43 protein-coding genes (1 of these 43 running past the window's edge) are annotated in these 57,671 nt (G+C 75.3%); 16 read left to right on the top strand and 27 right to left on the bottom strand.

What is annotated here, in order from left to right; all coding sequences use genetic code 11:
* A protein-coding gene (locus ACSUPT_RS01265; protein ID WP_436943241.1) for a streptophobe family protein crosses the window boundary here: on the top strand, positions 1-497 show its 3' portion. It extends 817 nt beyond the left edge of the window; only the last 497 of its 1,314 coding nucleotides appear in the window; the start codon falls outside the window, past its left edge; its stop codon occupies positions 495-497.
* A gap of 192 nt (positions 498-689) precedes the next feature.
* Here the strand turns inward: ACSUPT_RS01265 and ACSUPT_RS01260 are convergent, their stop codons facing one another.
* The 3 genes from ACSUPT_RS01260 to ACSUPT_RS01250 are packed head-to-tail and all read right to left on the bottom strand — an operon-like array spanning position 690 to position 5,441.
* On the bottom strand, positions 690-1,715 hold the full coding sequence (locus ACSUPT_RS01260; RefSeq protein WP_436943240.1) for a serine/threonine-protein kinase: 1,026 nt from the start codon (positions 1,713-1,715) through the stop codon (positions 690-692).
* A gap of 5 nt (positions 1,716-1,720) precedes the next feature.
* Positions 1,721-2,695, bottom strand: coding sequence for a hypothetical protein (locus ACSUPT_RS01255; RefSeq protein ID WP_436943239.1), 975 nt, complete (start codon positions 2,693-2,695; stop codon positions 1,721-1,723).
* Positions 2,696-2,702: 7 nt separating this feature from the next.
* Positions 2,703-5,441 (bottom strand): FHA domain-containing protein, encoded by a 2,739-nt coding sequence (locus tag ACSUPT_RS01250; RefSeq protein WP_436943238.1) that lies wholly within the window; start codon positions 5,439-5,441, stop codon positions 2,703-2,705.
* A gap of 109 nt (positions 5,442-5,550) precedes the next feature.
* Here ACSUPT_RS01250 and ACSUPT_RS01245 point away from each other — a divergent pair, with 109 nt between their 5' ends.
* Entirely contained in the window at positions 5,551-6,438 is an 888-nt protein-coding gene (locus tag ACSUPT_RS01245; RefSeq protein ID WP_361660725.1) for an SDR family oxidoreductase, read from the top strand.
* Positions 6,439-6,596: 158 nt separating this feature from the next.
* On the opposite strand, the gene ACSUPT_RS01240 is transcribed toward ACSUPT_RS01245, so the two are convergent.
* Positions 6,597-7,571 carry a YihY/virulence factor BrkB family protein gene (locus tag ACSUPT_RS01240; RefSeq protein WP_351967998.1) on the bottom strand — a complete coding sequence of 325 codons (975 nt, stop codon included), beginning with the start codon at positions 7,569-7,571 and terminating at the stop codon, positions 6,597-6,599.
* A gap of 117 nt (positions 7,572-7,688) precedes the next feature.
* Between ACSUPT_RS01240 and ACSUPT_RS01235 the strand changes: the two genes are divergently transcribed.
* Positions 7,689-9,080 (top strand): NADP-dependent succinic semialdehyde dehydrogenase, encoded by a 1,392-nt coding sequence (locus ACSUPT_RS01235; protein WP_351967997.1) that lies wholly within the window; start codon positions 7,689-7,691, stop codon positions 9,078-9,080.
* Between the two features lie 75 nt (positions 9,081-9,155).
* Here the strand turns inward: ACSUPT_RS01235 and ACSUPT_RS01230 are convergent, their stop codons facing one another.
* Together ACSUPT_RS01230 and ACSUPT_RS01225 are read right to left on the bottom strand one after the other, a co-directional pair.
* Positions 9,156-10,139, bottom strand: coding sequence for a glutathione S-transferase family protein (locus tag ACSUPT_RS01230; RefSeq protein ID WP_436943236.1), 984 nt, complete (start codon positions 10,137-10,139; stop codon positions 9,156-9,158).
* Between the two features lie 122 nt (positions 10,140-10,261).
* Positions 10,262-11,089: an MmyB family transcriptional regulator gene (locus tag ACSUPT_RS01225; protein WP_351967995.1), complete on the bottom strand. Its 828-nt coding sequence runs from the start codon at positions 11,087-11,089 to the stop codon at positions 10,262-10,264.
* 189 nt (positions 11,090-11,278) lie between these two features.
* Between ACSUPT_RS01225 and ACSUPT_RS01220 the strand changes: the two genes are divergently transcribed.
* On the top strand, positions 11,279-12,421 hold the full coding sequence (locus ACSUPT_RS01220) for a TrmB family transcriptional regulator sugar-binding domain-containing protein (RefSeq protein WP_436943235.1): 1,143 nt from the start codon (positions 11,279-11,281) through the stop codon (positions 12,419-12,421).
* Between the two features lie 361 nt (positions 12,422-12,782).
* Here the strand turns inward: ACSUPT_RS01220 and ACSUPT_RS01215 are convergent, their stop codons facing one another.
* Together ACSUPT_RS01215 and ACSUPT_RS01210 are read right to left on the bottom strand one after the other, a co-directional pair.
* Positions 12,783-13,844, bottom strand: coding sequence for a PHP domain-containing protein (locus tag ACSUPT_RS01215; protein WP_351967999.1), 1,062 nt, complete (start codon positions 13,842-13,844; stop codon positions 12,783-12,785).
* A complete protein-coding gene (locus tag ACSUPT_RS01210) occupies positions 13,841-15,913 on the bottom strand; it encodes a SpoIIE family protein phosphatase (protein ID WP_436943233.1) in 2,073 nt (690 codons plus the stop codon). The genes ACSUPT_RS01215 and ACSUPT_RS01210 overlap by 4 nt, the downstream gene beginning before the upstream one ends.
* 182 nt (positions 15,914-16,095) lie before the next feature.
* On the opposite strand from ACSUPT_RS01210, the gene ACSUPT_RS01205 reads away from it, so the two are divergent.
* Positions 16,096-17,157, top strand: coding sequence for a PucR family transcriptional regulator (locus ACSUPT_RS01205; RefSeq protein WP_351967992.1), 1,062 nt, complete (start codon positions 16,096-16,098; stop codon positions 17,155-17,157).
* Positions 17,158-17,359: 202 nt separating this feature from the next.
* Entirely contained in the window at positions 17,360-18,385 is a 1,026-nt protein-coding gene (locus tag ACSUPT_RS01200) for a LacI family DNA-binding transcriptional regulator (RefSeq protein WP_351967991.1), read from the top strand.
* Here the strand turns inward: ACSUPT_RS01200 and ACSUPT_RS01195 are convergent.
* From ACSUPT_RS01195 to ACSUPT_RS01165, 7 genes are all read right to left on the bottom strand, one after another.
* Positions 18,372-19,130, bottom strand: a complete 759-nt coding sequence (locus ACSUPT_RS01195; protein ID WP_351967990.1) for a tyrosine-protein phosphatase — start codon at positions 19,128-19,130, stop codon at positions 18,372-18,374. The genes ACSUPT_RS01200 and ACSUPT_RS01195 overlap by 14 nt on opposite strands.
* 64 nt (positions 19,131-19,194) lie before the next feature.
* Positions 19,195-21,459: a glycosyl hydrolase family 95 catalytic domain-containing protein gene (locus ACSUPT_RS01190; protein WP_436943231.1), complete on the bottom strand. Its 2,265-nt coding sequence runs from the start codon at positions 21,457-21,459 to the stop codon at positions 19,195-19,197.
* A 145-nt stretch (positions 21,460-21,604) separates the two neighbouring features.
* A complete protein-coding gene (locus tag ACSUPT_RS01185; protein WP_436943229.1) occupies positions 21,605-23,686 on the bottom strand; it encodes a beta-galactosidase in 2,082 nt (693 codons plus the stop codon).
* Positions 23,686-25,917 (bottom strand): WD40/YVTN/BNR-like repeat-containing protein, encoded by a 2,232-nt coding sequence (locus ACSUPT_RS01180; protein WP_436943227.1) that lies wholly within the window; start codon positions 25,915-25,917, stop codon positions 23,686-23,688. The genes ACSUPT_RS01185 and ACSUPT_RS01180 overlap by 1 nt, the downstream gene beginning before the upstream one ends.
* Before the next feature lie 78 nt (positions 25,918-25,995).
* On the bottom strand, positions 25,996-26,913 hold the full coding sequence (locus tag ACSUPT_RS01175) for a carbohydrate ABC transporter permease (protein ID WP_361660747.1): 918 nt from the start codon (positions 26,911-26,913) through the stop codon (positions 25,996-25,998).
* Positions 26,910-27,956, bottom strand: coding sequence for an ABC transporter permease (locus ACSUPT_RS01170; protein ID WP_399218114.1), 1,047 nt, complete (start codon positions 27,954-27,956; stop codon positions 26,910-26,912). The genes ACSUPT_RS01175 and ACSUPT_RS01170 overlap by 4 nt, the downstream gene beginning before the upstream one ends.
* A 17-nt stretch (positions 27,957-27,973) precedes the next feature.
* A complete protein-coding gene (locus ACSUPT_RS01165) occupies positions 27,974-29,668 on the bottom strand; it encodes an extracellular solute-binding protein (RefSeq protein WP_361660751.1) in 1,695 nt (564 codons plus the stop codon).
* A gap of 358 nt (positions 29,669-30,026) precedes the next feature.
* Between ACSUPT_RS01165 and ACSUPT_RS01160 the strand changes: the two genes are divergently transcribed.
* The 4 genes from ACSUPT_RS01160 to ACSUPT_RS01145 all read left to right on the top strand — a co-directional run bounded on the left by ACSUPT_RS01160 (position 30,027) and on the right by ACSUPT_RS01145 (position 34,647).
* Positions 30,027-32,882: a glycoside hydrolase family 3 C-terminal domain-containing protein gene (locus tag ACSUPT_RS01160; RefSeq protein WP_436943225.1), complete on the top strand. Its 2,856-nt coding sequence runs from the start codon at positions 30,027-30,029 to the stop codon at positions 32,880-32,882.
* 191 nt (positions 32,883-33,073) lie between these two features.
* Positions 33,074-33,604, top strand: a complete 531-nt coding sequence (locus ACSUPT_RS01155; RefSeq protein ID WP_361660757.1) for a SigE family RNA polymerase sigma factor — start codon at positions 33,074-33,076, stop codon at positions 33,602-33,604.
* Entirely contained in the window at positions 33,604-34,383 is a 780-nt protein-coding gene (locus ACSUPT_RS01150; protein ID WP_436943223.1) for a hypothetical protein, read from the top strand. Before ACSUPT_RS01155 ends, ACSUPT_RS01150 begins: the two co-directional genes overlap by 1 nt.
* A 60-nt stretch (positions 34,384-34,443) precedes the next feature.
* Complete coding sequence (locus ACSUPT_RS01145; RefSeq protein WP_351967980.1) at positions 34,444-34,647, top strand: hypothetical protein; 204 nt, start codon at positions 34,444-34,446, stop codon at positions 34,645-34,647.
* A 287-nt stretch (positions 34,648-34,934) separates the two neighbouring features.
* On the opposite strand, the gene ACSUPT_RS01140 is transcribed toward ACSUPT_RS01145, so the two are convergent.
* Positions 34,935-36,497 (bottom strand): FAD-dependent oxidoreductase, encoded by a 1,563-nt coding sequence (locus ACSUPT_RS01140; RefSeq protein ID WP_361660763.1) that lies wholly within the window; start codon positions 36,495-36,497, stop codon positions 34,935-34,937.
* A gap of 123 nt (positions 36,498-36,620) precedes the next feature.
* On the opposite strand from ACSUPT_RS01140, the gene ACSUPT_RS01135 reads away from it, so the two are divergent.
* Both ACSUPT_RS01135 and ACSUPT_RS01130 read left to right on the top strand, forming a co-directional pair.
* On the top strand, positions 36,621-36,857 hold the full coding sequence (locus ACSUPT_RS01135; protein WP_351967978.1) for a DUF6480 family protein: 237 nt from the start codon (positions 36,621-36,623) through the stop codon (positions 36,855-36,857).
* 104 nt (positions 36,858-36,961) lie between these two features.
* Positions 36,962-39,253, top strand: a complete 2,292-nt coding sequence (locus ACSUPT_RS01130; protein ID WP_436943221.1) for a tetratricopeptide repeat protein — start codon at positions 36,962-36,964, stop codon at positions 39,251-39,253.
* A 116-nt stretch (positions 39,254-39,369) separates the two neighbouring features.
* Here the strand turns inward: ACSUPT_RS01130 and ACSUPT_RS01125 are convergent, their stop codons facing one another.
* The 4 genes from ACSUPT_RS01125 to ACSUPT_RS01110 form a co-directional block, all read right to left on the bottom strand.
* Entirely contained in the window at positions 39,370-39,546 is a 177-nt protein-coding gene (locus ACSUPT_RS01125; RefSeq protein WP_351967976.1) for a hypothetical protein, read from the bottom strand.
* 196 nt (positions 39,547-39,742) lie between these two features.
* Positions 39,743-39,943, bottom strand: a complete 201-nt coding sequence (locus tag ACSUPT_RS01120) for an antitoxin (protein ID WP_351967975.1) — start codon at positions 39,941-39,943, stop codon at positions 39,743-39,745.
* 106 nt (positions 39,944-40,049) lie between these two features.
* Positions 40,050-40,907: an arylamine N-acetyltransferase family protein gene (locus ACSUPT_RS01115; RefSeq protein WP_403506655.1), complete on the bottom strand. Its 858-nt coding sequence runs from the start codon at positions 40,905-40,907 to the stop codon at positions 40,050-40,052.
* Between the two features lie 112 nt (positions 40,908-41,019).
* The gene (locus ACSUPT_RS01110; protein WP_399218119.1) at positions 41,020-42,876 is read right to left on the bottom strand and encodes a serine hydrolase; all 1,857 of its coding nucleotides are present in this window, start codon (positions 42,874-42,876) and stop codon (positions 41,020-41,022) included.
* 176 nt (positions 42,877-43,052) lie between these two features.
* Between ACSUPT_RS01110 and ACSUPT_RS01105 the strand changes: the two genes are divergently transcribed.
* Entirely contained in the window at positions 43,053-44,216 is a 1,164-nt protein-coding gene (locus ACSUPT_RS01105; protein ID WP_436943218.1) for a calcium:proton antiporter, read from the top strand.
* Between the two features lie 152 nt (positions 44,217-44,368).
* Here the strand turns inward: ACSUPT_RS01105 and ACSUPT_RS01100 are convergent, their stop codons facing one another.
* The 3 genes from ACSUPT_RS01100 to ACSUPT_RS01090 form a co-directional block, all read right to left on the bottom strand.
* Positions 44,369-46,768 (bottom strand): penicillin acylase family protein, encoded by a 2,400-nt coding sequence (locus ACSUPT_RS01100; RefSeq protein ID WP_436943217.1) that lies wholly within the window; start codon positions 46,766-46,768, stop codon positions 44,369-44,371.
* An 89-nt stretch (positions 46,769-46,857) separates the two neighbouring features.
* On the bottom strand, positions 46,858-48,183 hold the full coding sequence (gene paaK, locus ACSUPT_RS01095) for a phenylacetate--CoA ligase PaaK (protein ID WP_404143919.1): 1,326 nt from the start codon (positions 48,181-48,183) through the stop codon (positions 46,858-46,860).
* 111 nt (positions 48,184-48,294) lie between these two features.
* Positions 48,295-48,630, bottom strand: a complete 336-nt coding sequence (locus tag ACSUPT_RS01090) for a YnfA family protein (protein WP_361665264.1) — start codon at positions 48,628-48,630, stop codon at positions 48,295-48,297.
* A gap of 365 nt (positions 48,631-48,995) precedes the next feature.
* Here ACSUPT_RS01090 and ACSUPT_RS01085 point away from each other — a divergent pair, with 365 nt between their 5' ends.
* Positions 48,996-49,496 (top strand): hypothetical protein, encoded by a 501-nt coding sequence (locus ACSUPT_RS01085; RefSeq protein ID WP_351967968.1) that lies wholly within the window; start codon positions 48,996-48,998, stop codon positions 49,494-49,496.
* 15 nt (positions 49,497-49,511) lie between these two features.
* On the top strand, positions 49,512-49,928 hold the full coding sequence (locus ACSUPT_RS01080; RefSeq protein WP_351967967.1) for an RNA-binding S4 domain-containing protein: 417 nt from the start codon (positions 49,512-49,514) through the stop codon (positions 49,926-49,928).
* 45 nt (positions 49,929-49,973) lie between these two features.
* On the opposite strand, the gene ACSUPT_RS01075 is transcribed toward ACSUPT_RS01080, so the two are convergent.
* From ACSUPT_RS01075 to ACSUPT_RS01065, 3 genes are all read right to left on the bottom strand, one after another.
* Positions 49,974-50,330 (bottom strand): hypothetical protein, encoded by a 357-nt coding sequence (locus ACSUPT_RS01075; protein WP_436943216.1) that lies wholly within the window; start codon positions 50,328-50,330, stop codon positions 49,974-49,976.
* A 158-nt stretch (positions 50,331-50,488) separates the two neighbouring features.
* Entirely contained in the window at positions 50,489-52,711 is a 2,223-nt protein-coding gene (locus ACSUPT_RS01070) for a terpene synthase family protein (RefSeq protein WP_351967960.1), read from the bottom strand.
* Between the two features lie 212 nt (positions 52,712-52,923).
* The gene (locus tag ACSUPT_RS01065) at positions 52,924-54,039 is read right to left on the bottom strand and encodes an aminoglycoside phosphotransferase family protein (RefSeq protein WP_436943215.1); all 1,116 of its coding nucleotides are present in this window, start codon (positions 54,037-54,039) and stop codon (positions 52,924-52,926) included.
* A gap of 232 nt (positions 54,040-54,271) precedes the next feature.
* Here ACSUPT_RS01065 and ACSUPT_RS01060 point away from each other — a divergent pair, with 232 nt between their 5' ends.
* Positions 54,272-55,753: a DNA-binding protein NsdB gene (locus ACSUPT_RS01060; protein ID WP_351967958.1), complete on the top strand. Its 1,482-nt coding sequence runs from the start codon at positions 54,272-54,274 to the stop codon at positions 55,751-55,753.
* Positions 55,754-55,986: 233 nt separating this feature from the next.
* Here ACSUPT_RS01060 and ACSUPT_RS01055 read toward each other — a convergent pair whose 3' ends face one another.
* Entirely contained in the window at positions 55,987-57,453 is a 1,467-nt protein-coding gene (locus ACSUPT_RS01055) for a PP2C family protein-serine/threonine phosphatase (protein WP_351967957.1), read from the bottom strand.
* Positions 57,454-57,671: the final 218 nt, after the last annotated feature.

Below are 57,671 nucleotides of genomic sequence, written 5' to 3'. Positions count from 1 at the left end.
GCCTGGGCATCGGCGCGTCCTGGGAGGGCAGGGTCGACGGCCCGTTCGGCCTGCCCATGCCGCACGTCCTGGACCAGGTGCTGCGCGGCCCCGGGCAGACGACGCTGGACGTGCGGACCCTCGCCGCCCACGACGACCGGGCCTGGTGGCTGATCCCCGTGGCGGCGGTGCTGCTGCTGGCCGCCGCGTGCCTCATGGTGATCCGCTCGCCCGCCCGCACGCGGCTGTGGCAGCAGGCCCTGCACCTGGGGGTGGCCTTCGCGGTGACGCTGCTCGTCGTGGCGCCGCTGACCCGCCTGGACGCCCGCCTCGGGCTGTCGCTGCTGGGCATCTTCGAGGTGGACGCGCTCGGCGGGCGGGTCCACCTCCACCCCCGTGTGTGGGCGGCCGCCGGCTGGGCCCTGCTGTGGGGCGCCGTCGCCGGGTTCGCCGCCGGGCTCCTCACCCGCCGGGTCCGGCACCGCGGCGAGGCCGACGCCGCACCCCCCGTCCGCTGACCCGGCCAGGCCCGTCGTCGCATGCCCCGGACGGCAGCCGCGGGGCCGGTACGGGGCGGCAGCGGCGCCGGTACGGGGCGGCCGCGGCGCCGGTACGGGTCGGCCGCGGCGCTGGCGAGGGGCGGCCGCGGGGCGCTCCGGCCGCGCGAGGGGCGCTCCGACCTCGCGCGGAGGGCTGCGACCGCGCGCCTGCTACGGGGTGGCGCCGGGGCCCCGGAAGACCGGCAGGGCCCACAGCGGGGGAGCGGGCGGCGGGGGCGGCGGACCGGCGGGCCGCGCGGCGCCCGGACGGCCGTCCTGGGCCCGGCCCCGTTCCGCGGGCTCCTCGGGCGCGCGGCCGGGCGCGCCGGCCGTCGCGACCCGCCGGAGCTCCGTCAGGAACTCCATGCAGGAGTCGAACCGGTGCTCCGGGGCCTTCGCCAGCGCCTTCGCCAGCACCCCGTCCACCGCCGGGGGCAGCCCCGGACGCACATCGCTCAACGGGGGCGGCGGGTCGTACTGGTGCGCCCACAGCAGCGCCATGTCGTCGTCCCTGCGGAACGGCGGCGCCCCCGCCAGCATCTCGTACACCACGCACCCCAGGCTGTACACGTCGCACCGGCCGTCCACGGGACGTCCCGAGATCTGCTCGGGCGCGACGTAGTCGAGCGTCCCCACGAACTGCCCGACGCTGGTCAGGCCGGTCAGCGACAGGGACTTCTTCGTCAGCCCGAAGTCGGTGAGGTACACGTGCTCGGGCCGGTCGCTGTCGGTGCCCTCGGCGACCAGGACGTTGCCCGGCTTCACGTCCCGGTGCACCAGCTCGTGGGCGTGCGCGGCGTCCAGAGCCGAGGCGACCTGCACACCGATGCGCACCGCCGTGGCGATGGGCAGCGGCCCCGTGCGGTCCAGCAGCGCCCTCAGGTCCTGGCCGGGCACGTACCGCATCGCGATGTACAGCCGGCCGTCGGCCTCGTCCGCCTCGAACACCGGCACGATGTTCGGGTGGTCGATGGCCGCGGCGACCCGCGACTCGTGCGCGAAACGCTTCCGGAACGTGTCGTTGCCCGCCAGCTCCGGAGAGAGCAGCTTCAGCGCGACGGTGCGGCCGAGCCGCAGATCCGTCGCCCGGTAGACGACCGCCATGCCGCCCTGGCCGATCTCCGCGTCGACCCGGTAGTGCGCGATGTGCTCGCCCACCAGCCCCGAGGCCCGACCGCCGGGCAGACCGGCACCCACGCTCCTCACCCGTCACCCGCCCCCTCGCGCCCGGCGCTCCCGAGGCCGGCGTCCGTGCCCGTGTCCGGCGGGTCGACCACCCGTGTGGGCTCGGCGTCGGGGGGCCGGCCGGGCCGCCGTGCCCCCTCCGACGCGCCCGCGCCCGCGCTGCCGCGTTCGCCGCTCCCGGCGTCCGCCCCCGCGCCCGTGTCCGCGCCCGAACCGATGCCGGGTCCCGTGCCGGCGTCCGCGCCCGGCGCCCGTACGACGCGCGTGGGCTCGTGGACCGGCGGGGCGTCCGGTGCCGCGCCGTCGGACGGGGCCGGCCGCGCGTCGTCGGGCCGTACGGGCACCACACGGGTCGGCTCATGACCCGCCGCCGCGCCGGGACCGCCCGAGGAGCCGGGACCGCCGCCCGATGTGCCGGGACCGCCCGACGTGCCGGGCGGCGTCGCGCGGGTCGCGCCGTGGGACGGGGGCGGGTGCGCGGACGGGGTGGACGAGGTGGCGTACTCGGCCAGCCGCCTGCCGTCGCAGTACAGCCAGCGCTCGTGCTCGGCGTCGTACAGCCACATCGCCTCGCCCTCGACGACGACGCCCAGCCGCAGCCCGGCCGTGCTCCGCCGGAACCCCTCACCGTCCGTACGGCCCTCCGCCAGGTCCTCGGCCGCCGCCCGGTACCGGCCGAGCGACGCCTCCGCGTGGGCCAGCAGCGGGCGCGGGTCGGCGGCGCGCGCCATGTCCCGCGCGGCGGCCGGCGGGTCGTCGGGCACGGAGACGAGCAGCCGCCCGTCCACCCACGCCGACCAGCCGTTCGAGCACAGGACCCGCGCCCAGTCGCCCGTCCGCTCCAGCAGCTGCACCGGCAGGAACGGGTCCAGCGGCACCGTCGGCCTGGCCGAGCCGGGCGTCTCCCACGCGGGCATCCCGTACCGCGGGACGACATGGGTCGGCCGGAAGTCGTCGAGGACCAGGTCGTCGGCCCGCACCGCAGAGCCCATGGAGCGCCTACTTTCGCATGATCACCGGTTCGTGGCGGCGCAGCAGCCGCACCACCGCGAACCCCAGGAGGACGGCGAGCGCCAGCAGCACGCCCATGTCGAGCAGCCACGTCGGCAGGTCGTGGGCGAACAGCGGGTCGCGCGTCCGCTCACCCGGCACCGTCGCGCCCAGGTCGACGGTCGACGCCATCGCGGCGAACGCCCACCGGGACGGCACCAGCCACGCCAGCTGTTCCAGCACCGGCGTGCCCCGCACGGACAGCAGCGCCCCGCAGAACACCACCTGCACGATCGCGAGGAGCACCAGCAGCGGCATGGTGACCTCCTCCTTGCGGACCAGCGCCGACACGAAGAGGCCCAGCATCATCGCCGTGAACGACAGGGCGGCCACCGCGAGCGCCACCTCCGCCAGCGGCGGCAGCAGCACGCCCTTGCCGTCCGGCACGTTCATCGGCACGCCGACCAGGGCGACCAGCGTCAGCACCACGGCCTGCACCACCGTGACCAGGCCGAGCACCACCACCTTCGACATCAGGTACGCCGACCTGGACAGGCCGACGGCCCGTTCCCTCCGGTAGATGGTCCGCTCCTTCACCAGCTCCCGCACCGCGTTGGCCGCGCCCGTCAGGACACCGCCGACGCACAGGATCAGCAGCACGTTCAGCGTGGACTCGCCGCCGAGCCTCCCCTCGGACAGCGCCCGCGCCATCGCGCCCATCACGAACGGCAGCGCGACCATGATGGCGAGGAAGGTCCGGTCGGCGCTCAGCGCGGCCGCGTACCGGCGTACGAGCGTCCGCAGCTGCGAGCCCCAGCTCTGCGCCTTCGGCGGCGGCGGGGGCGGCGGCGCGGCGGCGGCCGTGCCCGGCGCGGGCTCGGCGGGGCGCCGCATCGCCGCCTCGATGTACCGCTCGTGGTACGCCGAGTCGCGGTAGCGGCCCGCCCAGTCCCGCTCCCGGTCGTTCTCGAACGCCTCGAACGCCTCCGGCCACTGCGCGCAGCCGAAGAAGCCGAGCGCCTCGCCGGGCGGCCCGTAGTAGGCGATCCTGCCGCCCGGCGCGAGGACCAGGAGCCGGTCGCACACGTCGAGGCTGAGCACGCTGTGGGTGACGACGACGACGGTGCGCCCGTCGTCGGCGAGCCCGCGCAGCATGTGCATCACCGACCGGTCCATGCCGGGGTCGAGACCGGACGTCGGCTCGTCCAGGAACAGCAGCGACGGCTTCGTCAGCAGCTCCAGCGCGACGCTGACGCGCTTGCGCTGACCGCCCGACAGGCTGTGCACGGGCTGGTCGGCCCGCTGCTCCAGGCCCAGTTCCCGCATCACCTCGTCGACCCGCGCCTGCCGCTCCGCCTTGCGGGTGTCCTCCGGGAAGCGCAGCTCGGCCGCGTACGTGAGGGCCCGGCGCACCGTCAGCTGGAGGTGCAGGATGTCGTCCTGCGGCACGAGCCCGATGCGCTGGCGCAACTCGGCGTACTGCCGGTACAGGTCGCGCCCGTCGTACAGGACCGTGCCGTGGTCGGCGGGGCGCAGCCCGGTCAGCGCGTTCAGCAGCGTCGACTTGCCGGCGCCGCTCGGGCCGACCACCCCGAGGAGGGTCTTCTCGCCGACGGGGAACGTCACCCCGTCCAGCAGCGTCTTGCGGCCGCCGTCGACGCGGACGGCGAGGTCCTGCACGTCGAGGGAGACCTCGCCGGTGTCGGTGTACTCGACGAGGCGCCCGGCGACGACGCAGTACGCGCGGTGGCCGATGCCGATGATGTCCTCGGGCGTCACGCGGGCCTCGTCGACCGGGCGGCCGTTGAGGTACGTGCCGTTGTGGCTGCCCAGGTCGCGGATGGCGTACGTGCCGTCCGGGCGGGACGTCAGCTCGGCGTGGTGCCGGGAGACCACCAGGTCGTCCACGACCACGTCGTTGTCCGCGGCCCGGCCGATGCGCACGGTCCGGGTCGGAAGGGGGCGCACGGAGGTGGGGCGCCGGAAGGTGCCGGTCGAGCCGGGCAGCGAAACGGACGAGGGCCGGGGCTCTGGCGCGGGCCCCGCGTCGGGGAGGTCCCCGTACGCGGGGGCGGGGCCGGGCCCGGCCGGCTCGCCGGGCGGTGGTGCGATGCCGGGGTCCCGCGCGCCGCCGGCCGCCGCTCCGGGCTCCCGGTCGCCGTCGGACGACGGGGCCCGCGCGGACAGCGGCGACGCGCCCGCCGCCCCGGCAGGCGGCGGCGTGCCGTACGCCTCCTCGCCCGGCTCCGGCGCGCCCGCCCGGTCCCCGGCGTCCACCGGGCCGCCCGCCCCGTCCTGGGGGAAGCCCGGGCCGGTGACGGGCGCGAGGTCCGGTCCGCCGACGCCGTCGCGCGCGGCGCCCGCGTCGGGCGGGAGGCCGGGGGCCGCGGCTCCCGGTGCGGCGGGCCCGGCACCGGCCTGCGGCGGACCGGCGGCCGACAGGACCGCCTCGGGGCCGTCGTCCGGGTGGCCGAAGCGCAGGACGGTTCCGGCGCGCACATCCCGTTCGGTGACGCGCAGGCCGTCCGCGTAGGTGCCGTTCGTACTGCCCTCGTCCCGGACCGTCCACCGGCCGTCCTCGTCGCGGAACAGCGCGTGGTGCCAGGAGACCCTGGGGTCCGCGAGCGGGATGTCACTCGCCGGGTCGCGTCCGACCCGGTAGACGTGGCTCGGACGCAGCACCGTGGAGTGCCCGTCGACATCGACGACCAGCTCGGGTGCGGTAGGCACGACGGGCCGCTCTCCCATGAGGGAATTTTATCTTTTCGTACCGGAATGCGCCTGATGCGCGGAGTGTGCCCACGGTGGGGAGGGGAACGCGGAAACCGATCCGACACCCCCCGACAGGAGGACCCCCATGACGTCCGACCGCGCACCCGAGAACCCCACGACCGCGCACCCCCGCCCGGACTTCCCCGAGCAGGAGCAGCAGCATCCCGGACGCACCGACGCGATGAGCCCCCGCCCCGACCACGGTGAGGAGTCGTACCGGGGCAGCGGCCTGCTGAAGGAGCGGGCCGCGCTGGTCACGGGCGGCGACTCGGGCATCGGCCGCGCGGTGTGCCTGGCCTTCGCACGCGAGGGCGCCGACGTGCTGTTCACCCATCTCCCGGAGGAGGCCGAGGACGCCCGCGAGACCGTGCGGCTCGTGGAGGACGCGGGCCGCAAGGCGGTCGCCGTGCCGTGCGACATCCGCGAGGAGCAGGCGTGCCGCGACCTGGTCGAGCGGGCCGTCGGCGAGTTCGGCAGGATCGACGTGCTGGTGAACAACGCGGCGTACCAGATGGCCCGGCCGGACGGCATCGAGGCGATCCCCACCGAGCAGTTCGACCGGGTGATGAAGACCAACCTGTACGGCATGTTCTGGCTCACCAAGGCCGCTCTGCCGCACATCCCGGAGGGCGGCTGCGTCATCAACAGCACCTCCGTGCAGGCGTACAAGCCGAGCCCGCCGCTGCTCGACTACGCCATGACCAAGGGCGCGATCGTCACCTTCACGCACGGCCTGGCCCAGCAGCTCGCCCCGCGCGGCATCCGCGTCAACGCCGTGGCGCCCGGGCCGGTGTGGACGCCGCTGATCCCGGCGACCATGCCGGAGACGGCGGAGTTCGGCAAGCAGGCGCCGCTGGGACGGCCCGCGCAGCCCGCGGAGATGGCCCCCGCGTACGTCTTCCTCGCCTCGGGTGGCGCGAGCTTCATCACCGGCGAGATCATGAACGCCACGGGCGGCACCCCGCTCCCCTGACGGCGGACCGGCCGGGGCGCCCCCGGCCCTTCACCGGGGGCGCCCCCGGCCCTACACAGGGGCGCCCCGCACGACACCAGGGCATCCATACGCGGCAGCGGCGCGCCCCCGGCAGGCACCGGGGGCGCGCCGCTGCCGCGTCCACGTCACCCCGTACGTCAGCTCAGCCTCCGGCGCCGCCGGGAGACGCGGCCGCGCAGCACCGCCGGCCACTTCCGGGTGTCGCGCGGCTCCACGTACGGCTCCTCCGTCGGCGGCAGGCCCGCCCGGATCGCCCGCTGCCGGGCCAGCTCCGCGTTCAGCTCAAGCCCCAGCAGCACCGCCAGGTTCGACAGCCACAGCCACACCAGGAACACCACCACACCCGCCAGCGCCCCGTACGTCTTGTTGTACGAGCCGAAGTTCGCCACGTACAGCGCGAAACCGCCCGACGCCAGAAGCCACAGCAGCACCGCCGCCACGCTGCCCGGACTCAGCCAGCGGAAGCCGAGGCCCCGTACGTTCGGCGCCCGCCAGTACAGCAGCGCCAGCATCAGCATCACCAGCACCACCAGCACCGGCCACTTCGCGATGCCCCACACCGTCACGGCGGCGTCCCCCGCGCCGATCACCTCACCGGCCCGCCGCGCCAGCGGCCCCGTGAACACCACGATCACCGAGCTGGCCGCCAGCAGCACCATCAGCACCACCGTCAGCCCGACCCGCAGCGGGGTCAGCTTCCACACCGGGCGCCCCTCCGGCAGGTCGTACACGGCGTTCGCGGTCCGGATGAACGCCGCCACGTACCCGGACGCCGACCACAGCGCGGCCAGCAGACCGACCGCCGCCATCACCCCGCTCGCCGTGCCCGACCCCTGGAGCTGCCGCACCGCGTCGCTCAGCAGGTCGCGGGCCGGTCCCGGCGCCAGCTGCCCGAGGCCGTCCAGCACCGAGCGGGTCGCCGATTCGCCGACCACGCCGAGCAGCGCCACCATGACCAGGAGGGCCGGGAACACGGACAGGACTCCGTAGTACGTGAGCGCGGCCGCCCGGTCGGGGAGCTCGTCGTCCAGGGCCTCCTTCGCCGTGCGCCGCACCACCGTTCGCCAGGACCGCGCGGGCAGGTCCGCCGGTCCGTCGTCATGATTCGCCATGCCCCCACTGGTTACCCGGTACGGGCATCCCAACCAGGCCCGCGCACCGCCGGGACCAGCCCGTACGGGCGACCGGGGCCGCGCGGCCGCGCCCGCTTCCACGAGGAGGACCCGCCCATGCCCATCGCGACGGTGAACCCCGCGACCGGCGAGACGCTCAAGACGTTCCGGCCCCTCGGCCCCGACGAGATCGACCAGCGGATCGCCGCCGCCCACGCGGCGTTCCGCCGCTACCGCACCACCGTCTTCGGTGAACGGGCCGACCTGCTGCGGCGCGCCGCCGACCTGCTGGAGCGGGACATCCCGGAGATCGCCCGCACCGTCACCACGGAGATGGGCAAGCCGCTGACCGCCGCCCGCGCGGAGGCGGCCAAATGCGTGAAGGCCATGCGCTGGTACGCGGCCAACGCCGAGGAACTCCTCGCCGACGAGCGGCCCGCCGACGCCGACGTACAGGACTCCGGTGCGGCGAGCGCACGCGTCCACTACCGGCCGCTCGGCCCCGTGCTCGCGGTCATGCCGTGGAACTTCCCGCTGTGGCAGGTCGTGCGGTTCGCCGCGCCCGCCCTGATGGCGGGGAACACCGGTCTGCTCAAGCACGCGTCGAACGTCCCGCAGACCGCCCTCTACCTGGAGGAGCTGTTCCGCCGCGCCGGCTACCCGGACGGCGTCTTCCAGACCCTGCTGACCGGCTCGGACGCCGTCGAGGCGGTCCTGCGCGACCCGCGCGTGGCCGCCGCCACCCTCACCGGCAGCGAGGGCGCCGGCCGCTCCGTCGCGGCGGTGGCGGGCGACGAGGTGAAGAAGACCGTCCTCGAACTGGGCGGCAGCGACCCGTACCTCGTCCTGCCCTCCGCCGACGTCGACGCCGCGGCGGCGACCGCCGTGACCGCCCGCACCCAGAACAACGGCCAGTCCTGCATCGCCGCCAAGCGGTTCATCGTCCACACCGACGTGTACGACGACTTCCTGGAGCGGTTCACCGCCAGGATGGCCGCGCTGCGCGTCGGCGACCCGATGGACGAGTCCACCGACGTCGGTCCGCTCGCCTCCGAACAGGGCCGCGCGGACCTGGAGGAGCTGGTCGACGACGCCGTGGAGCGGGGCGCCGGGGTCCGCTGCGGCGGCCGCCGCCCGGAGGGTCTGGACCGGGGCTGGTACTACGAGCCGACCGTGCTGACCGGGGTCACGCCGGCCATGCGCATCCACCGCGAGGAGGCGTTCGGCCCCGTCGCCGCCGTCTACCGCGCGGGCGGCCTGGACGAGGCGCTCGACATCGCGAACGACTCGCCCTTCGGCCTGAGCTCCAACGTCTGGACGCGCGACGAGTCCGAGGTGGAGCGCTGCGTACGGGACCTGGAGGCGGGCGGCGTGTACGTCAACGGGATGACCGCCTCGCACCCCGCCCTGCCCTTCGGCGGCGTGAAGCGGTCCGGGTACGGGCGGGAGCTGTCGGGGCACGGCATCAAGGAGTTCTGCAACGCCACCACGGTCTGGCGGTCCGCCTGACGCCCCTCCCCGCCCTCCCCGGCGCGCCGCCGGGGAGGGGATCCGGGGACCGGCCTCACAGGGCTGCGACGATCCTCACAGGGGTACGACGATCTCGTCCTCCCGCGGCGGCGGGGGCGGCGTACCGTCGCCGAACGGGCGCCCGCCCAGCTGCTCGCGGTGGTGCGGCGTGCGCCAGCCCCGCAGGTCCGGGCCGCGCGGCACGATCCGCGTCGGGTTGATGTGCGCATGCACCACGTAGTAGTGGCGCTTTATGTGGTGGAAGTCGACGGTGTCGCCGAAGCCGGGCGTCTGGAACAGGTCGCGCGCGTACGCCCACAGCACCCGGTCCTCGGTCAGCTTGTTCCGGTTGCACTTGAAGTGGCCGTGGTAGACGGCGTCGAACCGCACCAGTGTGGTGAACAGCCGCGCATCCGCCTCGGTGATGGTGTCGCCCACCAGGTAGCGCTGCCCGGCCAGATGCTCCGACACCTGGTCCAGCCGGGCGAACAGCCTTCCGTACGCCTCCTCGTACGCCTCCTGCGTCGTGGCGAACCCGGCCTCGTACACCCCGTTGTTGACGTCCCGGTAGATGCCGTCCATCCGCTCGTCGATCTCGTCGCGCAGCCGCTCCGGGTACAGGTCGGGCGCTCCCGGCCGGTGCAGGCGGGTCCACTCGGTCTCCAGGTCCAGGGTGATGCGCTGGTAGTCGTTGGTGACCAGCCGGCCCGTCGGCACGTCCACGACCGCGGGGACGCTCACGCCGTCCGGCTGCCCGGGCTCCCGCGCCTCGTACGCCTCCGAAAGGAACCGGATGCCCAGCACCGGGTCGCGGCCGTCGGGGTCGAGCGTGAAGCGCCAGCTCCGTTCGTCCTGCACCGGGTCCACCACGCCCAGCGACAGGGCGTCCTCCAGGCCGAGCAGCCGCCGCACCACCAGGGAGCGGCTCGCCCACGGACAGGCCCGGCTCACCACCAGCCGGTACCGCCCGGCCTCCACCGGCCAGCCGTCCCGCCCGTCCTCGGTGATCCGGTCCGTGAACCGGCTGGGCGCACGTTCGAAACGTCCGTCGTCAGTCATGCGGCGCCGAGTACCCGCCCGGCCCCGGCCGATGCCCCGACGCCCGACGCCCGCCGCCCGACGCCCGCCGCCTGCCGCCCGCCCGGCGGCACCCACGGCCCGCCGTCCGCCGCCCGGAGCCGCTACGCGAGGGCGCCCAGCGGTGCCGGGCGCGGGCCCGTCGGGCGGCGTTCGCCCGGGTGGAACGGCATGATCAGCAGCCGCGCGCGGGGCGCCGCCATCGGCTGCGCCGCGCACACGGTGATCCAGCCGGGCCCGTGCTCCGCGTGCCGCACCGGCCGGTCGCCCCCGTCGGGGTGGACGTAGGCGCCCGCCGACTCGTACACGCGGGCCGCGACCGGGTCGTCGAGGACCTCCTTCTCGATGCCGCACAGCGTCGGGTCCTCCGGGTCCGCGGCGAGGGCCGCCCGCAGCTGCGGCAGCACCAGCGGTGCCCACGCCGTTTCCCAGTGCCGCAGCACCGACCTGGCCTCCGGGTCCACGGCCATCCACCGCATCACGTTCGACGGCACCCGGCGGCCGGGGAAGAGCGCGGCGAACGGCTCGTTGTACGCGAGCATGTTCCACGAGCGGTCGCTGACGTACGCCATGTGGGAGATCCCGTCCAGCGCCAGCCGCCAGGTCCCCGGCACGGTCTCCCCGGTGCCCGCGTGCAGCGGGTGCGGCGGGTCCTGGCCGAGCGCGTACCGCCACAGCGCCACCCACTCCTGCTCGCTCATGCCCAGCAGCCGCGCCACGTCCTCCAGCAGGTCCACGGGCGGGTTCGGGTAGCGGCCCGACTCCAGACGGCCGTACGTGTCGGGGGCCCGGTGCAGCAGCTGGTCGATCTGCGCCTGCGACAGGCCCGGCGCGCGCCTGCCCTGGCGGGTCGGGCGCGACAGCCCGTGGCTCTCCGGCGAGATCAGGGCACGGCGCTCCCTCAGCAGGTAGCGCAGGGCGACCTTGTCCATGACGGTCCCTCCCCAGGGGGACGGCCTGCCGCGGGTGGTCGGCCCGCAGGTGGCCGTCGCGGTGTAACGGTGGCGCGGGCAGAGAGCAGCCGCACCGGTACGCTGGCGCACCGTGCGGCGGCGATCAAGTGCCCGCGGGGTGCGTACCTGCGCACGGCGTACACACGCAGACGCGGACAGGGGCGGGAGATGACCGGAAGGGACGGCGCGATGCGGCCGGCTGACCCCCTGTCGCGCGCGGCGCGGGCCCTGTACGCCCGCATCACCCGGGGCGAACCCGTCGGACCCGAGGACACCGGCCCGCTCGGCGAACTCGTGGCGTGGCGGCTCGTCAACGTCGACCCCGACCGGCCGGACCGGCCCATCGCCCTCGACCCGCAGGAGGCCGGCCGCCGCCGGCTGGACGAGGAACTGCGCGAACTGGCCGCCCGCGCGGCGGGGATGGCCGCCATCCCGGACGTCAGCGACGAACTGGGCCTCCACTTCGAACGCGCCAAGTGGCGCTCCGGCTCCGGCAGCGAGTTCCTCGCCGGGAGCGACCAGGTGACCGCCCGGATCGCCGAGGCCGTCGACCGGGCCGAGAGCGAGGTCCTCACCGCCCTGCCGTGGGGCCCGGTGTGCCACGAGCTGCTGGGCGAGATCACCGACCGGGACTCCCGCGCCCTGGCCCGCGGGGTGGGGCTGCGCACCCTCTTCGGCGACGGGGCGCGCGACGACGCGGCGGCTCGCGCGTGGGCGACCGCGATGTCCGCCCGCGGCACCCGGTTCCGTACGCTCGTCGCGCCGTTCCAGCGGTGCGTCGTCGTGGACCGGCGCCAGGCGTTCATCTCCGACCACGTCGTGGGCGGCGACCCCGACCAGACGGCGTGGCACGTGCGGGACCGGGCGTTCGTCGCGTTCGTCGCCGAGGGGTTCGAGGAGGCGTGGCGCCGCGCCGACGTCTGGTACGGAGACCCGCGCCGAGCCGCTCCCGCCGAGGGAGAGGGGCAGTTGACGGAGCGTCAGCGGGAGATCCTCATCGACACGGCGGCCGGGGTCGACCAGCGGATCACCGCCCGCCGCCTCGGAATCGGTCTACGCACCCTCACCAAGGAGCTCGGCAGGCTCCGCGCCCGCTGGGGCGCCCCCACCCTCGCCGCGCTCGCCTACCAGTGGGCGCTCTCCCCGGAACGGGCCCGCACCCCCGGCCGCACGGACGGCCCCGGACCCGCCGCACCGCCCGGACCCACCGGGCCCGCCGACATCCCCGGCCCCGACGACCCCACAGGACCCGCCGACATCCCCGGCCCCTCCGGCGCCGAGGGCACCACCCGTGAGGGGATCCGCGACTGAGGACCCGCCTTGAGGTTTTCCACTGAAAAAGCATCAGGGGAAAAACGCCGCACGACTGTTGCATCCTGAAGGAGGTCGGGAGGTCAACCGGCCCTTCGAGGAGCGCCGTTACTCCGCGAAGCCGCTGTTACGGGGGACGTTATCCGCGCCTCATGCCAGAACCGGGCAGCGCAGGGCACGGGCAGCGTGTCCTGCCGGGCATCGCGCGGATACCGCAAGGTCACTGCCAGGGCCTTCCGGACGCAAAGCCGATCCCTCGGTACGTCCCCCGTGATACGGCACCTCCCGCCACCCTCCCGGCCGACGTGCCACCCCACCGGCGTGCCGGCGTGCCGGCCCGCCGTCCGCCGCGCCGGGCCTCTCACCCCGGCCCCTCACGCGTCCGCGTCCAGGTCAGCAGCTCGTCGGCCGACCAGGTGTTGACCACGCGTTCCGGCGGGACGCCGCACTCCTCGGCCCGCGCACAGCCCAGGATCTGCCAGTCCAGCTGGCCCGGCGCGTGGGCGTCCGTGTCGATCGCGAAGTACACCCCGGCGGCCACCGCCTTCCGCAGCAGCCTGCGGGGCGGGTCCAGCCGCTCGGGACGGCTGTTGATCTCCACCGCCGTACCGGACCGGGCGCACGCCGCGAAGACCTCGTCCGCGTCGAACTGCGACTCCGGCCGCTTGCCCGACACCAGCCGCCCGGTGCAGTGCCCCAACACGTCCACCAGCGGGTTCGTCACCGCCTTGACCATCCGGCGGGTCATCGCCGGGCCCTCCATGCGCAGCTTGGAGTGGACGGAGGCCACCACGACGTCCAGGCGGTCCAGCAGCTCGGGCTCCTGGTCCAGCGAGCCGTCGAGGAGGATGTCGCACTCGATGCCCGTCAGCAGCCGGAACGGCGCCCACCGCTCGTTCAGCTCCGCCACCACGTCCAGCTGCTCGCGCAGCCGCTCCGCCGACAGCCCGCGCGCCACCGTCAGACGCGGCGAGTGGTCCGTCAGCACCGCCCACTCGTGGCCCAGCTCCGCGGCGGTCCGGCCCATCTCCTCGATCGGGCTGCCGCCGTCCGACCAGTCCGAGTGCAGATGGCAGTCGCCGCGCAGCAGGGCCCGCAGCGCGGCTCCGGCGCCCGTCGCGGGCTGCCCCGCCTCGTCCTCCAGCTTGCGCAGATACGCCGGTACCTCCCCGGCCAGCGCCTCCCGCGCCACCTGCGCCGTCTTCGGGCCGACGCCCCGCAGCCGCTCCAGCGTGCCCGCCCGGGCCCGCGCCGCGACCTCCTCCGGGCCGAGCCCGGCCAGCGCCGCGGCGGCCGTGCGGAACGCCTTCACCCGGTACGACGGCGCGAGCGCGCGCTCCAGCAGGAACGCGATCCGCTCCAGCGCCGCCACCGGATCGCCCGCGGCCCCCTCACCGCGCCGCCCGCCGCCGCCCCCGCTCATGTCCGCGCCGCCGGGCCGATCTCGCACCACACGGCCTTGCCCTCGCCGCGCGGCTCCACCCCCCACCGCGCCGCCAGCGCGTCCAGCAGCAGCAGTCCCCGGCCGGACGTGGCGGCCTCGCCCGGTGTACGGCGCCGGGGCCAGGCGCTGGAGCGGTCCTGCACCGCGAGCCGCACCCGCCGCACCGGCTCCGGCAGCACCTCCAGCGTCAGCACGGCCCCGCCCTCGGTGTGCAGCAGCACATTGCCCAGCAGTTCCCCGGTGAGCAGCTCGGCGTCGTCCGCGTACTCGCGCATCCCCCAGTCGCGCAGCGCCCTGCGCACCACCGCCCGCGCCTCCGACAGCCCCTCGGGGTCCGCCTGGTGGATGTACTGGTGGATGCGCGGCGCGCGGGAGGTGCCCGGGTCGGGGCTGCGCCGCAGCACGAGCAGCGCCACGTCGTCCCCGGCGCCCCAGCGCTCCCAGAACCGCTCCGACAGATGGTCGGCGAGCGCCTCGGCGCCCGGCGGGCCAGCCGAGATGGCCTCCGCCAGTGCCTCCACGCCCTGCCCGATGTCGGTGCCCGGCTCCTCCACCAGGCCGTCGGTGCACATCACCAGCGTCTCGCCGGGCACCAGGTCGAGGCGGGTCTCCGGGTACTCCTCGTCCCCGAAGACCGACGCGATGCCCAGCGGGAGCCCGCCCTGGAGCTTCGGCAGCCCCACCCGCCCGTCGGTGTGGCGGATCAGCGGCCCGAGGTGCCCCGCCCGCACCGCCCGCGCCGTACCGGTGTCCAGGTCCACCTGGGCGTAGGTGCACGTGGCGAACCGCTCGGTGTCCAGCTCGGCGAGAAACCGCGAGGCCCGGGCCAGCACCGTCGACGGGGCGTGGCCCTCGCCCGCGTACGCGCGCAGGGCGATGCGCAGCTGCCCCATGATGGCCGCGGCGTGGGTGTCGTGGCCCTGCACGTCGCCGACGACGATGCCGACGCGGCCCTTGGGCAGCGGGATCACGTCGTACCAGTCGCCGCCGACCTGCCGGCCGCTCCACGCCGAGTGGTAGCGCACGGCGATCTCGCCGCCCTCGATCTGCGGGATGCGGCGCGGCAGCATCGTCGCCTGGAGGCCGGTGGCCAGCTCCCGTTCCTCGTCGAAGAGGATGGCCCGCTGGAGTGACTGGGCGACGATCGCGGCCAGGCCCAGCGCCAGGTTCCGCTCGTCCGCGCTGAACGGGGTGTGCTGCCGGTAGAACAGCACCATGCCGCCCAGCGTCCGCGCCTGCGCGACCAGCGGCAGGTACGCGGCCGCGCGGAACGGCAGCCGGCCCGCCAGCGGCGCCAGCAGCGGATACGCCCGGATCTGGTCCTGGAACGCGCTGGTGAACAGGGGCCGCCCGCTCAGCACCACCTCGTGCAGCGGCAGACCGCTCTCCAGGCGCCGCACCCGCAGCCCGTCCAGCACGTCCAGGGACTCGCCGCTCAGGGCGATGATGTTCAGCGAGCCGCTCTCCACCAGGCCCAGCGCCAGCCCGTCCGCGCCGAGCCGCGCCAGGCCGCCGGGGCCGGTCAGCGCCGCCGTCACGTCGTCCACGGTCACCGCCCGCGACAGCGCCCGCGTCGACCGCTCCACCATGTCGGTCTGGCGCCGCCTGCGCCGCTCCAGCTCCTGGACGAACTCCGAGTGCGTCACCTCCGACGTCGCGTCGCGCACGATCCCGACGATCCGGTGCGCCCGGCCGTCCCGGTCGCGCAGGATGCGCGCCTGCACATGCGTCCACTGCTCGGAGCCGTCGTCCCGGTCCAGCCGGAAGTGCGCGGCGTACGAGGACCGGCCGCTGCTCAGCGCGTCCTTCACCACGCCTTCCAGCCGCTCCCGCTCCGCCTGGTCGAGGTGGCCGACCAGGGTCGCCGGCCGCGCGTCGAACGTGTCGGGGTCCTGCCCGAAGACCAGCAGCCCGGCCGGGTCGACGTCGATCGTGCCGGAGTCGAGGTCCCAGTCGAAGCTGCCCGTCCGGTTCATGGCGAGCCGCTCGGTCGGCTCGATCTCGCCGCCGTGCTCCCGCTCCGCGCCGAGCGCCCGGTTGTCCGTCATCCCCCTCATTGTCGAGCCCGCCGGCGGCGAACGCCAAGGTGTCGGCGCCGTCCGCCCGCCCGACCGGGTGGCGGACACACGCCACGGGTCTGGCACCCTTACCCGGGCAGCACCGTCGCCGGCGCGGCTCCGGCGGGCGGACGCGGCGACGGAACGGGACCGTACGGGGAAGAGGGACAGCGGTGGCGGGGCGGGAGCGGGAGATCTCCGACGAGTACCTGGAGGGGTACGCGGACCTCCTCCGGGAGGTCGCGGCCACCGGCAGGCGGCTCACCCGCGACGAGCTGCAGGCCCGCCGCGCGCTCGGCGAACGCGCCGCCAAGGACGGCCACGGCCTGCGCGCCCTGGTCGTCGCGCACCTCGCGGCCACCCGCGCCGACTGGCCCGGCGACCACGCCACCGCCTCGGTGCTCGCCGCCGTCCAGCAGGCCGTGGACGCCTTCGCCGCCGGGTACGAGGGCGCCCAGCGCCTCGCGGTGCGCCGCGAGGAGGCCGCGCGGCGGGAGTTCATCGACGACCTGCTCTACGGCCGCAGCGACCTGGGCCGCCTCGCCGAGCGCGCCGAGCGGTTCGGGCTGCGCCTGGCCCGCGCCCACGCCGTCGCCGTGGCCGACGCCCCCACCGCGTACGACGAGACCGAGCCGGTGTCCCGGCAGGTCGAGCAGGCGCTGCTGGGCCGGTTCGGGGACCGGCGCATCCTGTTCACCACCAAGGACGGCCGCCTCGTGTGCGTGGCGCCCGGCGACCAGGACGACGTGCTGACGTACTTCGCCAAGCAGGCGCACGCCGCGACCGACGGCGGCCGGGTCGCCATAGGCCGCCCGCACCAGGGGCCGGGCGGCGTCGTCCACTCGTACGAGGAGGCCCTGAACGCGCTGGACCTCGCCGAGCGGATGAACCTCGACGACCCGGTGCTGCGCGCCGCCGACCTGCTGGTCTTCCCCGTCCTGACCCGTGACCGGCAGGCCATGGCGGACCTGGTGCGCAGTACGCTCGGGCCGCTGGAGCAGGCGCGCGGCGGCGCCCGTCCGCTGCTGGACACGCTGACCGCGTACTTCGACTCCGGGTGCAACGCCGCCGAGGCCGCGCGGCGGCTCAGCCTGAGCGTGCGGGCGCTGACGTACCGGCTGGAGCGCGTCCACCGGCTGACCGGAGCGGACCCCGCCGAGCCGATGCACCGCTACACCCTGCAGACCGCCGTGATCGGGGCCCGCCTGCTCGACTGGCCCGGCCGCGAGCTGTGACCGCGCGGGGGACCGCCGAGCCGGTCCGGGAGTGGCGTCGGGAAGGGGCGGGAGCGAGCGGCCCGCCGATGAGTCGAAGCGCTTCGACGGCAGGGCGTGCCCACTCCCTGGACAGTCGGCAGAGGCCGCTCTAATCTCGGAGGTCAACGAGTCGAAGCGCTTCACTTCGTCCCGCGTCGTCCACCCCGTCCGGGAGAGCCGAATGGTCACCCTCGCCGATGTCGCTCAACATGCCGGAGTCTCCGCCAGCACCGTGAGCTACGTCCTGAGCGGCAAGAGGTCCATCTCCGCCTCCACCCGCGCCCGCGTCGAGCGCAGCATCGCCCAGCTCGGCTACCACCCCAACGCCGGCGCCCGCGCCCTCGCCTCCAGCCGGTCCAACATCATCGCGCTGATGATGCCGCTGCGCACCGACATGTACGTCCCGGTCATGATGGAGATCGCCCTCGCGGTCGCCACCACCGCCCGCGCCCACGGCTACGACGTGCTCCTCCTCACCGGCGAGGAGGGCCCCGCCGCCGTCCGCCGCATCGAGGGCAGCGCCCTCGCCGACGCCATGATCCTCATGGACGTGGAGCTGGACGACGACCGGCTGCCCCTGCTGCGCGAGGCCACCCGCCCGGGCGTCCTCATCGGCCTGCCCGCCGACCCGGCCGGACTCAGCTGCGTCGACCTGGACTTCGCGGCCGCCGGCGCCCTGTGCGCCGACCACCTCGCCGGACTCGGCCACCGCGACATCGCGGTCATCGGCGAGGCCGCCGCCGTCTACGAACGCCACACCGGTTTCGCCGAGCGCACCCTGGGCGGCCTGCGGGCGCGCAGCGCCGAGCTCGGCGTCCGGCTGCTGCACCGGCCCTGCGAGGGCAGCTACGCGGCGGTCGCCGCCACCCTGGACCGCATCGACGACGAACGGCCCGGCACCACCGCGTTCGTCGTCCAGAACGAGGCCGCCACCGACCCGCTGCTCGCCCTGCTGCGCCAGCGCGGCCGCGCCGTCCCGGAGGACGTGTCCGTGATGGCCATCTGCCCCGACCAGGTCGCCGCGCACGCCTCCGTACCGCTCACCTCCGTCGCCGTGCCCGCGCAGAGCATGGGCCGCCACGCCGTCGAGCGGGTGGTCGCGAAGCTGGAGGGGCGCGCCGCGGACGGCGTGGTCCTGCTGGAGCCGCGGCTCACCGTCCGCGAGAGCACCGGCCCGCGGCCCGCGCCGCCCGTCACGCCCCGCTGACCGCCGTCGGCGCGGGCTCCAGCAGGTTGCGCCGCAGGGCGTCCAGCAGCGCGCCGTCCGCGCCCAGCCGCTCCGCCGCGTAGCCCGTCAGCGAACCGTACCGGCCCGCGACACCGTCCAGGAACAGCCGCATGGCCTCACCGGGCGCCCGCCCGAAGTGCGGCGGCCAGGCGAGTTCCCGGCCCGGGTCGCTCGCCAGCCACTCCGCGACGAGCCGGTCCCTCGCCAGCTCGGTCAGCTCGAAGTCCGCCACGATGGTGTCCTCGTCCACCCCGAGCAGCGCCAGCACCAGCGCCGCCAGCAGCCCCGTGCGGTCCTTGCCCGACGCGCAGTGGAAGACGAGCGGGGCACTGCCGTCGGCGGCGATCACCTCCAGCGCCCGGCGCAGCTCCACCACGCCGTCCTCCGCGACCTCCAGGTACCGCTCCGCCAGGTACGGCTCCACCGCCACCTCCGGGCCCAGGCCCGCCTGGTCGTACGGGCGGTGCTCGATGCTCAGATTGTGGTACGCGAACGACGGGTGCTCCGGTATCCGGCCCCGCCACTCGATCTCCCACGGGTAGCGCAGGTCCACGACCGTCCGCACCCCGAGCGCCAGGAACCGCTCCCAGTCGCCGTCGCGGAGCTTGCCCAGGGAGTCCGAGCGGTACAACCGCCCCCACCGCACGGTGAGCCCGTCACCGGCCGCGTAGCCACCCAAGTCCCGGAAGTTGTGCAGCCGTTGGAACGGCAGATGTCTGTCCATGCGGCGATCATGGCACCCGGCCACGGCCCGCCACAGGCGATTTCCCGCGCGATGCCCGGCCCCGTCACCGCACGGGCAGCGTCAGCGTCACGTCCCGGCCCGCGGCCAGCCGCAGCGTGTCCGCGCCCGCCGGGGTGCGCAGCTCGACCAGCGCGGCCCTCGACGGGCGCACCGAGGCCGTGCAGCGCCCGTCCCCCCACCGGAGGTCCACCCGCGCACCGAACCGGGTCCGCACGCCCCGCAGCGCCCCCCGCGGCCACCCCGCGGGGAGCGCGGGCAGCAGCACCAGCCGGTCCGGTGAGGACTGCACCAGCAGCTCGATCAGCAGCCCCGGCAGGGTGTGCGCCGCGTCCGCGTTGTACACGTCGCGCCCCGGATAGTGCGAGCTCATCAGCGACGCGTGGAAGAAGTCGCCCTCCAGCACCCGCCGCAGGGCGCCCGCCGCCCGCTCCCCGTCCCGCAGCCGCGCCGCGACCAGCCCCTGGTGCAGGTGGCCGTGCGCCGAGTCGTTCTCCGCGCCCCGCAGCCGCAGCGCCCGGTGCGCGGCCCGCGCGAGCTCCGGGGTGTCGTACGGGTTGATCTCGCCGAGCGGCCACACCGGGTACAGATGGCTCAGATGCCGGTGGTCGTACGTCTCCGCTAGCCCCGGCCACGCCCACTCGGCCAGCGCCCCGTCGTCGTTGACCCGGTACTCCGGCAGCCGCGCCGCCAGCGCCCTCAGCCGCTCCGCGTCCGCCGGCAGGTGCGCGGCGGCGGCGGTGAGCGCGTGCCGGGCGGCCGCGATGTCCATCGTCGCGTCGACGGTGATCCAGCTCGCGTTGGCGGGCCGGTTCTCCGGCGAGTACGAGGGGACGACCGCGACCCGCCCGCCGGGACCGGTCCGGGTCAGGAAGTCCTCGTAGAACAGGGCGACTTCGGCGAGCGCCGACACCAGCCGGGGATCGGCCCGCCCGGCCGTCTCGGCATGCTCCAGCAGCGGCAGCAGCAACCAGTCCGCGCCGGCGGTCCACAGGTGCAGCGGATAGGCGCGCTCGAAGTGGTACGAGTGCCCCGACACCCCGTCCGTGTGGGACGGCGCGACGACGCCGCGCGCCCCGAAGACCGCCCGCGCGTTGTCCCGCCAGTGCGGCAACTGCCCGTACACCAGGGCCGCGTGCGCCCGTACCACCTCCGGCAGCGCGGCGGCCGCCGCCGAGGCGGTCTGCAGGTTCAGGTTGGCGTTGGTGGTGAACGCCCCGGACCAGGCCGTGTCCCAGTCGCCGGTCCACAGCCCCACCAGCCGGGGCGGCAGCATCCCGCTCGCCGACAGCAGGTGGTACCGCCCGGCCGCGAAGAGCCGCTCCAGCAGCGCCGCCCCGCCGCGCCGCTCCAACAGCGCGCTCCCCGGCAGCGCCCGCTCGGCCGGGTCCCCGCCGAGGTCCAGGGCCACCCGCTCGTACGCGCCCCGGTGCGCCTCCTCGTGCCGGGCCAGCAGCCGCCGGTACACCCCCGCCGGTGATCCCGCCCCGTCCAGCAGGGCGCGCAGCGCGGCCGCCTCCGCGTGGACGTCCCCCTCACCGGTGTGCCGGCGCACCCGCGTCAGCAGCAGCACGTCCGAGGCGGCGCCCCGCAGGCGCACCCCGCCGCCCTCCCGTTCCGCGGCGGCGCCCGGCGCGACGACGAGGGTCACGCCGGTGAACGCCTCGTCGCCGCCCGGGTAGCGGGCCCGCAGGGTCAGCAGCGTCCCGTCGGGAGCGGGTACGGCGCCGTGGGCCACGGCCAGGCCGGACGGCGCGCCGGGCAGCCGGGCGTCCAGGGCGACGTACACGCCGGACGCGGCCGCGCCCCCGCCCGTGCCCCGCGCGCCGGGCGCCCCCGCGCCGCCGGGGCCCCTGCTCGGCCCGCCCGGAAGGGACTCCCACTGGACGATCACGTCGTCGGCGCGCGAGACGAAGACCCGCCTCTCGCCGCCGGCCCACACCGCCCGCACCACCCCGGTCGCGAAGTCCACCTCCCGCCGGTACCCGCGCACCGGCCCGCCGTCCCGGCGCACGCGCACCGCGAAGCCGGGGTGGAACGCGCCCACCCAGCGCAGCGGCCGCCCGTCGGTGAAGGACTCCGCCGCCGTGGTGTCCCCGGCCAGCAGCCTGTCCTGGAGCTCCCTGAGCCGCCCCGCGAGGCGCGGCGGCCGGGTATGGGCGGGCGGCACGGGGGTGACCAGCGCGTGATGCGTGACGATCACCCGCTCGTCGCGCGGGTCGCCGAACACCAGGGCACCGTGGCGGCCGTTGCCGCCGAGGAACGCGTCCTCCCACCGCCCGGCGTGCGACGCCTCCCACGTCCCGTGCACCGGCCCGCCCCCGGCCCCCGAACCCGCCGGGCCCGAAGCTCCCGCCCCGGACTCGGCGGCCCCCGACGCCCCGGCCCCCGTCACGCCCCGGCCCCCGTCACGTCCGGCCCTGTCACCGTTCCACCCGGTCGAGCCCGCGCCCACGTCACCGTTCCGCACCCGCCACGTCCGCCCTCCCGTCCCGCGGCGACCGCCCGTCACGCCCCGGCCGGTCACCGTGTCGCCCGTCGCCTTCCGCCCCGTCACGCCCCGCCCCCGCCTCCCGCAGCACCGCCACCTCGTACCGCTCCAGCGCCAGGACCCCGTCGACCACGGGCGCCTGGGCGAGCACATCCCGGTACGCCCCCGGCACCGCCACCTCCACCGGCTCCCGCCCGTGGTTCAGCACGAACAGCAGCCCACCGCGCCGCACCGCCTCCACCCCGGCCGGGAGCCCGTCCAGCACCGGCCGCGCGCCCGCCTCGGCGGCGGCCCGGCCCAGCAGCGCCCTCAGGCCCTCCGGGTCGGGCAGCGTCGACACGTACCAGGCGCGGCCGCGCCGCAGCACCGCGGGCAGCCCCGCCAGGTCGCCGTCCCGGTACGCCGCCACGACCCGCGCGTCCCCGGCCTCCAGCTCCTCCGACCACAAGGTGCCGGTGAAGCCGTCGCACGCGACCGTCCCGCCCGGTGCCAGCGGCCACCACTCGTGCAGCGTGCCGATCCCGAGCAGCGCCCGCAGCCGCCCGTCCATGCCGCCCGGCCTGACCCGGTCGTCCCCGTCCGCGACGCCGGTCCAGAAGCCGCACACGAGCGTTCCGCCGCCCTCCGCGTAGGCCACCAGGTTCTCCACCGCCGCGTCCGTGAGGAGGTACAACTGGGGCGCCACCACCATCCGGTAGCCGCTCAGGTCGTGCTCCGGGTGGGCGAACGCCGTCGTGTGGCCGGCCTCCCACAGCGCCCGGTGCCAGGCCCTGACCACCTCCGGATAGGCGACCTCCCGGGAGGGCCGCCCCTCCTGCTCGGCGCCCCACCAGGCGTGCCAGTCGTGCAGCACGGCCACGTCCGCCGCCACCCGCGTGCCCGCCACTTCGGGCCCGAGCAGGGCGAGTTCGGCGCCGATCCGCCGCACCTCCCGGAAGCCGCGGGCGTGCTCCCCGGCGTGCGGCAGCATCGCCGAGTGGAACTTCTCGGCGCCCTGCCGGGACTGCCGCCACTGGAAGTAGCAGACGGCGTCGGCGCCCCGCGCCACGGCCTGCAGCGACAGGAGCCGGTTCAGCCCGGGCGGCTTCGGCCGGTTGACGGGCCGCCAGTTCACCGCGCCGGCGGCCTGCTCCATCACCATCCACGGGCCGCCGCCCGCCTGGGAGCGGGTCATGTCGGCGATCAGCGCGTTGTACTGGCCGCCCAGCGGGTCCTGCGGGTCCGGGTAGACGTCCACGGAGACCACGTCCTCCTCGGCGGCCCACGCCCAGGCGTCCTGCCCCTGCCAGAACGGCATGAAGTTGGTGGTGACCGGGATGTGCGGGGTGTGCCGGGCGACGATGTCCCGCTCGGCCCTGAAGCACTCCAGCAGCGCGTCGGACGTGAAGCGGCGGAAGTCCAGCAGGTGCGCCGGGTTGCGCAGGTACGGGGCGCGGCGCGGCGGGATCACCTCGTCCCACCCGTCGTACCGCTGCGCCCAGAACGCCGTGCCCCACGCCTCGTTGAGCGCGTCCACGGTGCCGTACCGCGCGGTGAGCCAGCGGCGGAAGTGCCGGGCCGTCTCGTCGCACCAGCAGTGGGTGCAGTACTCGTTGTTGACGTGCCACATCGTCAGCGCCGGGTGGCCGGCGTACCGCGCCGCCAGGTCCTCCGTGACGGCCGCCGCGTACGCCCGGTACACCGGGGAACTGGCGCAGAACTGCTGGCGCGAGCCCCACCACAGGGTCCGCCCGTCCTCGTCGCGCGGCAGGGTCCCGGGGTGCCGGGCGCCCATCCACGGCGGCGGGGAGGCGGTCGGCGTGGCCAGCACCGCGCCGACGCCGTGCGCGTGGAGGAGGTCCATCAGCCGGTCCAGCCAGCCGAAGTCCCGCACGCCGGGGCGGGGTTCGAGGCGGGCCCAGGAGAACACCCCGACGGTCACCGAGGTCACCCCGGCGTCCTCCATCAGCCGCATGTCCTCGGCCCAGGTCTCCTCGGGCCACTGCTCCGGGTTGTAGTCGCCGCCGAAGAGGATCCGGCCGCGCGTCGCGTCGCCGAGCGAGGGCATCAGACCGGGTCCCCGTACTGGATGCCGCGTCCGTTCGTCCCGAGGTAGACCCGGCCGTGGACGCGCGGGTCCCCGGTGATCACCTCTCCGGTCCAGCCCCACTGGTGGGCGTCGTCGTTGATCCGCAGCCAGGTGCGGCCGGTGTCGTCGGAGCGGTACACGCCGGTGGTGGTGCCGACGGTCCCGGTCTGGTAGACGGCCGGATAGCCGTCGCCGCCGGGCGCCGCCTTGCCGAAGCCGAGCGCGTACGAGGCGCGGCAGCCGTCCAGGCGGGTGAAGGCGCGGCCTCCGTCGGTGGAGCGGAAGAGGCCCCGCTCCTTGGCCGACAGCCACAGGTCGCCGCTGCGCCCGGGCGCGGCCGCGATCCTGAACTGCGGGTCGCCGGAGGGGAGTCCGCCGGCGGCTGCGGTGAAGGTGGCGCCGCCGTCGGCGCTGGTGTACACGGTGCCGGCGGCCGTGTCGTACGCCCAGAAGCGACGCGGGTCCACCGGGTCCGCGACGGGCGCGGCGCCCTTGGGGAAGGTGGGGACCTCGGCCCAGGTCGCGCCGTTGTCGGTGGAGCGGTGGGCGGCGTACCGGGTGCCGTCCCAGTGGGTGAACGACCACAGCAGGACGCGCCCGTCGGCGCTGACCGCGATCGGTCCCGGCGCGTCCCGGGCGACGGCCGGCTGGGAGGCGAAGGGCGCCCAGGTGCGTCCGCCGTCCGCCGACCAGGCGCCGTTGCCGTGGTCGCCCCAGCCCGCGCGCACCACGTACTGAGGCCGCAGCGGCGCCAGGGCCAGGCCGGTGGCCGTGCCGAAGACCGGGTCGGCGGCCATGCCCCTGGAGGGGGAGGCGGTGAGCCGCTCGTGGTACATCACGCCGATGTCGCCGAGCCCGCTGAGCAGGTGCGCCTCCCCGGACGGCGGCGACACGAGCTGCCGTACGGACGACTCCTCAAGGCCCCGGATCTCCGGCGCCCACCGGCGCAGGTCGCGTGTGCCGTACAGGGTCGCGCCCGTGCCGTACACGAGGTGCCGCGAGTCGAACGGGTCGAGGGCCAGCGCCTGGATCCACCAGCCGAACTTGGGCTGCCCGCCGCCCCACCTCAGGTAGGGCGTCTCGGACACGTCGAGGACGGCCGTGTCCTTCAGGGACGTCCAGGTCCTGCCGCCGTCCGCGGAGTGGAAGAGCGTGTCCACCGCGCCCCAGCGGTTGTTGGTGGAGACGACGACCGTGCCGGTGCGGCGCGGGTCGGTCGCCACCCCGCCGTACCCGAACGTGTCGCCGGGGCCCGGCCTGGCCGGCGTCACATCGGTCCACGCCCCGGTCGCCGTGTCCAGGCGGTGCACCGAGCCGTCCGTCTGGCCGTTGGGTCCCGGGGCGTCGGCGTACGTCACGTACAGGGCGCGGGCGCCGGCGTCGTACGCGGCGCGGACCGGGACCCGCGCCGACGCGCCGCCCGGCCGGCCCGGCACGGGCTCCCAGGCGCCGCCGCCCGTGGTGCGGTACAGGGCGCCGCCGCCGTCGCCCCAGCCCGCGTACACCGTGCGGCCCGCCGCGACGAGCAGGGTCACGCCCTGGCCCGTCGCGGAGGGCGTCGCGGGGAAGGGCGCGGTCGCCCAGGTGGCGCCCCGGTCGCGGGAGACCAGCAGCCCGTCGTGGCGGGTGCCCAGCCACAGCGTGGCGGGGTCGCGCGGGTCGACGAGCAGCCGCTCGCCGGTGCCCCGGCCGTCCTCGTTGGCGCCCAGCTTCACGCCCAGGTCGGTGCGGGCCCAGGTCCGTCCCCGGTCGTCGGAGCGCAGCACGGCGCCGTTGCCCGACCACGGCTGGGTGTACGTGCCGAGCGCCAGGTAGACCCGGTCGGGGTGGGCCGGGTCCACGGCCATCGCCTCGACGCCCAGCAGGTTCCAGTCGTCCCACCCCAGGTGGTCGGTGAGCGGCGTCCAGCGGGCCGCGTGGTCGTCCCACCGGTAGGCGCCGCCGATGTCCGTACGCGCGTAGGCGAGGCCCCGCACCCTCGGGTGGAACAGCACGCCGGTGATGAAGCCGGTGCCGCCGATCACGGCGGTGCGCCAGCGGTACGGCGCGCTGCCCGCCGCCCCGGACGCGGGGGCCGTGCCGGGGGCGGGTGCGCCGGGCGCGGGCGGGGCGGCGGTGGCGCGGGCGGCGGCCGGGAGGGCCGTGAACGCGGCGGCGGTGGCGGCGCCGCCGGCCAGGACGGACCGCCGGGTCAGCGGGGAGGGGCGCATGACGATGCCTCGATTCCTGTGGGGGTGGGGGAGCGGGGGCGGCGCCCCCGTGGGGGCCGGCGGACGGCCGGTCCGGGCTCAGCCCTTCACCGCGCCGGTGAGCATGCCCTTCTTGAAGTGGCGCTGCACGAACGGCGAGGCGACGGCGACCGGCAGCAGCGCCAGCACCATGACGGCCATCTGCACCGAGAGCGGGGAGAGCTGGTTGGTCCTGATCATCTGGCCGAGGCCGGTGGGCGGCTCCTGCTTCTGCACGATCTGGATCATCACGTTCTGCAGCGGCATCATGTCCTGGTCGGTGAGGTAGATGGAGGCGTTGAACCAGGCGCTCCAGTACCCCACCGCGTAGAACAGGGAGATGACGGCGATCACGGCCCGCGACAGCGGCATGACGATCCGCCAGAGGATGCGGAAGTCGCCGGCGCCGTCGATCCGCGCGCTGTCGATCAGCTCCTGCGCGATGTTCATGAAGAACGCCCGCAGCACGAGGATGTTGAAGACGCTCACCGCGCTCGGCAGGATCAGCGCCAGATAGGTGTCAGTCAGCCCCAGCGCCTGGACCAGCAGATACGTCGGGATCAGCCCGGCGCCGAAGAACATCGTCGCCAGCAGCGTCATCAGGATCCAGCGGTGGCCCGTGGACCCGGACCGCGACAGTCCGTAGGCGCACAGCACCGATACGGCCGTGCTGAACAGCGTGCCGACGACCGTCACGCCCAGGCTGACCAGCGCAGCCCGCTGCACCTGCCCGCCGCTCAGCAGCTCCTGGTACGCGACGAAGGTGATGTCCTTCGGGATGACGACGAGACCGCCCGCCTCGGTGATCGTCCGGCGGGATGACAGGCTGGTGACGACCACGATCCACAGCGGGAACAGCACCGCGAGGCAGGCGCCCGTCAGGACGACCCCCTTCGCGGCGAGACCCGCCTTGCGGGGCTCCTCCTCCCACACGGGGCGGGGCGGGGCCGCCCAGCCCTTCGACGGTGACCGCGTCACTTCTTGTACACCCCCTGCTCGCCCATGAGATGGGCGGCCTTGTTCGCGGCGAGGACCAGGCCGAGCCCGACGACCCCCTTGACCAGGCCGGCCGCCGCCGCGTAGCCGAAGTCCTGGTTGCGGATGCCGTTCCACCAGACGTACGTGTCCAGGACCTCGGCCGCGTCCGGTCCCACGGCGTCCCGCTGCAGCAGCAGCTGTTCGAAGCCCACGGTCAGCGCGTCACCGACGCGCAGCACCAGCAGCAGCGCGATCACCGGGCGCAGCGCCGGCAGCGTCACGTGCCACATCCGCCGCCACCGCCCGGCGCCGTCCATGGCGGCCGCCTCGTACAGGTCCTGGCTGACGGCGGACAGCGCGGCGAGGAACACGATGACGCCCCAGCCGGCGTCCTTCCAGACGCCCTCGGCCGTCACCAGGAGCGGGAAGATCCCCGGGTCGGTCATCAGGTCGAAGCCCTCGACGCCGTGCTGCCGCAGCGTCTGCGCGATGATGCCCGCCCCGCCGAAGATCTGCTGGAAGACGGTGACGACCAGCACCCACGAGAAGAAGTGCGGCAGGTACAGGACCGCCTGGGCGACCGCCCGGACACGGGGCCGTACGACGCTGTTGACGAGCAGCGCCAGCAGGATCGGCACGGGGAAGAACAGCACCAGCTGCAACAGGAACAGCACCAGCGTGTTCTCGACCGCCCGCCAGAACGCCGAGTCGGAGAGGATCCGCTCGAAGTTCTCCAGGCCCGTCCACGGGCTCTGCAGGATGGCGGCGAAGCCGTTCTCGCCCAGGTACGGGTCGTAGTCCTGGAACGCGACGACATTGCCCAGCACGGGCACGTAGTGGAAGACCAGGACGAGCAGCACCGCGGGCATCGTCATCAGCAGCAGCGTCCGGTCGCGCCGCAGGCGGACCCGCAGCCGCGCCTTCCGGGGCGCCGGGCCGGGGCCGCGGGACGGCGCCCCCTCCTGAGCGGCGCCGTCCCCGGCGGGCCTCGCGCCCGGTTCCGTACCGGCTCGCGACACGGTTGCCTCCTTGCGTGTCGGCATGGCGACGTGTCGGCCGGTCAGCCGGCGGCGGAGCCGGTGTCGTCCAGGAGCCCCGCGTACCAGTCCCGCAACTCGTCGCCGCCCCGGCTCTTCCACTCCGCGACGGCCTGCTGCACGTCGCCGATCTTCTTGCGGCCGCGCACCACGTCGTCCTCCAGCTGCTCGAAGTCGTCCGCCAGGTTGGTCCAGCGGCTCGGCTCGGTGACGGTCAGCCCGTAGAAGGCGGTCTTCCTGGTGAACGCGCCCATCCGCTGCTGCCATGCGACCTGCGCCCTGACCAGGTCGGGGCGGTCCGGGTGCGCGCTGTACGGGGCGGGGTCGCCCACCAGGTCGAACGCGCCGGTCACCTGGAGGTGGCCCGCGTCGTTCTTGACGGGCATGCCCTTGACGAGCGTGTGGTGGACGCCTTCCACGCCGTAGTCGGTGAGCAGGCGCTCCTTGGTGCCGTAGGGGGCCGCGCAGAAGTTGGCGACGGCGAGGAAGTCCCGGACGACCGCCTCGGGAGCCTCCTTGCTGACGAAGGTGAAGATGTTCGCCGGCTGCTGGGCGAACAGCTTCGGCGCCGACCCGTCGTGGCCGAAGATGTCCATCGCGCCCATCCGGAACCGCGGGTTCTGCGCGGCCTGTTCGACGCTCTTCACGTACCAGTGGGACAGGTCGTTGTTGTAGACGAGGACCTGTCCGGCGGTGAACCGGTTGCCGGAGTCGCCCTGGTTCTGCGCCTTGGCGTCCGGGTGGACGACGTTCGCCGCGTACAGCTTGCGGACCCATTCCAGGGCCTCCAGGTATTCCTCCGTCTCGATCCGGTTGACGAGCCGGCCGTCGACGGTGTCCCACCACAGGGCCTTGTCGCTGCCGGGGAAGACCCCGAAGGCGTGGAACGCGGTCCACTTCATGTCATCGCACGCCCACACCTTCGCCTTGGCGCTGGTGGCCTCCTTCGCCCAGGCGAGGAACTCGTCGGCGCTGCGGGGCACCTGGTAGCCGCGCTGCTCGAAGACGTCCTGCCGGTAGAACGGCGCGATGTTGACGACGTACGACGCGGGCATCGGGATGCCGCGCAGCGCGCCGCCGAAGATGGCGCGCTGCCAGGCGTCCGTGGGGACCGCCGCCAGGTTCGGGTACTGCTTCACCTTGTCGCCCGACAGGTACGGGCCGAGGTCGGCGAACTTGGCGTTGACCGCGCTGGGGATCCTGCCCGTGAGGTTCCAGCCGGGTACCACCACCACGTCCGGTATCCCGCTGGAGGCGAGGACGGCGCCGAGCTTCTCGTCGTACGTGTTGCCGTCCTGGTTCTGCCAGCGCGTGCGCACCCCGATCGCCTCGTCCATCGCCCGGTACCAGGCGTTGTCGCTCCTGGGCGGCGCGCCCCACATCGGCGCCATGATCCTCACCGTGCCGCCCTTGCCGAGCCGCGCGGGCACGGAGGTCTTCAGCCGGGCCGCCGCGATCGCGGTGGTGAACCCGGCCGACGAGCCGTTCTTCGCGGGGATGTCCGGCGTGACGATGTCCTGCGGCACGTACGCCGGGAGGATCCCGGCGGCCGCCTTGCCCGTGGTGGCGCCGTCCTTCCGCGCGCTCTGCCCGCCCCCGCCGCACGCGGCCAGCAGCGGAACGCCGCCCGCCACCGCTGCCGCGGCGACCGCCGTCGAGGCCAGGAAGCTCCGCCGGCTGGACCCGGAGGGGCGGGGTGAGGGGGAGTTCGGCGTCATTGCGTCAACCCTTCGTGGCGCGCCGGGACACCCGGCGGCGTCCGCCGGCCGGCTGCGGTTTCAGAGACGGGACGTGCGGAACCGACTTGGAGGTCCGAAGCGGCCACCGGCACAGCCGTCCCCGGCCGCGCCACGGTGTCGAAGCGCTTCGATGTTGCTGCGAGGCTAAGTGAACGCCCCCGGCCGCACAAGGGTCGTCGACGAGATTCCCCCAGCCCGCCCGCGGCCGTGAAGGCCCTTGCAGGACCAGCCCGCACGGGAGGGGGTGGCGTCCCACGTCTTGACACCCCCACTGCCGCCGAACGAGCATCGAAGCGCTTCGAAAGCCTGCCTCCCGCACATCCGCAAGGGGACCCACGTGACCGCAGACCGGCCGCCCTTCCGCGACCCGCAGCTGCCGTTCGCCCAGCGCGTCGACGACCTGCTCGGGCGGCTCACGCCCGACGAGCGCATCGCGCTGCTCCACCAGTTCGCGCCCCCCGTGGAACGCCTCGGCGTGGCCGCGTTCCGCACCGGACAGGAGGCCCTGCACGGCGTCGCCTGGATGGGGCGGGCCACCGTCTTCCCGCAGGCCGTCGGCCTCGGCGCCACCTGGAACGACGACCTGGTCCGGCGCGTCGGCGAGGCCGTCTCCCGGGAGGCGCGCGCCATGCGCGCCCGCGACGGGCGCGTCGGGCTCAACGTCTGGGCCCCCACCGTCAACCTCCTGCGCCACCCCCTGTGGGGCCGCGGCGAGGAGGGCTACTCCGAGGACCCCGCCCTCACCGCGGCCCTCGCCACCGCCTACACCCGCGGTCTGCGCGGCGACCACCCGGCGTACTGGCGCACCGCCCCGGTCCTCAAGCACTGGCTCGCCCACAACAACGAGACCGACCGCGACACCAGCTCCGCCTCCGTACGCCCCCGCGTCCTGCACGAGTACGACCTGCGGGCCTTCCGCGGCCCCGTCGAGGCGGGAGCCGTCGCCGGCGTCATGCCCGCCTACAACCTGGTCAACGGCCGCCCCAACCACCTCTCCCCGCAGCTGCGCACCCACGCGCGCACCTGGACCGACCAGCCGCTCCTGGTCTGCTCCGACGCCGGCGCGCCCAGCAACCTCGCCGACTCGCAGGGGTACTTCGCCACCCACGAGGAGGCCACCGCGGCCGCCCTGCGGGCCGGCGTCGACAGCTTCACCGACCACGGCACCGACAGCTCCACCATCACCGCCCGGGTGCGCGGCGCCCTGGACCGCGGCCTGATCGACCCCTCCGACATCGACACCGCCGTACGCCGCCACCTCCACGTCCGCTTCCGGCTCGGCGAGTTCGACCCGGAGCTCGACCCCCACGCCGGCACCGGCGCCTTCGACACCCCCGGGCACCGCGCCCTCGCCCTGGAGGCCGCCGAACAGGCCGTCGTCCTCCTCGCCAACGACGGCCTGCTGCCCCTGGACCCGGCCGCCGGGCAGCGCGTCGCCGTCGTCGGACCGCTCGCCGACACATGCAAGCTCGACTGGTACAGCGGCAGCCTCCTCCACCGCGCCACCCCCCTGGACGGCCTGCGGGAGCGCTTCGGCGCCGACCGCGTCACCCACGCCGAGGGCGCCGACCTGGTCCGGCTGCGCTGCGCCGGCGGGGCCCTGCGAGTCCCGGAGGCGCCGCACGGCGCCACCGCGGCCGCTCCCGGGGCCGAGGGCGCCCTCGATCCGGCGCTGATCGCAGGACGCACCGACCTGCCGCCGCTCACCACCGACGACGAGGGCACCGTGTTCGCCCTCACCGACTGGGGCGGCGGTGTCCTCACCCTCCGCGCGCCCGACGGGCGCCACCTGTCCGTCGCCGACGACCGCCGCGTACGGGCCTCCGCCGACGAGCCCGGCGGCTGGGTCGTCCAGGAGACGTTCCGGCTCGAACCGCACGGCGACGGCCACCTCCTACGCCACATCGGAACGGGGGGTCACCTCTCCGTCGCCGCCGACGGCGTGAAGGTTGCCGCCGACGGTGAGGACGCCCCCGCCGTCCTCACCGTCGAGACCGTCCGCCGCGGCGTGGACGAGGTCACGGCCGCCGCCGAGGCCGCCGACGTGGTGGTCGTCGTCGCCGGAAACGACCCGCACATCAACGGCCGCGAGACCGAGGACCGCACCACCCTCGCCCTGCCCGAGGCCCAGGACCGCGTCTGGCGCGCCGCCCGCGCCGCCAACCCGCGCACCGTCCTGGTCCTCGCCTCCTCCTACCCCTACGCCGTCCCCGAGGCCGCCGCCGCACTGCCCGCCCTGCTGTGGACCGCCCACGGCGGACAGGCCGCCGGCACCGCCCTGGCCCGCGTCCTCGCCGGGGACGTCTCCCCGGCCGGCCGGCTGCCGCAGACCTGGTACGCCTCCGACGCCGACCTGCCCGGCCTGCTCGACTACGACGTGATCGGCTCCCGGCAGACGTACCTCTACTTCGACGGGCGCCCGCTCTTCCCCTTCGGCCAGGGCCTGACGTACACGGAGTTCTCCTACCGGGACCTCGCCGTCGAACGGCGGGGCGACACGGTCCACGTCGCGTTCACCGTCGCCAACACCGGCCCGGCCGCCTCCGACGAGGTCGCCCAGGTGTACGTCCGGGCGCTCGCCCCGTCCGTGCCGCGCCCCCACCGCGAACTGGCCGCCCACCGCCGCGTCCACCTGGCACCGGGGGAGGAGCGGCGCCTCGCCTTCGCCGTCCCGCTGTCCGCGCTCGGCTTCTGGGACGTGGCCCACGGGCGCTGGACGGTGGAGCCGGGCCCGTACGCCTTCCTCGCGGGCGCCTCCAGCGCCGACATCCGCCTGGAGGGCCGGATCGCCGTCGAGGGCCCGCCGCCCGCGCCCCGCCCCGTACGCGAACGCGGCCTCGCCGCCGCCGACTACGACGAGCAGCGCGGCACCGTCCTCGCCGACCGCACCAAGGAGTCCGGCGACTGCGTCACCCCGGCGGGCGCAGGTCCCGGCGAACTGCGCTACCGGCGCTGCGACTTCGGCCACGGCGTCGACGCGGCCACCCTGGAGGTCGCCGGCACCGGCACGGTCACCCTCGCCCTCGCCGACGGCACCGTCCTCGCCCGTGTCGACGCCGAGGTCCCCGACCCCCCGTACACCTACGCCTCCCTGCGCACCCCGCTCACCGCCGGCGGCGTCCAGGACCTCCACATCACCCTGCGGGGCGAAATCCGCCTGGCCGCCCTCCACTTCACCCCCGCGCCCGCGTGACCCGCGCGGCGCCACCGCCCCTCGTGCCGCCCCGGCCGCGGCGCGAGGGGCGCACGTCCGCGCGGGGAACGGGCTTGCTACGATCGCCCGCCGTCTCGATGCCGCCCCGCCGGGCGCACTCGAGGGGAGCACCGACAGCGAGACCACCGACGCACGAAGCAGCGCCACGCCGCGCAGGGGAGAGGCCGCCCGTGGGCACATCCACCGATGACGCCACCACGGAGTTCCACGAGTTCTTCGAGCGCCACTACGCCGAACTCGCCCGCCTGGCCCACCTCCTCACCGGCGAGGCCGACGCCGCCGACGACCTCGCCGCCGACGCGCTCCTCGCCCTGTGGCACCGCTGGGACCGGGTCCGCGCCGCCCAGCACCCCGTCGCCTACGCCCGCGGCGTCGTCGCCAACCTGGCCCGCAGCCGCGTCCGCAGCGCCGTACGGGAACGCCGCCGCGTCGCCCTGTTCTGGTCGCAGCGCTCCGAGCACGCCGACGGGCCGGACGTGCCGGCCGTCGTCGACGTGCGGGACGCCCTGCGCCGCCTGCCGTTCCGCAAACGGGCCTGCGTCGTGCTGCGCCACGCCTTCGACCTGTCCGAGCGGGAGACGGCTCTCACCCTCGGCGTGTCCGTGGGTACGGTGAAGAGCCAGACATCCAAGGCCATGGCGCAGCTGCAGCAGCTGCTCGGGACCCGCGCCGCGTCGGAGCTGGTCGGAGGAAGGAAGTAGTGGACGACTTGCAGCGAGCGCTCCGGGACGCCGCCCGGACGCACGAGCCCGACCGCGCGCGCATCCTCGCACGCGTGGAGCGCGGCATGGCCGAGCAGGCGACCGCCCCCCGGCGCCGCCCCCCGCGCGCGGCCCTGCCGCCCGCCCGCCGCTGGCCGCGCGTCGCCCTCGCCACCGCGGCCGTCGCCGGCGTCCTCGCGGTCGGCGGCTTCGGCGCGCGGGCCGTCCTCCACGACGACGCCCCGGCGCCCGCGCGGGTCGCCGACCCGCCGCCGCCCACCGTCACCCCGGCCCCGACCAGCGCCGTCGCCGGCTTCCTGCGCGGCCACAGCGCCGTCGACCCGAACAGCAACCGATTCTGGGCCCAGTCGAACATCACCTTCAGCACCGCCACGCCCCTCACCGCCCTCACCGTCGAACTGCGGGTCGCCCAGACCGGGGGCGTCGCCGACACGGGGAACTGGCGCACCCTGCCCGCCGGGCACTTCACGGTCGTGGTGCGCGAGGAGTCCGGCGTCCTGGTCTACACCTGGACGCTGCGCGAGGGCCGTACCGTCCCCGCCGGGCAGCACGTCTTCGCGGGCCAGTACAACCACGCCGAGGGCGGCCGGGACGCGCGGGGCGACCGCTTCACCGTCACCGCGACCGGGCGGGACGGGCGGCGCGCCACCCTCACCGGAGGGTTCGCCGCCGGGCCGGTGGCGGCCGGGACCGGTGCCGCCACGACCGGTGCCGCCGCTCCCGCAGCGGGGGGAAGCGGAGCCGCCTCTTCCTTCTGAGGTCGCGTGACCGCCGGCCGGCGGCGAGAATGGCCAGTGCCGGACGAACAAGGAGGCGGCATGACCGAAGAACCCGAAACGAGCTCCCGCCGGGGGGGTGGCGTCACCCCCGACTCCCTCCTGCACAGCGGCGCCGAAGGCGAGTTCACCGCCGAGGACCTGGTCCTCGCCTCCGGGCGCGATGTGAACCCCGAGAACATCGCCTGGGCCGAGCGCAGGATGGCCGAAAAGGGCAGGGCGGCCCTCGACGAACTCCTGCCCTGACCGACCGACCCACCCCTCAAGGGCCCCGCCGCCACCGCGACGGGGCCCTTCCCCTGTTCGCCGACGGGGCCCTTCCCGTGCTTCCGCAGACCGGTGAGACCGGTGCGACGCCTGCGCGGGGCCGGTGCGCCTCCGGGCCGCCGGCGGGCGCCCCGCTCGCGGCCGCGGGCGCACCGGCCCCGCACCGCCGCGGCCCGGTCCAACGGCTCCGCGTAGTCCGGTCCTACGGCTCCGAGTCCGGTCGGCCGGCTCCGATCCGGTCCTGCGGCTCCGAGTCCGATCCGGCCCTACGACTCCGCGTCCGCGCCCCCGTCCGCGTCCTCCACCGGCTCCCGTTCCAGCGGCCGCGTCGCCGGGCCCTCCACGACGCGCCCCTCGACGTCGAACCGCGACCCGTGGCACGGGCACTCCCACGCCCGCTCACCGTCGTTGAAGTGCACCACGCACCCCAGATGCGTACAGCGCGCCGACACCGCGTGGAGCGCCCCCGCGTCGTCCCGGTGCACCGCGAGCAGCCGCCCGCCGACCCGCACCACGGCGCCCTCGCCGGGCCGCACATCCGCGACCGAGTCGGCGTACGCGCCCGGCGCCCGGTCGCCCACGAAGTGCTTCGCCACCTGCGCCTGCAGCCGCAGCATCGCCGGCACCTCGCGCAGCGGCCGCAGCCGCACCGGGTCGTACAGCGACGTCCAGGCCGGGTCCCTGCCGCTGATCCGCGCGGCCAGCAGCGAGCCCGCCATCACGCCGCCGCTCATGCCCCAGCCGGCGAACCCGGTCGCCACGTACACGTGCCGCGACCCGGCGTGCAGGCGCCCCACGTACGGCACCCGGTCCGTCGTCCAGTTGTCCTGCGCCGCCCACCGGTGCGTGACCTCCAGCGGCCCGAACCGCTCCCGCGCCCACGCCTCGAGACGCGCGTACCGCTCGCCGACCTCGCCGTCCTCCGCCGTGCCGGGAGTGAACTTCTCGCCGGTCACGATCAGCATCCGCCGTCCGTCCTCGCCCATGGGCGCGGTCCGCACCGACCGCGTGCCGCCGTCCGACGTCAGGAACATCCCGCCCGGGTCGAGGTCCGCCGGGACCGGCCCCGCCACGACCAGCTCCCGTTTCGGCTCCAGACGCGTGAACAGCAGCGCCCGGTCGAAGACCGGATAGTGCGTGGCCACCACCACGTGCCGGGCGTCCACCGTGTCGCCGCGCTCGGTCGTCAGCCGGCACGGCGTGCCCTCCCGCAGCCGCGTCACCCGCGTCCGCTCGTATATCCGGCCGCCGAGCCGCTCCAGATCCGCCGCGAGCGCCAGCAGGAACTTGCGCGGATGGAACTGCGCCTGGCCCTCCAGCCGGACCGCGCCCGCCACCGGGAACGGCAGCGGCGTGCTCGTCACGAACGAGGCGGGCAGCCCGGCCTCCAGCGCCGCGTCCGCCTCCGCCCGCAGCGACTCCACCTGCTCCGGGTCCTCCGTGTACGTGTACGCGGGCAGCCGCTCCAGGTCGCAGTCGACGCCCAGCTCCCCGGCGATCTCCGCGACCCGCTCGACGGCCAGCTGCTGCGAGTGCGCGTACAGCCGCGCCGCCCGCGCCCCGTGCGTCGACCGCACGTCCGCGTACACCTGCCCGTGCAGGGCCGACAGCTTCGCCGTGGTGTGCCCGGTCACGCCCGTCGCGACGCGGTCCGCCTCCAGCAGCACCACCCGCAGCCCCGCCCGCGCCAGCTCCCACGCCGTGCACAGCCCGGCGATGCCGCCGCCGACGACGGCCACCTCCGTCTCGGCCGAGCCGACCAGGGCGGGCCGCGCCGGGCCGGGCGCGTACTCCATCCACAGCGAACCGGACAGCGGGTCGACGACCATGGGCACACTCCTCCTCCGCACGATTCCGCACGACTGCGCGGCCGGGCCGCGCCGGGCGGCCCGCGCAGGTCCGGGTGCCCGGACAGGGCGCATGAAACCCCGCGGACTGCGCACTCGTATGCCATGACCCAGCACATCAACCCCTCCGACCCGGACCCCGACCGCCCGCGGCTGGACTCCAGCGGCCTCACCACCCCCGGCGAGACCCCGCCGGGAGAGGGCGGCCTGTCCGGCGCCGGCCCGCGCGAAACCCACAACCCGCCCACGGGCTGGGCCAAGGCCCCCCTCACGATGATCCTGGTCGTGGTCGTCCTGGTGGCCGCCCTCTTCGCCGTCATGGCCGTCGTCATCGCCACCTGACCGCGCGGCCCCGCACCCGCACCGCCCCGTACAAACTCCGCAGACAGGGCGCCATACTGGACGGGCCGGGGAGGCACAGGGAACGACGGGGGCGACACCACGCGATGGCGGAGACCAGGCTCATCCACGGCCGCTACCGGCTGCTGGAGGTGATCGGGCGCGGCGGCATGGGCGAGGTCTGGCGCGCCACCGACGAGTCGCTCGGCCGCCGGGTCGCCGTCAAGTGCCTCAAACCGCTGGGCCCGCGCCACGACGACGGGTTCGTCACGGTGCTGCGCGAGCGGTTCCGGCGCGAGGCGCGCGTCGCCGCCGCGCTCCAGCACCGCGGCGTGACCGTCGTCCACGACTTCGGCGAGGCGGACGGCACGCTGTTCCTGGTCATGGAGCTGCTGGAGGGCCGCAACCTCAGCCAGCTGCTGGGCGACAACGCCCACCGGCCGCTGCCGGTGCACGACGTGGTCGACATCGCCGAGCAGGTCGCGGACGCCCTCGCCTACACCCACCGACAGGGCATCGTCCACCGCGACCTGAAGCCGGCGAACATCATGCGCCTCGCCGACGGCACGGTGAAGATATGCGACTTCGGCATCGCCCGCCTCGGCGACGGCATCGGCGCCTCCTCCCGCCTCACCGGCACCGGCATCGCCATGGGCACCCCGCACTACATGTCGCCCGAGCAGATCGGCGGCGGCGAGGTGGACCACCGCAGCGACCTGTACTCCCTGGGCTGCGTCCTGTACGAGATCGCCACCGGCGCCCCGCCGTTCGACCAGGACGACACCTGGGCGATCCTGATCGGCCACCGCGACACCCCGCCCGAGCCCCTCCGCAAGCGCCGCGCCGACCTGCCGCCGCTGTTCGAGCGGATCGTGCTGGACCTGCTCGCCAAGGCCCCCGAGGCCCGCCCCGCCGACGCGGGCGACCTGCGCCGCCGCATCACCGGCAGCCGCGCCGCCCTGCCCGCGCCCCCGCCCGGGTACCTTCCGCACCCGCAGGTCCCCGTACACGCGGCCCCGGCCGTCCCCGCGCCCCGGCTTCCGCACTGGACCGGCTCCATGACGCTCGGCCGCCCGTCGGTCCTGGTGACCGCGCCGCACGCCGCGCCGCCGTGGGAGGACCCGGCCGCGTCGCTCACCGGCCACTGGACCACGGCCACCGCCGCGCCGCCGCGTTCGCCCGTCCCGCCCGCCCCCGCCGTGCCGCCCGCGCCCGCCCCGGGCCCCCTCGCCCCGGCCGGCTTCCCCGCCGTGCCCCCGCCGGACCTGCTCGGCGTGCTGGCCGGGCGCCACAGCGCGGGCCTCAGCCTGGGCCGCCTGGGCCGCTGGGAGGAGGCCGCCGAGGCGCACCAGGCCGTCGCCGCCGAGCGGGAGCGGGTGCTGGGACCCGACCATCCCGACACCCTCACCAGCCGCTACGAGCAGGCCTTCGCCCTCGTCCGCGCCGGCCGGCCCGCCGACGCCCTGCGCGCCTTCGGCCGGGTCGCCGACGGCCGCGCCCGCGTCCTGGGCGCCGACCACCCCGACACGCTCAGGGCGCGGCAGGAGACCGCGTACGCCCTGGGGCGGCTCGGCCGGCACGCCGACGCGCACCGCGTGTACGCCGAGGTCCTCGAAGCCCGCGAGCGCGTGATGGGCGCCGAGCACCCCGACACGCTGCGCTGCCGCCACAACCTGGCGTTCACGCTCGGCCGGCTCGGCCGCCTGGAGGAGTCGTACCGCATGGCGTACGAGGTGGCCGCCGCGCGCGCCCGCGTGCTCGGGCCGGACCACCCGGACACGCTCGGCACGCGGTACGAGACGGCCCACACCCTGGGCCGGCTGGGCCGCTGGGCCGACGCGCTCGGCACGTACGAGCAGGTGGCCGCCGCCCGCGCCCGCGTGCTCGGGCCCGACCACCCCGACACGCTCGCCGCCCGCTACGAGGCCGGTGTCTGCCTGGGCCGCCTGGGGCGCGGCCGGGAGGCGCTGGAGCTGTACCGCGACCTGGTGGCGGCCCGCACCCGCGCGCAGGGCGCCGACGACCCGGAGACCCTGCGGGCCCGGCACGGGCTGGGCGTCAACCTGGGGCGGCTCGGCCGCTGGGAGGAGGCGCTCGCCGAGGCCCGGGAGGTCGCCGCAGCGCGCGCCCGCGTGCTGGGCCCCGACCACCCGGACACGCTGGTCAGCTGCCGGGAGGCGGCCGTGTGCCTGGGCTGGCTGGGACGCTGGTCCGAGGCGCTCGACGGGTACCGGCGGGTCGCCGAGGGCCGGGAGCGGGCCTTCGGGCCCGACCACCCGGACACACTGGCGAGCCGCAACGACGAGGCCCAGTGCCTGGAGCGGCTGGGCCGCCACGCGGAGGCCGTCGAGCTGTACCGGCGCGTCGCCGCGGTCACCCGCCGGCCCGCCACCGGCTGACGGCCCCGCCGCCGCCCGTCCCCCGGCGCGGGGCCGGTGACGTACGGTCAGGACCCGGACAGCGGTCCGGGCGGGCACCCGCACCGGGTGCCCGCCCGAAAGCGCCGTCGCCGCCGTCAGCCGACGTGCCAGCAGGTTCCCTCGAACCCTGCGACGTGGACGTCGCCCGCCTGGACGTGGCCGCCGCTCAGCCAGCAGCCGCTCACGTCGCCGCTGTGCGCGGCGGCGGGGGCGGCGGTGAGGAATCCGACAGCGAGCAGACCGGCCAGAGCGATCGAGATGCGCCGAAGCATGTTTCTCTCCTTCGAGTGGGGGACTCGCCACGACTCTTCACCAGCCGTGACCGCGCCGCACGCCGAGACGTACGACCGGGTGGTCGCTGTCCCCCGGGGGCCGTGCGCCCGCCCGCCCGGCCGCGGGCACGGCTGCGGGCCGGCCGCGTGTCGCGACCGGCCCGCGGCGCCCACGCGCGGGGGACAGGGTGACGGGTCAGGGCTGCGCGGGCGGTTCCCGACGCTGCTCGGGGTCACGGCCCAGCTGGTCCTTGAGCCGCTCCTGCGCGGTGTCCACCTGGCCGCTGTACCGGCCCTGCGTGCGCTTGTCGACGTAGTCGCCGCCCTTGTCGACGCCCTTGCCGACGTGGCCCTCGTGCCCCTTCAGCATGTTCTTGAGCTTGTCCATCATGGACATGGGTCGTCCTCTCGCCGAGTGACCCCCTGGGGTCCAGTCTCCCCGTCCCGCCCACCGCCCGCATCCGGGGGACGGGCCCGGCGGCCACCGGACCCCCACGGCCGCCTCAGCCCCGCCGGGCCCGCTCGGCGCGGGAGCGCAGCCACTCCTCGTGCGCCGCGCTCACCCGCTTCCACAGCTCCGCGCGGTCGGCGGCGTCCAGGTCGCCCAGAGCGCGGCGGAAGTCCCCCTCCAGCACGGCGAACCACTCCTCCTCCGAGTCGACGACCCGCTCCTCGGCACCCCGCGCGCCGATCCTCCGCAGCACCCGTCCGCGCAGCACGTGCGCGGTGTCCGCGTCCCGGCGCAGCACCGCGAACGTCGTCACGAACGGCGAGTCCGGGGCGGTCGACAGCCGCAGGTGCTCGGCGGCGAAGTCCTCCGGCGCGGCGGCCTCGCCCCGGAACTCCATCACCCGGAACGTGCCGCGCTCGTCGTGGAAGAACGTCCACCCGCCCGGCTCGGCCGCCGACGGCTCCATGCGGTACGTGAAGGGGCCCTGCCGGTACGTCCCGGCACGCAGCGGCAGCGGCTCGACCGGCCCGTCGCCCAGCCCCGCGTCGACGAACCAGCCCTCGCCGTCCACCCGCACGGTCAGCGCCATGTGGTTGCCGTTCGCGCCCCGCCCGTCCGCGTCCTCGTGGACGCCGCCCACATGGAGCGTCACGTCGTAGCCGAGGGCGGCGAGCAGCGCGGCGAAGGCGCTGTTCAGATGGAAGCAGTAGCCGCCCTGGCCGGCCGCGAACCGGCGCGCCGAGAGCTCCGGCTCCAGGCCGGGCGGCCGGCCGATGTGGATGCCGACGTTCTCGTACGGCACCCGCTCCAGGTGCGCCCGCTGCAACGCGAACAGCGCCTCCCGCGACGGCGGCCCCGAGGGGGTGACGCCCAGCCGGTCCAGGTAACCCGCATATGCTTCAGGAATCATGGGACTTGACCCTAGGCCCCGCCCCCGCCGGGCGGCGCGGGCGGCGTTCCGCCCGCCCCCGCCGCGCCCTGGCGGATCCGCGAGGCGGTGCGGGCGGCCGGGGCGGTGGGGGTCAGTCCGCGGACGCCGTCCAGCCGTCCGCCTCGATGAGCGCCGCGTCCGACGGCCGCGCCTCGTCGAACAGCGTCCGCCCGCCGTCCAGGACCCGCAGCCCGTCCACGTACACGCCCCGCCCCACGTAGCGGGTGTCCGTCCGGTACCGCCAGCGCAGCCGCAGCGGGCCGGCCCCGGACCACGCCGACAGGTCCGCCTCCAGCCGGTGCCAGACCCGCCCCGACCAGCCCGTCACGGAGCCGCCCGGATGCTCAGCCGGCTCGCCGCCCGGCCGCACGGTCGTGAACGGCACCGGCCGCCACTCGGCCGCCCCGCCCCCGTCCTGCTCCACCGCCGCCTCGAGGACCGCCGTGTCCGCGCCCGGCTCGGTGTCCCACCACACCGCGCACCGCAGCCGCGCCCGCGCCGTGCGGGGCCGTACGGCGGGCAGTGTCAGCGTCGCCGTCGCGGCCGAAGCCGTGCCCGCGAACCAGGCGGTGCGGCCGCGCGCGGGCCGGACCGGCACCGCACGCGCCATCCGGTCGGCGACCGCGACGCGCGGCGCCGAACCGGAGCGCCAGCTGCGCACCGGGTGGACCGAGTTGCCGAGCAGCACCAGGAACGAGTCGGTCGTCGGGTCCAGCACCAGGCTCGTCCCGGTGAACCCGGTGTGCCCGGCCGTACGGGGCGTGGCCATCGCGCCCATGTACCAGTGCTGGTACAGCTCGAAGCCGAGCCCGTGCTCGTCGCCCGGGAACGCCGTGTTGAAGTCGGTGAACATCAGCTCGACGGACTCGGGCCGCAGGACGCGCACACCGCCGTAGGCGCCGCCGTTCAGCAGGGTGCGGGCGAGGACGGCCAGGTCCCAGGCGCAGGAGAAGACCCCCGCGTGCCCGGCGACCCCGCCGAAGCCGTACGCGTTCTCGTCGTGGACCTCGCCCCACACCATGCCCCGGTCGAGCCCCGACCACGGCTTGCGGGCGTCCTCCGTCGCGGCGATGCCGGGCCGCCAGGACGCGGGCGGGTTGAAGCGGGTGCGCCGCATGCCCAGCGGGCCGGTGATCCGCTCCCGCAGCAGCACGTCCAGCGGCTGCCCGGTCACCTCCTCCAGCAGCAGCTGCAGGGCGATCAGATTCAGGTCCGAGTAGCGGTAGACCGTGCCGGGCGGGTTCAGGGGCCGCTCGTCCCACAGCATCCGCAGTTTGCCCTCGCGGGTCGGCTGCTCGTACAGCGGGAGCCACGCCCGCAGCCCGGAGGTGTGGGTGAGCAGCTGACGTACCGTGATGCCGGCCTTGCCGCCGCCGCCGAAGTCGGGCAGCCGCTCGGCGACCGCGCCCTCCAGCTCCAGCTCGCCCCGCTCCAGCAGCTGCACCGCGAGGAGCGAGGTGAACAGCTTGGTCAGCGACGCCAGGTCGAAGACGGTGTCCTCGCGCATCGCGATCCGCTCCGCGGGCGGCAGCTCCACGCCCCGCCCGGTCGTCTCGTCGTACGCCGCGTACCGCACGGCGTGGCCGATCGCCCGGTGCAGCGCCACGACCGGGCCGCGACCGGCGAGGATCACCGCGCCGGCGTACCAGGGGTGCGTGGGGGAGGGGCCCAGGAACCGCTCCGCCTCGGCGGTCAGCAGGTCGAGGTGGCGGGGCAGCAGTCCCGCCTGCTCGGCCGTGCCGCGCCGCAGCACCGGACCGCCCGCCCCTCCGGCCCCGGCACCCCCGACGCCCTCGCCGGCCGCCCCGGGACCGGCCGCCGCCGCGCCGCCCCGGTCCGCCGCGGCGGCCCCCGGAAGCGGACCGATCACCAGCGCACCTCCCAGTGCCAGCACCCCGCCCCCGAACGCACGCCGCCCGAACCCGCCCGCAACCGGTTCCCGCACCATGCCCGCCCTCCCCGCCTCCGGCAGCACCGCCGTCTGAAGGAAACCTTCGCCGTCGCGTTCATCAGATGAAACTTTCTTACCGCCGCACCCACCCGTCAAGGAGGCGGACACGGGATGTGAGCCCCCATCAGCCGCCCCGGCGTGCGGGGCGTGTGCCGCGGTGGCAGCGTGGCCCCATGGGCACGCAGACCGACGGGGACGGAGACCGCGCGACCGGGAAGCGGCACGGCGGCGCGGACGCCACGGCGTCGCGCCCGTGGCGGGAGCGCACCACCTGGGTGCCGCTCGCCGCGCTGCTCGTCCTCGCCCTGTGCTGGGGACGCGAACTGCCGGGGCCGGTCGTCGCCCTCGTCGGACTGTGCCTGGCGGGCGCCGTGCTGTCCGCAGTCCACCACGCCGAGGTGGTCGCCCACCGCGTCGGCGAGCCCTTCGGGTCGCTCGTCCTCGCGGTCGCCGTGACCGTCATCGAGGTCGGACTGATCGTCATGCTGATGGCGTCGGGCGGCGACGAGGCGTCCGCCTACGCCCGCGACACCGTCTTCGCCGCCGTCATGATCACCTGCAACGGCATCGTCGGCCTGTCCCTGCTGGCCGCGACCGTCCGGGGCGGGCGCGTCGCCGTCTTCAACGCCGAGGGCTCCGGCGGCGCCCTCGCCACCGTCACCACCCTCGCCACCACGACCCTCGTCCTGCCCGCCTTCACCACCAGCACCCCCGGACCGAGGTTCAGCGGGGCGCAGCTCGCGTTCGCCGCCGTGGCCTCCCTCAGCCTGTACGGACTGTTCGTCACCGTGCAGACGGTCCGCCACCGCAGCTACTTCCTGCCCGTCACCGACGACGGCCGGCCCCTCGACCCGGACGGGCACGCGGCGGCCCGGCCCACCCGCGCCGCCACCCGGTGGAGCATGGCCCTGCTGATGGCGGCCCTGGTCGCCGTCGTGGGACTCGCCAAGCTGGTCTCGCCGACGATCGAGTCGGGCGTGCGGACCGCCGGGCTGCCCACGGCCGTGGTCGGCGTCGCGATCGCCCTCATGGTGCTGCTGCCGGAGACACTGGCCGCGCTGCGCGCCGCGCGCGGCGGCCGCCTCCAGACCAGCCTCAATCTGGCGTACGGCTCCGCGATCGCCAGCATCGGACTGACGGTGCCGACGATCGCCCTCGCCTCCGTGTGGATGCCCGGCACCCTGGTCCTGGGCCTCGGCCCGGTCCATCTGGTGCTGCTGGCGCTCACCGCCGTGGTCAGCGCCCTCACCGTGGTCCCCGGGCGGGCCACGCTGCTCCAGAGCGGCGTCCACCTGCTGCTGTTCGCCGCGTTCGTGTTCCTGTCGTTCAGCCCCTGAGACGGCGCGACGGCCGGTCCGCGACGGCCGCGGCCGCCTCACGGACCGGCCGCCTCACGGACCGGCCGCCTCACGGACCGGCCGTCACCGACCGGCCTCACGGCCGGGGCCTCACGGACCGGCCGTCACCGACCGGCCTCACGGCCGGGGCGTCACTGCGCCACGCGCACGACCCGCAGCGCCGGGTCGCGCAGGATGTCCCGCTCGCAGAACCGGGCCGTCACCCACCGCTCACCCGAGTACAGCCGGGTCTGGTCCGCGTGGTGCGGCGACGTCGGGTCGGAGGACTGCGAGTACGACAGCAGCGTCCGGGCCACCGGGCAGCGGCCGCCGTCCCAGCCCACCGCCTGGACGTGGCTCGTGCCGTGCCGCACCTCCGTGTAGCCGCCGCCCGCCGGGTCCCACACGGGCACGGTCATGTTCCACACACCCGTCCCCGTACCGCCGTGCACGGGTATGCGCTCCCCGTTGCGCACCACGAACTGGTGCTCTCCCAGCGGCGCGTCCAGCGGGATGCCCGCCGCCCGCAGCGCCGCGACGGAACCGCGCAGGGCGGTGGCGAAGCCGGGCGCGGCGGTGTCGAGGCCGCGCGGGGTGCCCACCGGGTCGGCCGCCGAGAACGGCACCTTCCACCGCCCGGCGTTCGTGGTCTCCCGCTGGAGCGCCACCCAGAACCGGTCGAACAGCAGCGCGCCCCTGCTGCCCGTGTCCATCCGGCGGTCCCAGCGGGCGAGCACCTCGCACGCCTCGGTGTCGCCGGCCAGGGCCGCCGGGCACGCCCGCACCACGTCGTCGACCGTCAGATCGGCGGCGGGCACCCGGTTCGCGAACTGCTGCCGCTGGAGGTCGGCCACCGTCAGGGAGCCCCGCCGGGCCATCGCCGCGACGTCCTCGATCGCGCCGCGCGTGCGCAGCGACCGCTCCGTGCCGATGTCGCCGAAGACCCGCTCGTACCCGGTCAGCGGCCGGTCGGCGTTGCTCAGCCAGGCGCTGTCGTTGGAGTTCTCCGCGTACGGGGCGTCGGCCAGCAGCGGCCAGCGCGACGGGCCCATGATGCCCGGCTCCACCGCGTCCCGGTCCCGGCCCAGCGCGCAGTCGCCGCGCGACCCGTCGAGCACCGCCACCCCCGTCGCCGGGTACAGGGACCTGCCCAGCGGTGTCGAGCACCGCTCGACCAGCTCGTCGGTGATCCGCGGCACGACCTGCGCCTGCGCCATGAGCGTGCCGCCGCCCCGGTCGGACGCGACCGTGTTCACCCACGGCAGGCCCTGGGTGCGGCGCAGCGCCGCGGCCATCTCCTTCGTCGAGCGGGCTTTCGCCAGCGCCAGCGACGTGTCACCCATGCGGAGGTTGCGCGCGTTCGGATCGTGCAGGGCGTACGCGGTCGTCGCCGTCCACGGCAGCGGGTCGCCGCCGAAGGACGTGACGACCGGCCCGTACCGGGTCCACCACTGCGTACGGGTCACCGGCTCGCCGCCCGCCACGGGCACCGTCACCGTCCGCCGCGTCATCGGCTCGGACCTGCCGTCCACCAGGTACGCCGTGGGGTCGGCCGGGTCGAGGGCCAGCTGGTGCAGGTTGACGGTACGGCCCGTCGCGACGGTGTGGCTCCACGCCACCTTCTCGGTGAACCCGATCTGCACCAGCGGCGAGCCCAGCAGCGACGCGCCCTGCACGTTCAGCTCGCCGGGGATCGTCTGCTGCGACTGCCAGAAGCGGCGGCCGCCGTGCCACGGGTAGTGCGGGTTGCCCAGGAGCAGGCCGCGCCCGTTCGCTGTGGTGCTCCCGGCGAACGCGACCGCGTTGGAACCCATCGTCGCGTTCCGCTCGTCGAACATCTCCCGCGCCGCCCCGGCCACCCCGTCCGGGTCGGCCGCGCCAGGAGCCGCGCCGGGCGCGGGCGGCCGCGCGGCCGTGATGCCCTCCACGAAGCCGCCCTCGCCGCCGATGACGGCCAGCGCGTACGCCCTCCGGGCCACGTCCAGGGCGGTCACCGGACGCACCCAGGGCTTGCCGGCGCACGCCGGGTCGGTCACCTTGTTCCGCTTCAGCCAGGCGTTGTACCCGGCGGCCCAGCCCCGCATCGCCTCCTTCTGCTCCCGGCCGGGCCCGGCGGGCGCGGGCCTGGCCAGCAACCGCTCCACGGTGCGGGCGTCGCGCACCCCCGCGAAGTACAGATCGCTGGAGAGGTTCGTACGGGCCGACGACAGCGACCCGTCGGTGGTGCCGTCCGCGCCGAAGTACCGCGACCGCTCGGCCCGCACGGTCGCGAACCCGTCGGCCAGGACGCACACCTGGTCCGCGGCCTGCGCCCAGCCGGTGCCGAAGCCCAGACTCGCGTAGTCCTTCGCCAGGATGTGCGGGATGCCGTACTCGGTGTAGCGGATGGTCGCCGAAAGACCGCCCGCCGACGGCCGGTGACCGCCCTCGGCGGCGGACGGCGGGGCCGGCGGCCGGACGGCTGCCGCGGGAAGGGTCCCCGCCGCGGCCGTGGCGAACACGGCCGCGGCGATGGGCAACAGACGTCTCAAACTGGTACGGAGGAACAACATGCCTCCCAACTGGGCGTGTGCTCAGGTCAGTTGCCCCATCCACTCACCCGGCGGCAAGCCCTGTCATCCTCCCCGCGACTGATCCGCGATCAGCCCTGAGACCCCCCGCCGGCCCCGGCCCCCTCGGGGTCGTCCCGGAGATCCACGATCCGCTTGATCTTCCCCACCGACCGCTCCAGCGTCCCCGGGTCCACCACCTCGACCCCGACCGCCACGCCGACGCCGTCCTTGACGGCGGCCCGCACCTCGCGCGCCGCGTCCTCCCGCCGCTCCGGCGCCGTGTCCGCCCGCGCCTCCACCCGCACGGTCAGCGCGTCCATCCGCCCCTCGCGCGTCAGCCGCAGCTGGAAGTGCGGCGCGAGCCCCGGCGTCCGCAGCAGGACCTCCTCGATCTGCGTCGGGAAGAGGTTCACCCCCCGCACGATCAGCATGTCGTCGCTGCGGCCCGTCACCTTCTCCATCCGCCGGAACACCCGCGCCGTGCCCGGCAGCAGCCGCGTCAGATCCCGCGTCCGGTACCGCACGACCGGCATGGCCTCCTTGGTGAGCGAGGTGAACACCAGCTCGCCCCGCTCCCCGTCCGGCAGCACCTCGCCCGTCACCGGGTCGACCACCTCCGGGTAGAAGTGGTCCTCCCAGATGTGCAGCCCGTCCTTGGTCTCCACGCACTCCTGCGCCACACCGGGGCCGATCACCTCCGACAGGCCGTAGATGTCGACCGCGTCGATCGCGAACCGCTCCTCGATCTCCCGCCGCATCTCCTCCGTCCACGGCTCCGCGCCGAAGATGCCCACCTTCAGCGAGGTGGAGCGCGGATCGACGCCCTGCCGCTCGAATTCGTCCAGCAGCGTCAGCATGTACGAGGGCGTCACCATGATCACCTCCGGCCGGAAGTCCTGGATCAGCCGCACCTGGCGCGCCGTCATCCCCCCGGACGCGGGCACCACCGTGCAGCCCAGCCGCTCCGCCCCGCCGTGCGCCCCGAGCCCGCCGGTGAACAGCCCGTACCCGTACGCCACGTGCACCACCTGGCCCGGCCGGCCCCCGGCCGCGCGGATCGACCGCGCCACCACGTCCGCCCACATGTCCAGGTCCCGTTCCGTGTAGCCGACCACCGTGGGCAGGCCCGTCGTCCCGCTCGACGCGTGGAGGCGCCGCACCCGCGACCGGTCCACCGCGAACATCCCGAACGGGTACTCGTCCCGCAGATCCGCCTTGGTGGTGAACGGGAAGCGCGCCAGGTCCGCGAGCGACCGGCAGTCCTCCGGCCGCACCCCCGCCGCGTCGAACGAGCGCCGGTGGAAGGGCACGTTCTCGTACGCGTGCCGCAGCGTCGCCCGCAGCCGCTCCAGTTGCAGCGCCTGGAGCTCCTCCCGGTCCAGCCGCTCCCCGGCGTCCCGCAGATCCTCGGCCATGTGCCGTCCTCCACCCGTACGCGTCGATCGTCCATCCGGCTACCGACCATTCGGTCGATCCGTACCCGATCAGTTACCGCGCGCCCGGCCTCCGCGGCAAGGGGTCGGCGGTCAGCGGCCCCGGGGCGCGTACATGATCACGGCCATGCCGGCGAGGCAGATCAGCGCGCCGGCGACGTCGAACCGGTCCGGGCGGTAGCCGTCCGCGACCATGCCCCAGGCGATCGAACCGGCGACGAAGACCCCGCCGTACGCGGCCAGGACCCGCCCGAAGTCGGCACTGTCCTGGAGAGTCGCGACGACACCGTAGAGACCGAGGGCGGCCACACCGGCACCGATCCAGATCCAGCCCCGGTGCTCGCGGATCCCCTGCCACACGAGCCAGGCGCCGCCGATCTCGAACAGGGCGGCGACGAGGAACAGGACAGCGGAGCGCGCGACGGTCATACCGGCCGACCCTACGCGCGCGGCCCCGACCCGGCGCCCCACCCCCACGCCCGGCCCCCACCGACGGCGACCGGCCTCGTCCGGCACCCGCACACCGGGACCCCGCCACCGCCGCCCCCCGGGGATCCGCGAGCCGCCCACCGGCCCGGGCCCGCAGCCGCCCACCGGCCCCCGCCCGGCAAGCCGCCCCGGCGCCGACCGCGGGCTCCGGCCCGGCCGCCGGAGCCGGGCAACCCCGTCCCGTCCCGGGGTCCCCCGAACCGGTGAACCGCCGCCCGCCGCGCGCTCCGACAGCCGCCTCACGGCCCCGGCGGCAGGGGCGCCCCGGACGCCGCGCCGCGGCCCCGGCCACGTACCATGGGCGCATGTCCTTCCTCCGCCGCCGCAGCCCCGCCACACCCGCGGGCCCGGACTTCGACGTCCTGGCCATGGACCCGGGCGACTGGCCCGGAAATCTCGGCGCCGGCCTGCTTCCCGCCCCCGACGGAACGTGCCAGGGCGTCTTCCTCCGCTACGACCTCTTCGGCGGCCGCGGCCCCGCGATGATCATCGGCAATCTGCCGGAGGGCTCCCCGGCCCGCGACCTCGCCGAGGGCCAGATCCCCTTCGAGGTGGCCCAGCTCCTCGCGGCACTGGACATGGACGACGACGTCCAGGTGGTCGAGACCGAGGACGTCCCCGTCATGCAGGGCGACAACCTGCTCATCGTGCGCCGCCTCAAGCTCACCGAGAGCCGGATCTCCTGCGTCCAGTTCGACCGCAGCGACCGCGTCCTGGTGACCATCGCCAGCTGGGACCGGCCCATCACCGACGACCTGTACGCCCTGCTCAAGCCGCTCCCCGCGGAACTCTTCCAGCAGGGCTGACCGACGAGGACCGCCATGGCAGCGACGGACGAGGCGAAGCACCACCAGGCCGGGAACGCCGGCGCGACGGCCCGCGTCGACAGCTGGATCTGGGCCGTACGGCTCACCAAGACCCGCTCCCAGGCCGCCACGGCCTGCCGCGCCGGACACGTCCGCGTCAACGGCGACCGCGCCAAACCCGCCCAGACGGTCAAGCCGGGCGACGAGGTCCGCGTCTTCCACGCCGGCCGGGAACGGATCGTCGAGGTGAAGCGGGTGCTCACCAAGCGGGTGGGCGCCCCCGTCGCCGTCGAGGCGTACACGGACAAGACACCCCCCGCGCCGCCCCGCGAGCACGTCGCCCTCGCCGGCGTACGGGACCGCGGCGCGGGCCGCCCCACCAAGCGCGAGCGCCGCGAACTGGACCAACTCCGCGGCACCCGCCGCGGCTAGCCGCCCCTCGCCCCGGCCGGGAGCCTCGGCGCCGCCGGGGCGGGATCACCGGGGCGCGATGTGGAACTCCATCCATTCGACGCCGGGCACGGTGAAGCGCGCGCCCGCACGCGCGGACGCCACCCCTTCGAACACACCGTCCGCGCCCGGAGGGCCGAGGGTCCACGGCGTCGCCATCGCCCAGGCGCACCGCAGACCGGCCAGCAGGGCCGCCTCCTCGGTGGCGCACCCGAGCGGCGAGGTCAGCGCCACCTCGGCGAGCTCGGGAAACTTCCAGTACCGCTCGTAGCGCTCCATCTCGACGGGCACGTCCAGCCGGACGGCGATCCGCCCGACGACCCGCTCGGCGGCACGGCGGTCGGACACCCGTATGTGGCAGCGCCACGTGATCGTCGCGAACACGCACGCGACCCTGGCCCACGACGAGGGGGCGTGCCTGCCGCGCGGTGCGGAATCCGCGCGGGGCGGTGCGCCGGCGTCCCGCTGCTCGCGGGCGGAGCGGTCCTCGTTCGCCGGGAGGACCGCTCCGCCGACTCCTCGCAGGGCCTGAAGGGCCGGCGTTACGAGGCCAGCAGGGATGTCAGGCGGGCCGCTGCCGTGCCGAGGCCCGTCGGGCCGTCCGGGAGGCCGCTGCCCGCCGCGGGCGCCTCGATGAGGTTCCGGCGCAGGACCGCCTCCTGGTACCGCTCGCACCCGTCGTGCCAGGTGTGGATGCCGGCCATCCAGTTCTCCAGCTGCCGCACGTACCCGGCCATCGCGGCGCGGGCCTCCTCGTCCAGCCCCATGTCGTCGTAGAGGACGGGCAGTTCATGGGCGACGACGTGCTGGAACTGCCGCATCCGCGAGTTCATCAGATCGCCGGTGATCGCCACCGCCGTGGGGCGGTCCACGTCGAAGAAGTTCTGCGTGACGAGCACGCAGTTGTGGATCTCCCCCTCGAACTCGATCTCCTTCTGGTACGAGTACAGATCGTTCAGGAGCGTCGCGAAGTCCACCGCCGCGTTCTCCAGCGCCCGCACCGTGCCGCTGTGGAAGACCTCCACCGGGACGAGGTTGCCGATGCCGATCCGGCACAGGGCGATCGTCATGTCGGAGCCGAAGGTGGCCCGCCGCATCTCGATGTAGTCCACCGGCTCCGGAATCCGGTTCTGCGCCTGGTTCGCCAGCTCCCACAGCCAGCTGTCGACCATGACCTCCACGGCCCTGCGGAAGGCGGCGCGGTCCCGGTCGTTCATCGGGCCCGCCGTGCGCGGCCACAGGTCCGCGAGCCCGCGCTCCAGCGCGTTCGCCGGGGCGGGCATCGATTCCAGGGCGCCGTCCAGCGGCATGAACGCCCGCAGCCGCTCGTTCTGCGCCTTCGCGCCGGCCAGGTCGCGGGTCCTGCCGTACACCACCGGGTACAGGTCGTCCGCGTACGTGCCCCACGCCAGCCAGTGCGACGCCACGTCCAGCGCGTCGGCGTCGGCGTGCGGGTGCAGACCGGACGCGCACAGCGGCAGGTCGTACCCGGTGGCCGAGCGCTCCGTCCAGACCCGTGAACCGGGCTGGCCCGGCTGCTCCTCCAGCATGCCCATCGCGGCGATCCACTCGACGCACCGCTTCCGCGCCCCCTCCAGATGCGCGTTGAGCGTGACCTGGAACGGCAGCTCGATGGGCGGGAGCTCCGTCGGCCCGACCCGCTCGAACGGCACATGCGTGAAGCCGCGCCACCGTGCCGCCTCCGCGCGGGGTGTCAGCCGGATCGAGGCGGCGGCCATCCCGAACGCCCCGCCGCCCGGCACCGCGCCCACCGCGCCCTCGTTCATGTACCGGCTGGAGCGCATGTGCCATTCGTGCCCGCCGGACTGCCAGTCCTGAAGGCCCTTGGCGTACGCCATGACCGCCGCGGCCTGCGCCGCGTCGAGCCCGTGCTCGGCGCACAGCGGCGCCACCTCGGTCAGCGCCGTGTGCTCGAACTGCTGGAGGCGGGAGGTGAGCAGGTCGTTGACGGCGTCCGCCGCCTCCTGTGTCGAGCATCCCAGGAACCGCTCCAGGACCAGCACGCCGTTGCTGTTCTCGCCCTCGTCCTCCACCTCGCGCTGGTACGAGAACAGGTCGTTGCGCAGGTGCACCGCGTCCGCGAACGTGTCACGCAGCACCCGCAGCGGCCGCGAGTCCGCCACGGCCTCCGGCACCTCCGCGCCCACCGCGTACTCCACGAGCCCCGCCGACCAGGGCGCGCCGCCCACCTTGCGGCGCATCTCGATGTACTCCAGCGGATTGGCGACGCGCCCCTCGTCGATGTTGGACAGCTCCCACAGGGACTCGTTCAGCAGGTGCTCCGTCGCCACCGCGAACCGCTCACGCCAGGCGGGCGACATCGCGGGCACCGTCCGCGCCCACAGGTCGGCCAGGCCTGCCTCCACCGGGTTCTCCGGCTCGGGCACGGCCGCCGAGGGGTCCGTCGGCATGAACGCCGGGAGCCGGTCCAGATGCGCCTTGCCGCCCGCCCGGTCCCGGGTGCGCTTGAACAGCTCCAGGAAGTGGTCGTCGAAGAAGAAGACCCACACATACCAGTCGGTGACCAGGGACAGCGCCTCGGCGTCGCAGTCCGGGTGGGTGTACGCGCACAGCAGCGCGTAGTCGTGGGAGTCGAGGTCGCGCTCCTCCCAGACCCCCGAGCCCTCCAGCATGCCCATGCGGCGCGCCCACTCCTTGGTGTGGGCCCGCGCCGCGTCCACGTACGGATTGAGCCGTGCGGGATGCGGCACGTAGAAGTCGGGGAGTACGAACGGCTGTGCCATGCGTGTCCAATGCCTTTCGCTGTACGTGGGGACCGGCGCCCGCGGCCCGGCGGGCGCACGCGGAGTCACCCGCCCGTCCTGTGAACACCGAACGGGCGGTTCGGGTTACGCCCTCCGGGGGAACGGCTCCGCGCCGGGCCCCCGCACGCGACGGCGCGCCGCCGCCCGGTGCGGACACCGGGCGCACGGCGCGCCGTCCCCCCGTCGTACGGTCAGCGGGTGCCGACCGCCGCGCGCACGGCCCGCCGTGCCAGCGCGCAGTCGTCGTGCAGCCGCCGCAACAGCAGCCGCTGCTCCTCGCCCGGCGAGAGCGCGCCGGGCTGGACGGGGACCGAGCCGGCGGGCGGGGCCTCCCGCATGGTCCGCTGCACGGCCGTCTCGTACGTGCGGATCTCCCGCGTCAGCACGAGCATCAGGTTCACCAGGAACGCGTCGCGCGCCGCCGGGCCGCCGAACTGGGCGTGCTGGCTGATCTGCCGGCGTGCGAGGGGCGCGTCGCCCAGCACGGTCCACAGCGTCGCCAGGTCGTAGCCGGGCAGGTACCACCCGGCGTGCTCCCAGTCGACCAGCACGGGACCGGTCGGCGACAGCAGCATGTTCGACAGCAGCGCGTCACCGTGGCAGAACTGGCGCATGCCCTCCCAGCCGCCGGACAGGGCCAGGCCGTGCAGCAGCTTCTGCAGGTCGTCGCGGTCCCGGTCGGTGAACAGGCCCAGCTCGTGGTAGCGGGCGATCCGCGCGCCGTACTCCAGCGGCGCGTCGAACGTCCCGGCGGGCGGGCGCCATTCGTTCAGCCGCGCGACCGCGCCCAGCACGGCCTTGAAGTCCGCGCGCGGCGGCGCCTGCGCGACATGCCGGCTGAAGCCCGCCGGCCTGCCCGGCATCCGCTCGACGACGAGCGTGCCGTTGTCCGGGTCCGCCGCGATCAGCCGCGGCACCCGCACCGGGGGGCGGTGCCGGACGAAGGTGCGGTAGGCGGCGATCTCGTGCCGGAACCGCTCGATCCACACGGGGGAGTGGTCCAGTAAACACTTGGCGACGGCGGTGGTCCGGCCCGTCGTGCCGACGAGCAGCACCGAGCGTCCGCTGCGGCGCATCACCTGCACCGGGTTGAACTCGGGGCAGATGCGCTGCACCGACCCGATCGCCTTCCGCAACTGGGCCCCCTGCGGCCCCGACAGGTCGATCCTCCCGCTGAGCGGACCGGTCACCGCCCCCGCCCAGCGCCTGCTCCGGCCCACCTGGGCCGGACCCGGGTACAGGCCGCTGCCGGCCGGTACGGTACGGGGCCGGGGCGGGGCGGACACGGAGGACGATGCTGTGTACATGGGCGAGACAGATCCCTTCGTGTGCCGACGACTGCGTACGCTGCCCCGTCCCGCCGCCGGTCCGACACCCTGGGGAATGAGGGCCGTCGCCGGGACGGGGTGGCGCGTTCCTACCTGACACCCCGTGGCGGGTGGCGAACCATCTCGCGCACCCTGGCGAACCCTGGCGAATAGTCGCCACCCCCATGGCGGAGGGCTACTGTCAACTCAGCCGAGAACCTGGGGGCTTGACGTGACAGGACAACCCAACACCCGCCTCTCCGATCTGTTCGGCCTCGCCGGCTGGTCGAAAGGCGAGCTCGCGCGGCTGGTCAACCGGCAGGCGGCGGCCATGGGCCACCCCCAGCTGGCCACGGACACCTCGCGGGTGCGGCGCTGGATCGACATGGGGGAGACCCCGCGCGATCCCGTACCGAGGGTGCTGGCTGCCTTGTTCACCGAGCGACTCGGCCGTGTCGTGACCATCGAGGACCTCGGGTTCGTACGACACGGGCGCGCCGGGAGACGGCGGGACGTCAGGCAGACCGACAACCCTGACGGGCTGCCCTGGGCGCCCGAACGCACGGCCACGGTCCTCACCGAATTCACGGGAATGGACCTCATGCTCAACCGACGCGGCCTGATGAGCGCGGGCGCCGTGCTCACCACGGGTGCCACCATCACCAGCGCCATGCACGACTGGTTCCGTTCCGGCTCCACGAGCGCCGGATCCGCCGACGCCCGGCCCGCCGACCCCGCCGGGCTGGACCGCTACGAGGCCGCCCCCATCGGGCGGCAGGAGGTCGACGAACTGGAGGCCTCGGTCGAGGTGTTCCGCGCCTGGGACGCGGCCAAGGGCGGCGGCCTCCAGCGCAAGGCCGTCGTCGGCCAGCTCAACGAGGTGGGCGGGATGCTCGCCTACCGCCACCCCGAGCCGATCCAGAAGCGCCTGTGGGGCGTCGCGGCCAATCTCGCCGTACTCGCCGGCTGGATGTCCCACGACGTGGGCCTGGAGCCCACGGCGCAGAAGTACTTCATCATCGCCGCCCACGCGGCCCGCGAGGGCGGCGACCTGCCCCGCGCCGGCGAGGCCCTGTCCCGCTGCGCCCGCCAGATGGTCCACCTCGGCCGGCCCGACGAGGCGCTGGACCTGCTCCAGCTCGCCAAGCTGGGCTCCGGCCAGGAGGTCCTGCCGCGCACCCGTGCGATGCTGCACACGATCGAGGCGTGGGCGCACGCCTCCATGGGCCGCGGCCAGGCGATGCGCCGCACCCTGGGCGAGGCGGAGGACCTGTTCGTCTCCGACCGGGGCGACGGCCCGCTGCCGGTGTGGATGCAGACCTTCAAGTCGGAGGACCTGTACGGCATGCAGGCCCTCGCCTACCGGACGCTCGCCGAGCACGAGCCGTCCGCCGCCAAGCAGGCGCAGTACTTCGCGCAGAAGGCCCTGGAGCTGCGGATCGACGGCCGTGAACGCTCCAAGATCTTCGACCATCTCTCCATGGCCTCGGCGTGCTTCATCGCCGACGACCCCGAGCAGGCGGACCGGTACGCCCGGCTCGCGCTGGCCGCGATGGGCAGCAACTCCTCGCGGCGCACCTGGGACCGGCTGCGCGAGATGTACCGGCTCACCGGCCGGTACGCCAGCTATTCGCGCATCAAGGACCTGCGGGAGCGGATCGAGTACGCGATGCCCAAGGACCAGGCGAAGAAGCCGGGCCTCAGCGGGGCCTGAGCGGGGCGGGCTCGGCGAAGGCCCGCCTCCCGCGCCGCCCGTGGGCCACTTCCCGGAGGGCTCACCGCGTACGGGGCCGCTTCACCGCGTACGGCGTCGTGTGCCGCGTACGGGGGCGCTGTCGGTGTGCGGGCTCACCCCTGCGTGCGGGGGCTTCCTCCGCGCGCGGGCGTACGGTCCACCTGCCCGTGCGGCACCGCACCCGGCTTCGGTACGCGCGACGCGCGGGGAGCCTACGCCGTGTCGCCCACCCGGGCCGCGACGACGCAGGCGTCGTCCGCGCGCTCGGGGCCGCCCGTCTCCTCGACCACCATCCGCACGCAGTCCCGCGCGTCCCGCGCGCGGGCCATCCGCGGCGCCAGCGCGAGCAGCCGCTCGGCGGCGCCCGGCGCATCGGCGCCGACCGCGGCCTCGCCCCTGGTCAGCCCGTCCGTGTGGAGCAGCAGCAGGTCGCCGGGGAGCAGCGGTACGCGGGCCTCCTCGTACGCGGCGCCGGAGGCCGTCGCGCCCAGCAGGACGCCCTCCGGCCGGTCCAGCGCCCGTCCCGTCCCGTCGCGGAAGAGCAGCGGGGCGGGGTGTCCGGCCTGCGCCCAGGTGAGGGTGCGGGTCGCCGGGTCGTAGTGGCAGCACAGGGCGCTCCCGAGCGCGGGCTGGGCGGCGGCCTCCATCAGCTGGTTGAGGTGCCCCAGCAGCGCGCCGGGCCGGATCCCGGCCAGGGCGAGGCCGCGCAGGGCGCCGAGCAGCATCGCCGTCTGGGAGGTGGCGGACACGCCGTGCCCCGTGAGGTCGCCGACGGAGAGCAGCGCGCTCCCGTCGGGCAGCTCCAGCACGTCGTACCAGTCGCCGCCCATCCGGCCGGCGTCGCCGGAGGCGAGGTGGTGCCCGGCGGCGTCGAGCGGGGCGGGCCCGTCCCCGGCGAGCCGCAGCGGGCCCCGCCAGGCGGGCAGGACCGCCTCCTGGAGCTCCACGGCCAGCCGCTGCTGGGCGCGGTCCTGCTCGTGCCGCAGCCGCAGCGACTCCCGGGACTCGCGGACGGCGCGCTCGCTGCGGCGCAGCTCGCTCACGTCCCGGAAGACGGCCCACATGGACGCCGTGCGGCCCTCGCCGTCGAGGACCGGCTCGCCCGCCATGTGCAGGGTGCGCACCCGGCCGTCGGCCCGTACGACGCGGAACTCGCCGTCGATGGGCTTGCCGTCGACCAGGCAGTCCGTCACCAGTCGGGTCAGCAGCGGCTGGTCCTCCACGAAGACCAGGGTGGGCAGCTCGTCCAGGGACATCGGGCCCGCGCCGGGAGAGCGGCCGACGATCCGGTACAGCTCGTCGGACCAGCTGACCTCGTCCGTCAGGAGATTCCACTCGGCGCTGCCGACGCGGGTCAGGAGCGAGCCGGTGGCCTCCTCGCCGAGCGGTCGCCCGTCCCGCGCCCCGGGCCCCGACTCCTCGTCCGGGCGCCGCGAGGGCTGCTGGGGGACGCCTTCCTTGAGCTGCCCCAGATGGGCGTTGAGATCGTCGAGCTGATGCACGGCCAGATCGCACAGGGCGCGCTGCCAGCGCGCGCGGGGATCGTCGTCGGCCGCGGCGTCCCGGCGTACGGCGTCCACCTCTCCGCGCAGCCGGCGGGTCTGCGAGATGAGGGCGTCCACCTGGCCGCGCTGCGGCGGCTGCTGGCTGGGACGTTCCGCGAACAGGGGGGACGGCATGGGGAACTCCGATACAGGCACGCGGCCATGGCTTGAAAAGCAAGGACCACACAAGACTGTGACACAGCCGCGAGGCGGTCGTAAGCCATTTGGCGACAGTTGGACCGGTCATGTCCGGGGCATATGCCATCGGCCAGCAGTGATCCGGCCAGAATGGCGAAAACGCCAGGGAGACGGCCGTGGCGATGATCCTATTGCGGCCCTCGCGCACCCGCTCC

The organism is Streptomyces sp. SudanB25_2051 (genome assembly GCF_964272635.1).
In the GTDB taxonomy this organism is placed as follows: domain Bacteria; phylum Actinomycetota; class Actinomycetes; order Streptomycetales; family Streptomycetaceae; genus Streptomyces.
The sequence above is the reverse complement of the archived record's forward strand: the minus strand, read 5'-3'. Positions and strand labels throughout refer to the sequence as shown.

Excerpts from the sequence above, each read along its gene's own strand:
- ACSUPT_RS01145 (WP_351967980.1), top strand. The coding sequence starts at position 34,444 with ATGACCGAAGAACCCGAAACGAGCTCCCGCCGGGGGGGTGGCGTCACC.
- ACSUPT_RS01170 (WP_399218114.1), bottom strand. The coding sequence starts at position 27,956 with ATGCCGACACGCAAGGAGGCAACCGTGTCGCGAGCCGGTACGGAACCG.
- ACSUPT_RS01120 (WP_351967975.1), bottom strand. The coding sequence starts at position 39,943 with ATGTCCATGATGGACAAGCTCAAGAACATGCTGAAGGGGCACGAGGGC.
- ACSUPT_RS01090 (WP_361665264.1), bottom strand. The coding sequence starts at position 48,630 with ATGACCGTCGCGCGCTCCGCTGTCCTGTTCCTCGTCGCCGCCCTGTTC.
- ACSUPT_RS01115 (WP_403506655.1), bottom strand. The coding sequence starts at position 40,907 with ATGATTCCTGAAGCATATGCGGGTTACCTGGACCGGCTGGGCGTCACC.
- ACSUPT_RS01225 (WP_351967995.1), bottom strand. The coding sequence starts at position 11,089 with ATGGACAAGGTCGCCCTGCGCTACCTGCTGAGGGAGCGCCGTGCCCTG.
- ACSUPT_RS01185 (WP_436943229.1), bottom strand. The coding sequence starts at position 23,686 with ATGCCCTCGCTCGGCGACGCGACGCGCGGCCGGATCCTCTTCGGCGGC.
- ACSUPT_RS01195 (WP_351967990.1), bottom strand. The coding sequence starts at position 19,130 with ATGGACAGACATCTGCCGTTCCAACGGCTGCACAACTTCCGGGACTTG.
- ACSUPT_RS01215 (WP_351967999.1), bottom strand. The coding sequence starts at position 13,844 with ATGAGCGGGGGCGGCGGCGGGCGGCGCGGTGAGGGGGCCGCGGGCGAT.
- paaK (WP_404143919.1), bottom strand. The coding sequence starts at position 48,183 with ATGGCCGAGGATCTGCGGGACGCCGGGGAGCGGCTGGACCGGGAGGAG.
- ACSUPT_RS01165 (WP_361660751.1), bottom strand. The coding sequence starts at position 29,668 with ATGACGCCGAACTCCCCCTCACCCCGCCCCTCCGGGTCCAGCCGGCGG.
- ACSUPT_RS01220 (WP_436943235.1), top strand. The coding sequence starts at position 11,279 with ATGACCGGAAGGGACGGCGCGATGCGGCCGGCTGACCCCCTGTCGCGC.
- ACSUPT_RS01235 (WP_351967997.1), top strand. The coding sequence starts at position 7,689 with ATGCCCATCGCGACGGTGAACCCCGCGACCGGCGAGACGCTCAAGACG.
- ACSUPT_RS01240 (WP_351967998.1), bottom strand. The coding sequence starts at position 7,571 with ATGGCGAATCATGACGACGGACCGGCGGACCTGCCCGCGCGGTCCTGG.
- ACSUPT_RS01110 (WP_399218119.1), bottom strand. The coding sequence starts at position 42,876 with ATGGTGCGGGAACCGGTTGCGGGCGGGTTCGGGCGGCGTGCGTTCGGG.
- ACSUPT_RS01080 (WP_351967967.1), top strand. The coding sequence starts at position 49,512 with ATGGCAGCGACGGACGAGGCGAAGCACCACCAGGCCGGGAACGCCGGC.
- ACSUPT_RS01255 (WP_436943239.1), bottom strand. The coding sequence starts at position 2,695 with ATGGGCTCTGCGGTGCGGGCCGACGACCTGGTCCTCGACGACTTCCGG.
- ACSUPT_RS01105 (WP_436943218.1), top strand. The coding sequence starts at position 43,053 with ATGGGCACGCAGACCGACGGGGACGGAGACCGCGCGACCGGGAAGCGG.
- ACSUPT_RS01100 (WP_436943217.1), bottom strand. The coding sequence starts at position 46,768 with ATGTTGTTCCTCCGTACCAGTTTGAGACGTCTGTTGCCCATCGCCGCG.
- ACSUPT_RS01245 (WP_361660725.1), top strand. The coding sequence starts at position 5,551 with ATGACGTCCGACCGCGCACCCGAGAACCCCACGACCGCGCACCCCCGC.
- ACSUPT_RS01125 (WP_351967976.1), bottom strand. The coding sequence starts at position 39,546 with ATGCTTCGGCGCATCTCGATCGCTCTGGCCGGTCTGCTCGCTGTCGGA.
- ACSUPT_RS01130 (WP_436943221.1), top strand. The coding sequence starts at position 36,962 with ATGGCGGAGACCAGGCTCATCCACGGCCGCTACCGGCTGCTGGAGGTG.
- ACSUPT_RS01055 (WP_351967957.1), bottom strand. The coding sequence starts at position 57,453 with ATGCCGTCCCCCCTGTTCGCGGAACGTCCCAGCCAGCAGCCGCCGCAG.
- ACSUPT_RS01200 (WP_351967991.1), top strand. The coding sequence starts at position 17,360 with ATGGTCACCCTCGCCGATGTCGCTCAACATGCCGGAGTCTCCGCCAGC.
- ACSUPT_RS01085 (WP_351967968.1), top strand. The coding sequence starts at position 48,996 with ATGTCCTTCCTCCGCCGCCGCAGCCCCGCCACACCCGCGGGCCCGGAC.
- ACSUPT_RS01070 (WP_351967960.1), bottom strand. The coding sequence starts at position 52,711 with ATGGCACAGCCGTTCGTACTCCCCGACTTCTACGTGCCGCATCCCGCA.
- ACSUPT_RS01180 (WP_436943227.1), bottom strand. The coding sequence starts at position 25,917 with ATGCGCCCCTCCCCGCTGACCCGGCGGTCCGTCCTGGCCGGCGGCGCC.
- ACSUPT_RS01210 (WP_436943233.1), bottom strand. The coding sequence starts at position 15,913 with ATGACGGACAACCGGGCGCTCGGCGCGGAGCGGGAGCACGGCGGCGAG.
- ACSUPT_RS01135 (WP_351967978.1), top strand. The coding sequence starts at position 36,621 with ATGACCCAGCACATCAACCCCTCCGACCCGGACCCCGACCGCCCGCGG.
- ACSUPT_RS01250 (WP_436943238.1), bottom strand. The coding sequence starts at position 5,441 with ATGGGAGAGCGGCCCGTCGTGCCTACCGCACCCGAGCTGGTCGTCGAT.
- ACSUPT_RS01065 (WP_436943215.1), bottom strand. The coding sequence starts at position 54,039 with ATGTACACAGCATCGTCCTCCGTGTCCGCCCCGCCCCGGCCCCGTACC.
- ACSUPT_RS01230 (WP_436943236.1), bottom strand. The coding sequence starts at position 10,139 with ATGACTGACGACGGACGTTTCGAACGTGCGCCCAGCCGGTTCACGGAC.
- ACSUPT_RS01140 (WP_361660763.1), bottom strand. The coding sequence starts at position 36,497 with ATGGTCGTCGACCCGCTGTCCGGTTCGCTGTGGATGGAGTACGCGCCC.